Origin of the sequence: Paraburkholderia sp. CNPSo 3281 (genome assembly GCF_024206515.1) — a bacterium.
GTDB classification, from domain to species: domain Bacteria; phylum Pseudomonadota; class Gammaproteobacteria; order Burkholderiales; family Burkholderiaceae; genus Paraburkholderia; species Paraburkholderia nodosa.
In genome coordinates, this window is the sequence record NZ_JAMBPS010000041.1 from 1 (window position 1) to 56,770 (window position 56,770).

Annotated in this window: 47 protein-coding genes, 1 tRNA gene and 2 rRNA genes; 21 read left to right on the top strand and 29 right to left on the bottom strand. The window is 65.7% G+C overall.

From position 1 onward, the window contains the following. Both M3I56_RS29395 and rrf read left to right on the top strand, forming a co-directional pair. Positions 1–197: ribosomal RNA gene (locus M3I56_RS29395) — 23S ribosomal RNA — on the top strand; the annotation flags it as partial. 160 nt (positions 198–357) lie between these two features. Then, a 5S ribosomal RNA gene (gene rrf / locus M3I56_RS29400) occupies positions 358–471 on the top strand. Positions 472–662: 191 nt separating this feature from the next. On the opposite strand, the gene M3I56_RS29405 is transcribed toward rrf, so the two are convergent. Then, positions 663–836, bottom strand: a complete 174-nt coding sequence (locus M3I56_RS29405; RefSeq protein ID WP_165822956.1) for a hypothetical protein — start codon at positions 834–836, stop codon at positions 663–665. 133 nt (positions 837–969) lie between these two features. Here M3I56_RS29405 and M3I56_RS29410 point away from each other — a divergent pair, with 133 nt between their 5' ends. Then, on the top strand, positions 970–1,140 hold the full coding sequence (locus M3I56_RS29410; protein WP_254356939.1) for a hypothetical protein: 171 nt from the start codon (positions 970–972) through the stop codon (positions 1,138–1,140). Between the two features lie 25 nt (positions 1,141–1,165). Here M3I56_RS29410 and M3I56_RS29415 read toward each other — a convergent pair whose 3' ends face one another. The 4 genes from M3I56_RS29415 to M3I56_RS29430 all read right to left on the bottom strand — a co-directional run bounded on the left by M3I56_RS29415 (position 1,166) and on the right by M3I56_RS29430 (position 5,281). Beyond that, a complete protein-coding gene (locus M3I56_RS29415) occupies positions 1,166–2,518 on the bottom strand; it encodes an MATE family efflux transporter (RefSeq protein WP_254356940.1) in 1,353 nt (450 codons plus the stop codon). Beyond that, a complete protein-coding gene (locus M3I56_RS29420; protein WP_254356941.1) occupies positions 2,515–2,823 on the bottom strand; it encodes a DUF2288 domain-containing protein in 309 nt (102 codons plus the stop codon). The genes M3I56_RS29415 and M3I56_RS29420 overlap by 4 nt, the downstream gene beginning before the upstream one ends. Positions 2,824–3,481: 658 nt before the next feature. After that, positions 3,482–4,201, bottom strand: coding sequence for a peptidoglycan DD-metalloendopeptidase family protein (locus M3I56_RS29425; protein ID WP_254356942.1), 720 nt, complete (start codon positions 4,199–4,201; stop codon positions 3,482–3,484). Positions 4,202–4,366: 165 nt separating this feature from the next. Beyond that, positions 4,367–5,281: an aldose epimerase gene (locus M3I56_RS29430; RefSeq protein WP_254356943.1), complete on the bottom strand. Its 915-nt coding sequence runs from the start codon at positions 5,279–5,281 to the stop codon at positions 4,367–4,369. Between the two features lie 498 nt (positions 5,282–5,779). Here M3I56_RS29430 and M3I56_RS29435 point away from each other — a divergent pair, with 498 nt between their 5' ends. Next, a complete protein-coding gene (locus M3I56_RS29435; RefSeq protein WP_028208013.1) occupies positions 5,780–6,610 on the top strand; it encodes an undecaprenyl-diphosphate phosphatase in 831 nt (276 codons plus the stop codon). Between the two features lie 116 nt (positions 6,611–6,726). After that, positions 6,727–6,803, top strand: a tRNA-Arg gene (locus tag M3I56_RS29440). Positions 6,804–6,887: 84 nt separating this feature from the next. On the opposite strand, the gene M3I56_RS29445 is transcribed toward M3I56_RS29440, so the two are convergent. Both M3I56_RS29445 and M3I56_RS29450 read right to left on the bottom strand, forming a co-directional pair. Next, positions 6,888–7,373: a PH domain-containing protein gene (locus M3I56_RS29445; protein ID WP_254356944.1), complete on the bottom strand. Its 486-nt coding sequence runs from the start codon at positions 7,371–7,373 to the stop codon at positions 6,888–6,890. 212 nt (positions 7,374–7,585) lie between these two features. Then, positions 7,586–9,169, bottom strand: a complete 1,584-nt coding sequence (locus M3I56_RS29450) for an acid phosphatase (RefSeq protein ID WP_254356945.1) — start codon at positions 9,167–9,169, stop codon at positions 7,586–7,588. A gap of 284 nt (positions 9,170–9,453) precedes the next feature. Here M3I56_RS29450 and M3I56_RS29455 point away from each other — a divergent pair, with 284 nt between their 5' ends. Beyond that, positions 9,454–10,872 carry a cytochrome-c peroxidase gene (locus M3I56_RS29455; RefSeq protein WP_375541812.1) on the top strand — a complete coding sequence of 473 codons (1,419 nt, stop codon included), beginning with the start codon at positions 9,454–9,456 and terminating at the stop codon, positions 10,870–10,872. Between the two features lie 32 nt (positions 10,873–10,904). Here the strand turns inward: M3I56_RS29455 and M3I56_RS29460 are convergent, their stop codons facing one another. After that, positions 10,905–11,147 carry a hypothetical protein gene (locus M3I56_RS29460; protein ID WP_254356946.1) on the bottom strand — a complete coding sequence of 81 codons (243 nt, stop codon included), beginning with the start codon at positions 11,145–11,147 and terminating at the stop codon, positions 10,905–10,907. Between the two features lie 189 nt (positions 11,148–11,336). Here M3I56_RS29460 and M3I56_RS29465 point away from each other — a divergent pair, with 189 nt between their 5' ends. Both M3I56_RS29465 and M3I56_RS29470 read left to right on the top strand, forming a co-directional pair. After that, positions 11,337–11,735 (top strand): RT0821/Lpp0805 family surface protein, encoded by a 399-nt coding sequence (locus M3I56_RS29465; RefSeq protein ID WP_254356947.1) that lies wholly within the window; start codon positions 11,337–11,339, stop codon positions 11,733–11,735. Positions 11,736–11,742: 7 nt separating this feature from the next. Continuing rightward, positions 11,743–12,192, top strand: a complete 450-nt coding sequence (locus M3I56_RS29470; RefSeq protein ID WP_254356948.1) for an NUDIX hydrolase — start codon at positions 11,743–11,745, stop codon at positions 12,190–12,192. 91 nt (positions 12,193–12,283) lie between these two features. Here the strand turns inward: M3I56_RS29470 and M3I56_RS29475 are convergent, their stop codons facing one another. Beyond that, a complete protein-coding gene (locus M3I56_RS29475) occupies positions 12,284–14,002 on the bottom strand; it encodes a glutamine--tRNA ligase/YqeY domain fusion protein (protein ID WP_254356949.1) in 1,719 nt (572 codons plus the stop codon). Positions 14,003–14,155: 153 nt separating this feature from the next. Between M3I56_RS29475 and M3I56_RS29480 the strand changes: the two genes are divergently transcribed. After that, positions 14,156–14,716, top strand: coding sequence for an alpha/beta hydrolase (locus tag M3I56_RS29480; RefSeq protein ID WP_254356986.1), 561 nt, complete (start codon positions 14,156–14,158; stop codon positions 14,714–14,716). Positions 14,717–14,748: 32 nt separating this feature from the next. Here M3I56_RS29480 and M3I56_RS29485 read toward each other — a convergent pair whose 3' ends face one another. Further along, positions 14,749–15,969 carry a CaiB/BaiF CoA-transferase family protein gene (locus tag M3I56_RS29485; RefSeq protein WP_254356950.1) on the bottom strand — a complete coding sequence of 407 codons (1,221 nt, stop codon included), beginning with the start codon at positions 15,967–15,969 and terminating at the stop codon, positions 14,749–14,751. 326 nt (positions 15,970–16,295) lie between these two features. Here M3I56_RS29485 and alaS point away from each other — a divergent pair, with 326 nt between their 5' ends. Beyond that, on the top strand, positions 16,296–18,920 hold the full coding sequence (gene alaS / locus M3I56_RS29490) for an alanine--tRNA ligase (protein ID WP_254356951.1): 2,625 nt from the start codon (positions 16,296–16,298) through the stop codon (positions 18,918–18,920). An 81-nt stretch (positions 18,921–19,001) separates the two neighbouring features. Here alaS and M3I56_RS29495 read toward each other — a convergent pair whose 3' ends face one another. Then, entirely contained in the window at positions 19,002–19,943 is a 942-nt protein-coding gene (locus tag M3I56_RS29495; RefSeq protein WP_254356952.1) for a LysR family transcriptional regulator, read from the bottom strand. A gap of 97 nt (positions 19,944–20,040) precedes the next feature. On the opposite strand from M3I56_RS29495, the gene M3I56_RS29500 reads away from it, so the two are divergent. From M3I56_RS29500 to M3I56_RS29510, 3 genes are all read left to right on the top strand, one after another. Beyond that, on the top strand, positions 20,041–21,270 hold the full coding sequence (locus M3I56_RS29500) for a YbfB/YjiJ family MFS transporter (RefSeq protein ID WP_254356953.1): 1,230 nt from the start codon (positions 20,041–20,043) through the stop codon (positions 21,268–21,270). Between the two features lie 93 nt (positions 21,271–21,363). Next, positions 21,364–21,894 carry an NUDIX domain-containing protein gene (locus M3I56_RS29505; protein WP_254356954.1) on the top strand — a complete coding sequence of 177 codons (531 nt, stop codon included), beginning with the start codon at positions 21,364–21,366 and terminating at the stop codon, positions 21,892–21,894. A 52-nt stretch (positions 21,895–21,946) separates the two neighbouring features. Further along, the gene (locus M3I56_RS29510) at positions 21,947–22,387 is read left to right on the top strand and encodes a thioesterase family protein (protein WP_254356955.1); all 441 of its coding nucleotides are present in this window, start codon (positions 21,947–21,949) and stop codon (positions 22,385–22,387) included. A 35-nt stretch (positions 22,388–22,422) separates the two neighbouring features. On the opposite strand, the gene M3I56_RS29515 is transcribed toward M3I56_RS29510, so the two are convergent. From M3I56_RS29515 to M3I56_RS29525, 3 genes are all read right to left on the bottom strand, one after another. After that, a complete protein-coding gene (locus tag M3I56_RS29515; RefSeq protein ID WP_254356956.1) occupies positions 22,423–23,334 on the bottom strand; it encodes a DUF4922 domain-containing protein in 912 nt (303 codons plus the stop codon). A gap of 6 nt (positions 23,335–23,340) precedes the next feature. After that, positions 23,341–23,826 carry an adenosine-specific kinase gene (locus tag M3I56_RS29520; protein ID WP_254356957.1) on the bottom strand — a complete coding sequence of 162 codons (486 nt, stop codon included), beginning with the start codon at positions 23,824–23,826 and terminating at the stop codon, positions 23,341–23,343. A 195-nt stretch (positions 23,827–24,021) separates the two neighbouring features. Continuing rightward, positions 24,022–25,248: an MFS transporter gene (locus M3I56_RS29525; protein WP_254356958.1), complete on the bottom strand. Its 1,227-nt coding sequence runs from the start codon at positions 25,246–25,248 to the stop codon at positions 24,022–24,024. Positions 25,249–25,788: 540 nt separating this feature from the next. Between M3I56_RS29525 and M3I56_RS29530 the strand changes: the two genes are divergently transcribed. Then, the gene (locus tag M3I56_RS29530; RefSeq protein ID WP_254356959.1) at positions 25,789–27,471 is read left to right on the top strand and encodes a methyl-accepting chemotaxis protein; all 1,683 of its coding nucleotides are present in this window, start codon (positions 25,789–25,791) and stop codon (positions 27,469–27,471) included. Positions 27,472–27,545: 74 nt separating this feature from the next. On the opposite strand, the gene iolB is transcribed toward M3I56_RS29530, so the two are convergent. The 7 genes from iolB to M3I56_RS29565 form a co-directional block, all read right to left on the bottom strand. Continuing rightward, on the bottom strand, positions 27,546–28,349 hold the full coding sequence (gene iolB, locus M3I56_RS29535; protein WP_254356960.1) for a 5-deoxy-glucuronate isomerase: 804 nt from the start codon (positions 28,347–28,349) through the stop codon (positions 27,546–27,548). Continuing rightward, positions 28,346–29,260, bottom strand: coding sequence for a myo-inosose-2 dehydratase (gene iolE / locus M3I56_RS29540; RefSeq protein ID WP_254356961.1), 915 nt, complete (start codon positions 29,258–29,260; stop codon positions 28,346–28,348). The genes iolB and iolE overlap by 4 nt, the downstream gene beginning before the upstream one ends. 33 nt (positions 29,261–29,293) lie before the next feature. Next, entirely contained in the window at positions 29,294–31,285 is a 1,992-nt protein-coding gene (iolD, locus tag M3I56_RS29545) for a 3D-(3,5/4)-trihydroxycyclohexane-1,2-dione acylhydrolase (decyclizing) (protein WP_254356962.1), read from the bottom strand. Beyond that, on the bottom strand, positions 31,282–33,282 hold the full coding sequence (gene iolC, locus M3I56_RS29550) for a 5-dehydro-2-deoxygluconokinase (RefSeq protein ID WP_254356963.1): 2,001 nt from the start codon (positions 33,280–33,282) through the stop codon (positions 31,282–31,284). Before iolC ends, iolD begins: the two co-directional genes overlap by 4 nt. Positions 33,283–33,319: 37 nt before the next feature. Continuing rightward, positions 33,320–34,129 (bottom strand): ATP-binding cassette domain-containing protein, encoded by an 810-nt coding sequence (locus M3I56_RS29555; protein WP_254356964.1) that lies wholly within the window; start codon positions 34,127–34,129, stop codon positions 33,320–33,322. 13 nt (positions 34,130–34,142) lie between these two features. Next, a complete protein-coding gene (locus M3I56_RS29560) occupies positions 34,143–35,306 on the bottom strand; it encodes an ABC transporter permease (protein ID WP_254356965.1) in 1,164 nt (387 codons plus the stop codon). Positions 35,307–35,543: 237 nt separating this feature from the next. Next, positions 35,544–36,605 carry a sugar ABC transporter substrate-binding protein gene (locus tag M3I56_RS29565; protein ID WP_254356966.1) on the bottom strand — a complete coding sequence of 354 codons (1,062 nt, stop codon included), beginning with the start codon at positions 36,603–36,605 and terminating at the stop codon, positions 35,544–35,546. A gap of 275 nt (positions 36,606–36,880) precedes the next feature. Here M3I56_RS29565 and M3I56_RS29570 point away from each other — a divergent pair, with 275 nt between their 5' ends. From M3I56_RS29570 to M3I56_RS29585, 4 genes are all read left to right on the top strand, one after another. Then, complete coding sequence (locus M3I56_RS29570) at positions 36,881–37,771, top strand: MurR/RpiR family transcriptional regulator (RefSeq protein ID WP_254356967.1); 891 nt, start codon at positions 36,881–36,883, stop codon at positions 37,769–37,771. Beyond that, on the top strand, positions 37,764–38,786 hold the full coding sequence (iolG, locus tag M3I56_RS29575; RefSeq protein ID WP_254356968.1) for an inositol 2-dehydrogenase: 1,023 nt from the start codon (positions 37,764–37,766) through the stop codon (positions 38,784–38,786). The genes M3I56_RS29570 and iolG overlap by 8 nt, the downstream gene beginning before the upstream one ends. Positions 38,787–38,833: 47 nt before the next feature. After that, entirely contained in the window at positions 38,834–39,889 is a 1,056-nt protein-coding gene (locus tag M3I56_RS29580; protein ID WP_254356969.1) for a Gfo/Idh/MocA family oxidoreductase, read from the top strand. 118 nt (positions 39,890–40,007) lie between these two features. After that, positions 40,008–40,235 (top strand): sulfurtransferase TusA family protein, encoded by a 228-nt coding sequence (locus tag M3I56_RS29585; RefSeq protein ID WP_028208042.1) that lies wholly within the window; start codon positions 40,008–40,010, stop codon positions 40,233–40,235. Between the two features lie 84 nt (positions 40,236–40,319). On the opposite strand, the gene galU is transcribed toward M3I56_RS29585, so the two are convergent. Next, entirely contained in the window at positions 40,320–41,201 is an 882-nt protein-coding gene (gene galU / locus M3I56_RS29590) for a UTP--glucose-1-phosphate uridylyltransferase GalU (protein ID WP_028208043.1), read from the bottom strand. A gap of 79 nt (positions 41,202–41,280) precedes the next feature. Next, positions 41,281–44,148 (bottom strand): valine--tRNA ligase, encoded by a 2,868-nt coding sequence (locus tag M3I56_RS29595; protein ID WP_254356970.1) that lies wholly within the window; start codon positions 44,146–44,148, stop codon positions 41,281–41,283. Positions 44,149–44,406: 258 nt separating this feature from the next. On the opposite strand from M3I56_RS29595, the gene M3I56_RS29600 reads away from it, so the two are divergent. Next, positions 44,407–46,800, top strand: a complete 2,394-nt coding sequence (locus tag M3I56_RS29600; RefSeq protein ID WP_254356971.1) for a UvrD-helicase domain-containing protein — start codon at positions 44,407–44,409, stop codon at positions 46,798–46,800. A gap of 43 nt (positions 46,801–46,843) precedes the next feature. Next, a complete protein-coding gene (locus M3I56_RS29605; RefSeq protein ID WP_254356972.1) occupies positions 46,844–47,662 on the top strand; it encodes a 5'-methylthioadenosine/adenosylhomocysteine nucleosidase in 819 nt (272 codons plus the stop codon). 19 nt (positions 47,663–47,681) lie between these two features. Here M3I56_RS29605 and M3I56_RS29610 read toward each other — a convergent pair whose 3' ends face one another. The 6 genes from M3I56_RS29610 to M3I56_RS29635 all read right to left on the bottom strand — a co-directional run bounded on the left by M3I56_RS29610 (position 47,682) and on the right by M3I56_RS29635 (position 55,660). Continuing rightward, a complete protein-coding gene (locus tag M3I56_RS29610) occupies positions 47,682–49,580 on the bottom strand; it encodes a propionate--CoA ligase (RefSeq protein WP_254356973.1) in 1,899 nt (632 codons plus the stop codon). A gap of 211 nt (positions 49,581–49,791) precedes the next feature. Further along, the gene (locus tag M3I56_RS29615) at positions 49,792–50,427 is read right to left on the bottom strand and encodes a hydrogenase maturation protease (RefSeq protein WP_254356974.1); all 636 of its coding nucleotides are present in this window, start codon (positions 50,425–50,427) and stop codon (positions 49,792–49,794) included. 264 nt (positions 50,428–50,691) lie between these two features. Continuing rightward, positions 50,692–51,555, bottom strand: coding sequence for an HlyD family secretion protein (locus tag M3I56_RS29620; RefSeq protein ID WP_254356975.1), 864 nt, complete (start codon positions 51,553–51,555; stop codon positions 50,692–50,694). 28 nt (positions 51,556–51,583) lie between these two features. Further along, entirely contained in the window at positions 51,584–51,784 is a 201-nt protein-coding gene (locus tag M3I56_RS29625) for a DUF1656 domain-containing protein (RefSeq protein WP_028208049.1), read from the bottom strand. Then, complete coding sequence (locus tag M3I56_RS29630; RefSeq protein ID WP_254356976.1) at positions 51,774–54,020, bottom strand: FUSC family protein; 2,247 nt, start codon at positions 54,018–54,020, stop codon at positions 51,774–51,776. Before M3I56_RS29630 ends, M3I56_RS29625 begins: the two co-directional genes overlap by 11 nt. 11 nt (positions 54,021–54,031) lie before the next feature. Continuing rightward, a complete protein-coding gene (locus M3I56_RS29635) occupies positions 54,032–55,660 on the bottom strand; it encodes an efflux transporter outer membrane subunit (protein ID WP_254356977.1) in 1,629 nt (542 codons plus the stop codon). Positions 55,661–55,816: 156 nt separating this feature from the next. Here M3I56_RS29635 and M3I56_RS29640 point away from each other — a divergent pair, with 156 nt between their 5' ends. Then, positions 55,817–56,755 (top strand): LysR family transcriptional regulator, encoded by a 939-nt coding sequence (locus M3I56_RS29640; RefSeq protein WP_254356978.1) that lies wholly within the window; start codon positions 55,817–55,819, stop codon positions 56,753–56,755. Positions 56,756–56,770: the final 15 nt, after the last annotated feature.

Here is a 56,770-nt window from a genome sequence, read left to right on the forward strand (position 1 = left end):
GGCATCGCCGGGTAGCTATGTTCGGAAGAGATAACCGCTGAAAGCATCTAAGCGGGAAACTCGCCTTGAGATGAGATATCCCCGGGGCTTCGAGCCCCTTGAAGGGTCGTTCGAGACCAGGACGTTGATAGGTCAGGTGTGGAAGCGCAGTAATGCGTTAAGCTAACTGATACTAATTGCCCGTAAGGCTTGATCCTATAACAGGTGTGCCTCCGCCCCGCGTGGGTGAGCAGGACGCACAGGTTGAGAGATCGCGTGTTGTGCCGGAAACAACACAACCCCAATTGAGCAACACCTCTTTACGCTTCTTCCCGATTGGCTGTGGCGCAGCACCCTGCGACGCAGCAACCCGTCAAGCCTGATGACCATAGCGAGCTGGTCCCACCCCTTCCCATCCCGAACAGGACCGTGAAACAGCTCCACGCCGATGATAGTGCGGATTGCCCGTGTGAAAGTAGGTAATCGTCAGGCTCCTTATGCTGTAACGTCCAGAACCCCGGTGTCTCCCAAAGAGCACCGGGGTTCTGGCGTTTGGGCGCGTGGGAAATAAAAGGCTAGCTGCTCGTTCACAGAACGACGCAGCAAATCCACCTCACGGCCAGCTCGACTGGCCGCGGTGAGAGTCAGGCAAGGGGCTCGCCGGCGCGATGCCGGCGCTGGGTTCAGTGCCTGCGGCGAACCCGGTCGAGCACGTGATGCTCGGCCAGCCAGTGATGCATCATGCCTTCGCCGTCGTGTTCTTTCCGGTAGGCGCGCGATTCGAAAATCGATAGCCCAAGCAGAACCAGCAGACCCACAGCAAGACCGATCAGACCCGCAATAGTTTCGGCATCCATGGCAGCCTCCTGTCGATTGCAGCCATGTCCGTATCTTAGAACAGTGTCGCAACGGAAAAAATAGCGAGTTCAGCCGCTTCGCTAACTGGCGGGGGGCGCTGCTAGGATTACCATTCAAAAAGGATTTGACGCGATGTACCGTGTTTATCTGGCCCTTGTAATCGCCGCTTTGCTTTCGGCGTGCGCCGACAACGGAACGACCCACCGCCACGGCACGCCGCCGCAGGATCCGCCCGACTACCACGGTGTGCCGACCGACGACCGGCCGCCGATGATGATGGACAACCCGCCGCCTGCCCAGTAAGCGCCGTCGCCTGGCGCGAGCGCCGTCAGTGCAACTGCACAGGGACCGGCACGATCGCGCCGCTGATGCGCGGCAGCAAGGGCGAGAGCGTCAGGCCGCGCGCGGCCATGAAGACGAGCAGGGCGATCCACAGCCCATGATTGCCGAGCGGCCCGACCAGCGCCCATGACGCGCACAGAAACACAGCCAGCGAGACCGCCATGGCTTGCATGAGTTCGCGCGTGCGCGTTGCGCCGATGAATACGCCGTCCAGCAAAAAGCCCCAAACGGAGATGAGCGGCGAAAGCGCGGCCCATGGGAGAAATGCCTGGGCGGCGGCACGCACTGCCGGCTGGTTGGTTAGCTGCCCGATGATCCATGGGCCGCAGGCCCAGTAAACCAGAGAAAAACCGAAGGCCCCCAGCGCTGCCCAAAACAGGTTGACCTTCACGGCCTGGCGGAACGCATTGCGATTACCCGCGCCGATCGCTGCGCCTACCAGCGCCTCGGCTGCGTGGGCGAACCCGTCGAGACCGTAGGCCATGAAGGTCTGAAAGTTGAGGAGCAGCGCGTTCGCGGCAAGGATTGCGTCGCCTTGCTTCGCGCCCAGATGCGCGAACCACCCAAACGAGCCCAACAGGCAAAGCGTGCGTAGAAAGATATCGCGATTGATCGCAACGAGGCGTTTGAGCGCTGCCGGCTCGAGCATAGTTTGCAACGCAAGCGGCGCGAGCCCGCGAGGACGAAGCCTCCACAGCACGCAGGCGCCGAAGACAAAACCGAGCGTATCGGCCGTAGCCGTCGCGGCGCCGATCCCGGCGATGCCCCACCGCAGCCCGTAGACGTAGGCGATCACGGCAACGACGTTCGTCAGATTGATGAAGATCTGCGAAAGCAGCGCAATGCGCACGCGCTGAGTGCCGAGCAGATATCCGAGCACGACGTAGTTCGCCAAAGCGAAAGGCGCAGAGCCGATCCGCGCAAGGCAATAGACCCCGGCATTGCGTTGCACGTCTGCGCTGCCGCCAATGGCCGCGAGCGTGTACCGGGTCAAGGGCGATTGAATCAGCAGGATCGCGGCGCCAATCGCGAATGCCAGCAGCAGGGCGCGCACGACATTCGCGCGTAATGCGGGGAGGTCGCGCGCGCCGTAGGCCTGTGCGACGAGCCCCGTCGTCCCCATGCGCAGGAAGCCGAAACCCCAAAACACGAGGTTGAAGAACAGGCCGCCTAGTGCGACGCCGCCAAGATCGGCTGCGCTGCCGAGGTGGCCTGCTACAGCCGTGTCGACGGCGCCGAGGATAGGCTGCGTGAGATTCGCGAGGACGATGGGAAACGCGAGCGTCAGCACGCGTCGATGCCAGCCTCGCAGGTCGGGCAGGGCCTCGGCGCCGCTCAAGCGCGTTCCTGCACGCACACCCAGGGCGAGACGACGACTGCCCACAACTCCGGCTTGCGCGCCGCGTAATCGGCAGCGGTTTCTGCCGGCATACGTGCGACGAGACCCGAAGACAGCCATTGCATGACGACCGCACTGTCGTCGTTGGCGATGGCCTCCGCTACGCTGACGAGGTCGAGGTCGCGCACCACGCTCAGCAACTTGCCTTGCGCGAAGAAGCGTTCGAGATCCTGCCAGTCGATCTTGGCGGTTTCGCCGAGCAGCCTGGCGTACGTCGAACTGGGGTTGGCGTTTTCGATAGTCATGATGATTGGAAATTCGTTGCGGCCGATACTATAAACGATAGTCTGCCTGCCGATCGGCTGCCGGAAGGCGAATGCTGGATCCGCGGCATTAATCACATTAATAAATCGATATCCAGGCTTGCGGGGCCAAAATACAGACAATAAGCCACATTAAATCAGTCAAACATCTGACCTAAGCGCGCTGCGAATTGGCGTTTCAAATTTGTACGCCACACCAAATAAATGCGCTGTTGCGTGCGCTTGCACACTAAAGCCGGCTGCCTTGAAAATGCGAAAAGCGCCGTGCTTTAAACCGACGATCGAGACTCGCAAAACCGCTCGATGAAGCAATCTGCTTCAGTTGGAATAGCCCGTCCAGCAAGCCTTTGCGCCGTTTGACGACTTGTCGTTTTGTGTCATTGAAGCGTGCGATCTTATGCACGGCAGCAGTTGATTCGGCGTCCTCATTCGTTGCTGAAAAGTGATGCGACACATAATCCGTGCGCCGTAGCACATTTTCGCGCTAATTAAGTGATTGCGCAGCAGGAAGCGCGTTGATAGATTGCGACTCGGCGCATGGTAAACCGGTCCTTTGCCGATATGCGCCAAACCCCCGTTAGCCCGGCACCATGCCGGGCTTTTTTTCGTCCATTGATTTGGCTGGCCGTAGCGGCCTGTCTCAACGTGCGGGAAGTTCTCGAGTCGGATCGATCGAGCGCCCCTGGTATCGCAGTTCGAAATGCAGCATCACGCGATCGTTGTCGCTGCTCCCCATTTCCGCGATCTTCTGCCCTTGCGCGACGCTCTGACCTTCCTTCACGAACAACGCCTGATTGTGCGCATAGGCCGTGAGGTAATCGCCGCTGTGCTTGATGATCAGCAAGTTACCGTAGCCACGCAGACCATTGCCGGCATAGACCACGGTGCCGGGCGCCGCGGCGACGACGGGCGTGCCGGCCGCATTGGCGATGTCGATGCCCTTCGAGTTACGGCCGTCAAAGTTGCGGATGACCTGGCCGCTGGTCGGCCAGACGAGTGAAATCGACGGCGCGGCCGTTGCCGCCGGCGCCGATGACGGCGCGGACGGCGTATCGGCTGTGTCGGCGCTCTCGCGCGGGGCAGTCGCTGCGCCACGCGGCGCGCCACCGGTGCGGGCGCTCGCTGTGCCAGCGGGCGGTTCTACGCGCAGGACCTGGCCGACTTCGATGGCGTCGGGGTTCGGCAGATTGTTCCAGCGCACGATGTTCTGCACGGACTGGCGATTGCTGCGCGCGATCTTGTACACGGTGTCGCCGCGCTCCACGCGATAAAAGCCGGGGCCGACCGGAGCCGATCCGCACGCCGCGAGCAGCGCAACGAGCGCCGCACATGCAATCCGTCTGATTCCTGGTGCCAACATTGAACCTCGCATGACCTTGCCTCGACGGACCACGGTCCGCCGCGCCGGCAAAACGCCTGATTTTAGCGGTTTTGCCAACGCAACTGGGGTTTTGCCTGAGGAATGACTGACGAAAGCGGCAGCATCCATACCGGCGCCGGCCCAGCACGGCGCCGGTGCGCGCGATCAGCCGCCGAGCGTCTCGACGCCGATACGCAGCGTCGCCGTCTCCGTTTGACCCGGTGCGAGCCAGCGCAGGCCGAGCCCGTTGTGGATCGCGTCGGGCAGACCAAGCCAGGGTTCGACGCAGTAGAAGTCGGAGTCCGCGGCTTCCGTCCACGTCGTGACCGCGTACCAGGCAAGCGAGCCGGGCCGGTTCAGGTCGATCGTCACCGCGCGGCCGAGTCCCGGCGCTACGAGGCGCACCGGCGAGGCGGGCGGCGTTGGCTCGAGCACATGGAAGCGGTCGATGATGCTTACGTCGTCGAGCCTGTATTGCGCTTTGCCGGGCTCGGGCGCACTGATCGAACCGTCCGCGAGTTGATGACGGCGCTGGCTAGCCGGCAGGTCGAGCGTCGTCTGAGCGCGCTGGGCATGTGGCAGGGCGAAGTAGAAGTGATGGCCCGCGTACCAGGGAAGCGGATCCGGGCCGGTATTGGTTGCGGCGAGCGTCACGTCGAGCGTATGCGCGTCGGCCAGCCGGTAGGCCGCCTCGAAGCGAAACGCGTACGGGTAGCCTGCGCGGGTGGCGTCCGAGTCGACGAGCGTCATCTGCAGGCCGTGCCCATCGTCGTCGACTTGCGCCGCGAACGGCAGGTCGCGCGCGAAGCCGTGCATCGGCAGATCGCGGACCACGCCTTGGGCGTCGCGCCAGCGCCCGATCTGGCCGTCGACACGATGGCGGCCAAGGAAGGGGAAGAGCAGCGGATTGCCGCCGCGCACGCGGGCCGGCTCGGCCCAGTTCGCATTTTCCGGCCACACGATGACCGGCTGGCCGCCGACGTGCCACGAAAGCAAACGGCCGCCGGCCCACGGCGCGAAGCGCAGCGTCGAGGCACCGCGGGTGAGGGTGAGGATGTCCTGTTCTGGATGTGCGTTCATGGGCGGGCCTGGAGTGGGTGGAAGAAGGGTGGCGCATATGCGCCGGGCAGAGGCGGATTTTGCGCCGCTTTCTCATGCGTGAAAACCCTCGTCGGGAAAGCGTGGGTGTCGTTGACGGACGCGAGTCAGCATAATCCGCATGACCGTGCGGTAGCGCACAGAGCATTTTCGCAGGAGACCTCCCCATGGACCTCGCAATGGCAATGAGCATGGCTCTGTTCAGCCTCTTTGTCGGTAGCAGCGCCTATTTCTTCTACAAGATGGCGCGCTGATCGCGCCGCGGTCCGTCCCCCTCGTTTGATTCCCGCGAGCGCGACACGCGCGTTCGCGCCAGGATCCCTGCATTCGCAGCCAATTTTGTTGCGACGCAGTAACTTTTCTGACAAATCCATCTTCCAGCTTGGCGCTGCAATACGGCCCAGGCATAATCGGTGCGCTTTGCCGCACCGGGCTCCGCAACGGTCCGGCCCCTTACACCACCATTACGAGGATCCGCGCGTGAGTCTCTGGTTTCTATTCTTCCTGAGCGTGTTGCAAGGCGTCACCGAATTGTTTCCCGTGAGCAGCCTCGGCCATACGCTGCTCGTGCCGGCACTGTTCGGCATGCACATCGACAAGCACGCGCCGCAATTGCTGCCGTTCCTCGTCGCATTGCACCTGGGAACCGCCGTCGCTCTGCTCTGGTATTTCCGCGAGCGCTGGGTCGCGTTGATCAGCGGCTTCTTTGCCTCGCTGGGCGGCCGCAAGAACGACGACGGGCACATGATGTGGGCGCTCATCATCGGTACGATTCCGACGGGTATCGTTGGCCTCGTGCTCGAAAAGCGCATCGAAGCCATCTTTCACGATCTGCGTATCGTCGCGGCGGCGTTGATGGTCAATGGCGTGCTGCTGTGGTTCGGCGATCGCCTCCAGCGTGCGCGTGCGCATCGTCCGCCCGAGAAACTTACGTTCCGCCAGGCATTTCTCGTCGGCCTCGCGCAGATCGGCGCGCTCATTCCCGGCTTTTCGCGCAGCGGCCTCACGATGATTGCCGGCAATGCAGCGGGCCTCACGGCAGAAAAGGCAGCGGAGTTCTCGTTCCTGCTCGGCACGCCGATCATCTTCGCGGCTGGTGTGCTCGAACTGCCCAAGCTCTTTCACGCGCGAGATCAGCTGATGACGGCGGTCGTTGGCGGCGTGCTCACGGGTATTGCGGCCTGGCTGAGCGTGAAGTTCCTCATGCGCTATTTCGAGGGACGCGGGCGCCTCGCATCGTTCGGTGCGTATTGCCTGATCGCCGGCGCGATTTTCCTTGGCTGGTTCGCGTTGCATCAGCAGCCGGTTTGATTCTGGCGCCAAGGCCCTTGGCACGCGTCACGAGCGAGGCACGACCGCGTAAGACGATCGCGGTATAATCCAGCCCCGTCTTCGCGAGGCCCGCCTGCGGCCTTGCGCACGTTCACGCGACAGTAGCTCAGCTGGATAGAGCATCGGCCTTCTAAGCCGAGGGTCGGGGGTTCGAGCCCCTCCTGTCGCGCCAGATCAATTAAACAAAAAGCCCGGCCTTCACGGCCGGGCTTTTTGCGTTTTCACACGCCACGAATCGCAGGCCGATTCAAAACCCTCACGCCACGAGCCGCAACGGCACCGGCTCCTCGGCCGCCTGCGCGAGAAAAACCATGCGGTGAAACTCGTGCGGGTTCGAAATGCCGGGAATCGGCGTAGCGATCAGACCCCCGCCGCCCACGACGAGCGAACCATAGTCGAAGATCCGCCCGATCAGGCTTTGCTCGATCCGCACGCTCTCGATCTTCGCGAGCGTCAATTCAACTGTGTGACGGCGTACCGCGCCGAATCTGGCCACCACGCGCTTGTTGGTCACGGCATATTCCGTCGTCCACCAGGCAAGTAGCGACGCGCCGAACAGTCCTAGCCCTGCGGCAAAAAAACCCACCGCTGCGAACGGCGACGTCCCGATGGTGCCGATAAGCACGCCCCAAACCATGAGCAGAAGGCTCAGTGTGATACGCGGCCCCATCGCCCAGAAGCAGGGGTGTCCCTCGCAGACGATCCTTTCGCCTGGCAGGAGAGTCGATTCGACGTATTTCACAATGACCTCCGTCAAGATTTGTGCAGTAATTAATCTGTAAGGTAGTGCATCCTGCGGCGTAGGATCCGTGGTCGAACGTCGCGGCTCAGCCCGGCTGGCGCGTGAACGGTGCAAGGGGCGATGAATCCGAGGCGCAATAAAAAGGGCAGCCCGAGGGCTGCCCGTCAAACCGGATGTTGCTCATCCGGCAATCGATGGTCCGTTTGTCGCGCTTAGAGCTTCACGTCGAGCGCGTTGGTCAGATCGCCCATCGGCTGGCCGCCGTTGCTCTTGAGCGCGGCGTCGCGGCTGGCAAGTCCCGGCAGCGTGGGCAGCGAGAAGCGGCGCGTGATGAGGCGCAGGATCGAGGTCGTGTCGTACTGCGTGTGGTCGACGTAAGCCTTCTTCGCGTACGGCGAGATGATGAGCGTCGGAATGCGCGAGCCCGGACCCCAGCGGTCGCCCTTGGGCGGCGCAACGTGATCCCAGAAACCGCCGTTTTCGTCGTAGGTCACCACCACGACCATGTTGTTCCACTGCGGGCTCTTCTGCAGATGCGCGATGACGTCCGCGATGTGCTGGTCGCCGCTCGTCACGTCCGTGTAGCCCGCGTGCTCGTTCAGGTTGCCCTGCGGCTTATAGAATGCCACGGTCGGCAGCGCCCCGGCGTCGATCGCCTTGATGAACTCCGTGCCGTCCATGCCGCCGTCGAGCAGGTGCTTCGCGCGCGCGTCGGTGCCCGGCGCGTAGTTCGCGAAGTAGTTGAACGGCTGGTGGTGCGGCTGGAAGTTCGGCGCCGTCATGTTCGCGCCGTAGATCACGCCCGAGGTGCTGTTCTGCGCGGCGCTTACGGCCGCGCCCCACGCGCCGCCGTACCACGCCCACGTCACGCCCGCGTTCGAAAGCAGATCGCCGATGTTCTGGGCCGTTTGCGCGGGCATCGTGGAGGCGTTCGACGGGTCGGCCAGGCTCGCGTCGCCGCCCGAAGCCGCTGCGTTGCCGCTTGGCTGATACGGCGGCTGCATCGTGTTGATCGCGTAGAAGTCCGGCGTCAGATTGCCCGACTTCACGAACTTCGGAACCCCATCGAGCGCCGACTTCGGCGAGTTCGATGCGAGCGTAAGCGAGACGCCGTCGGCGTCCACGGTCGAGATCGTCGGCTTGGCCGGGTTCGTGTCCGCGTTCGCGTAGTACGGCGTACACGCGCAGATCAGCCACTGGTGATTCAGGAACGAGCCGCCGAACGCGCCCATGAAGAAGTTGTCAGCGAGCGTGTATTGCTGGGCGATCTTCCAGAGCGGCAGCTTTTCGGCGCTCGTCGTGTAATGCCCCATCACGAGACCGCCGGAGTCGCCGTAGGCCGCGAACATGTCGTTCTTGCCGCCGTGAATCTGCATCTGGTTCTCGTAGAAGCGGTGATACAGGTCGCGCGTCGTGACCGAGAGCGGCACGTTGTAGCCCTTCGCGTCGTCGATGGCGAACGGCGCATTCGGCATGTTCTCGGTCATCGCCGCGGTCACGACGGGCGTGACGCCCGTTTGCGTGAGACCGTTCCAGACGGTCGGCAGCGTGGCCAGCACGGAGCCGTCGCGATCGAGCTGCTGCGCGCTTTGCGCGCTCACGTTCTGCAGGCCGTTGGCGCCCGGGAAGCTGCTGTACAGGTTGTCGAAGCTGCGGTTTTCCGCGTAGATCACGACGATGTTCTTCACCGACGAAAGGCCGGCCTTGCTGCTGTCGCTGCCGCCGCAAGCCGCGACGGCCAGTACCGACGCCGCTACCGCGATCGGCGTGGCATAGAACCATTTTCTGTTGATCATTTTTCTCTCTCGCGTTGGGGGCCCGCATGGAAGCCGGCGCGAATGACACCGGTCTTCGGGCGAGGCGCAGTGTCGCAACGGATTTTGACAGCGATATGTAAAAAATTACATTTAGCTTTTTCGTGACCTTTGATTGCATGACATCTGTCTTACGGCATGTCATTGGAGCATCATATCCCTGACATACGCTTTCGCGACTTCGATGCGCGACTGAGCGCATCGGCAATCGCACTGCAGCGGCGCGACGCCACGCGCGCGCCGCGCTCAAGCTTCGGGGACCAGGCATGTTGCGTAGATTGGCGCGTCGTTCGGCGCGAACGGAAGGTGAGACGCGGGCTCGATCGCACGGCGGCGTGCGCCGCCACGCAGGGCACTTCGTGATGGCGGCGGGGCTGTCGTTGCTGCTGGCGGCATGCGACGGCAGCACGTCCGCTTCCGCTGATGCCGATGCGACGACAGGTGCATCCGGCAGCGCCTCGCGCGCGCACGACGCCAATGCGAACGCACGCGCCGTACAGGGCGTGAAGCTCATGAAGATCGCCGCGCCTGCGCAAGGCGGGCAGACGCGTGCCGAGGTCTATGCGCAGGTGCGCCGCATGACGGCGCTCGGCAAGCAGATGTTCTTCGACCCGTCGCTCTCGGGCTCGGGCAAGATGGCGTGCGCGTCGTGCCACAGCCCGGACCACGCGTTCACGCCGACGAACGCGCTCGACGTGCAGATCGGCGGCACGGACATGCGACGCCAGGGCATGCGCGCCGTGCCGACGCTCAAGTATCTGCAGGCAGTGCCGGCGTTCGCCGAGCACTATCACGACTCCGATGACGAAGGCGATGAAAGCGTCGATGCCGGTCCGACCGGCGGCCTCACGTGGGACGGCCGCGTTGATCGGGGCTCGGACCAGGCGCGCATTCCGTTGCTCTCGACGTTCGAGATGGCGAGTTCGCCGAGGAAAGTCGCCGAAGCCGTGCGCGCGGCGCCCTACGCAGGGGCGTTTCGCGAGGCCTTCGGCGCGCTCGTCCTCGCTGACGACGACGCGACTTTCAAGGCAGTGCTGAAGTCACTGGAGACATTCGAGCAGTCGCCCGAAGTGTTCTATCCGTACACGAGCAAGTACGACGCGTACCTGGCCGGCAAGGCCGCGCTCAGCGCCGCCGAACTGCGCGGGCTGCAGCTTTTCAACGACGAGAAGAAGGGCAATTGCGCGAGCTGCCATATCAGCCAGCGCGCAAAAGACGGCTCGCCTCCCCAGTTCAGCGACTTCGGTCTGATTGCCGTGGGCGTGCCGCGCAACCGCGCGCTTGCCGTGAATCACGACCGTAAGTTTTTCGATCTCGGCGCATGTGGCCCGGAGCGCAAGGACCTCGATCACCGCTCGGAATTTTGCGGGCTCTTCCGCACGCCGACGCTGCGCAACGTCGCGCTCAAGAAGTCGTTCTTTCACAACGGCATCTATCACTCGCTGGAAGGCGTGCTGCGTTTCTACGCGCGGCGCGACACGAATCCGGAGGAGTTCTATCCGGTGGCGAAGGGCAGGGTGCAGAAGTTCGACGACTTGCCGCAGCGCTACTGGGCCAATCTCAACACGGATCCGCCGTTCGATCGCAAGCCGGGCGACGAGCCGGTGTTCAGCAACGCCGAAATCAAGGACGTGATTGCGTTTCTCGATACGCTCACCGACGGCTGGCAGCCGGGTGCGCACTGAGCGTGAACTGAGCGTGAACCGGGCGCGCGGTGTCAGACGCCCGCGATCAGCAGGCAGGCGCCGGTGAGCACGAGGAAGGACGCGAGCAAGCCGACCGTGCCGATGCGCACCGTGGCGTCCGGCCAGCGCGGCGCGCGCTCGGGACCGACTGCGAAGTTCGTGCCGCGCGCCTGCGGTTGTGGCGCGAGCGTGAAGTGCGCGACGAACGACATCAAGCCAATGCAGATGAGGGTCAGCAGGACCGAAAAGACCCTCAATGCGATGGCGTAGGTCATGTCAGGCATTCCCGATGGGCTGTAAGTGGGAGACGGAGCCATCGTAGTGATCGGCCTTCTGTCACACCATCGGATCACTCCGAAAAGGAACCGGCTGCCCGCGCGTGTTCGGCCTCACTGGGCGAGCCGAAAAAAGGGCGCGTGTTATGCTTTTCGCCGATTCGTTCAGTCCGCCGAGGAGAACACACAATGTCCAGCATGCCCCGAACCCTTCCCACGCTGAGCGCCCTGGGCGCGGCCCTCCTTGTCGCCGTTGGCATGGGCAGCGCGCATGCCGCCAACCTGGGCTTTCTGAACAACACGCCCATGTCGTTCATGAACCAGGCAGACTACAACTCGCTCCAGAACGCCGTGCGCGACGCCGTCGAGCACAAGGCCGATGGCGAGAGCACGTCATGGTCGAACGAAGGCTCGCGCAACGGCACGCGCATCACCTCGACCATCACGCCGTCGAATACGCAAAAGGAAGGCGACAAGACGTGCCGCGATACGGAGGTCGTCATCAGCGCGAAGGGCCAGTCGATGACGCTGCGTCCGCACTTCTGCCGCGCGGGCCAAGGCGCGTGGGTCTTCCAGAAGCAGCACTGAGCGCGCGGTGAACGGCAAGGTCGTTTCGTGCGGCATCGTGCTGCTCGATCCTGAAGGCCGCGTGCTGCTCGCGCACGCAACCGGCACGAATCACTGGGACATTCCGAAGGGGCAGGGCGAGCCCGGCGAGAGCGAATCGCAGAGCGCGCGCCGCGAGATGGTCGAGGAGACCGGTATCGAAGTCGCGGCGCCGCGCCTCGTCGATCTCGGGCGCTTCATGTACCGGCGCGACAAGGATCTGCATCTCTTTGCCGCGCGCGCGAGCGCCGATGAGCTCGACCTCTCGCGTTGCATTTGCGTGTCGCTGTTTCCGCGACGCGAGGACGGCGTGATGATTCCGGAAATGGACGCCTGGCGCTGGACCGTACCTGGCGAAGTGGATCGCTACGCGAGCCGCAGTCTCGCGCGGCTCTTTCGCACGTCGCTCTCGCTCGCGGAGCTGCATCGCAGACTGTAAGCCGGTCCTGCTAGCCGGCCGCCGCCGAAATGAAAAAAGCCCGCACGAATCTGTGCGGGCTTTTTGTTTGCCTGCAGGCGCGGCGCGAGGCTTATTTGCCCCAGCTGTCGCGCAAACCGACGATGCGGTTGAATACCGGCGCACCCGGCTTCGAATCGTAGCGGTCGGCGACGAAGTAGCCATGACGCTCGAATTGATAGCGGTCTTCCGGCGCGGCGTCGCGTGCGCCCGGTTCCAGATACGCTTGCACCACGCGCTTCGAATCCGGATTGAGCGCTTCGAGGAAGTCGCGGCCGCCCGCGTCGGGCTGCTCTTCGCGGAACAGGCGATCGTAGAGGCGCACTTCCGCCGGGCACGCATGCGCTGCGCTGACCCAGTGAATGTTGCCCTTGACCTTGTAGTTGTTCGCGCCTTCCGTGCCCGACTTGCTGTCCGGGAAGTAGTTGCAGTGCACGGCGATCACGTTGCCGTTCTCGTCCTTGTCCGCGCCCGTGCATTCGATCACGAAGCCATAGCGCAGACGCACCTTGTTGCCCGGGAACAGGCGGAAATAGCCCTTCGGCGGCGTCTCGTTGAAGTCCTCGCGCTCGATCCACAGCTCGCGCGAGATCGGGAACGTGCGCAGGCCGCGCTCCGGATGATGCGGATGCACGGGGGCCGTGCAGTCCTCGCTCTGGCCTTCGGGATAGTTGTCGATGATGAGCTTGAGCGGGTCGAGCACGGCGGCCGTGCGCGGCGCCTTGTCGTCGAGGTCGTCACGCAGCGCGCCTTCGAACACGCTCATGTCGATCCACGAATCGACCTTCGTCACGCCGATGCGTTCGCAGAACAGCTGGATCGCTTCGGGCGTGAAGCCGCGGCGGCGCACGCCGACGATGGTCGGCATGCGCGGGTCGTCCCAGCCTTCCACGTGGCCTTCGGTCACCAGTTGCAGCAGCTTGCGCTTGCTCGTGATCGCGTAGGTCAGGTTCAGGCGCGAAAACTCGATTTGCTGCGGCAGCGGGCGCGTGAAGACGCCGGCGTCGGCCAGTTCGCTTAGCACCCAGTCATACAGCGGGCGATGGTCCTCGAACTCGAGCGTGCACAGCGAATGCGTGATGTTTTCCAGCGCGTCCGAGATGCAGTGCGTGTAGTCGTACATCGGGTACACGCACCACTTGTCGCCGGTGCGGTAGTGATGCGCGAAGCGGATGCGGTAGATCACCGGATCGCGCATGTTGAAGTTCGGCGACGCCATGTCGATCTTCGCGCGCAGCACATGCGCGCCTTCCTCGAATTCGCCCGCCTTCATGCGGCGGAAGAGGTCGAGGTTTTCGTCGACGGAGCGATCGCGGAACGGCGAGTTCTTGCCGGCTTCGGTGGCCGAGCCGCGGTTGGCGCGCATCTCTTCCGGCGACTGGCTATCGACATACGCCTTGCCGCGCTGGATCAGCAGTTCGGCGAACTCGTAAAGCTTGTCGTAGTAGTCGCTTGCGTAGAAGAGGTATTCCTGATCTTCTTTCTTCCACTCGAAGCCGAGCCATTCGACGGCGTCGATGATCGAGTTGACGTATTCGACATCTTCCTTCTCCGGGTTCGTGTCGTCGAAGCGCAGGTGGCACACGCCGCCGTAGCTTTTCGCGACGCCGAAGTTCAGGCAGATGCTCTTCGCGTGGCCGATGTGAAGGTAGCCATTCGGCTCCGGCGGGAAGCGCGTTTCGACGCGCTGCGCCCACTTGCCCGAGCGGTTGTCGTCGTCGATGATGTTGCGGATGAAATTGGATGCCGCAGGCGCGTCCGTGCGGTCGGCGTCTTTACGTTCGGTATTCATGCGAAAAGGGAGTCGTTCGAGGGCGCCCGTCAAAAGGATAACAGCGCGTAACTGGGCACCCGATGGTGTCTTCCATTCTACCTGACGCGACCCGCCATGCCAGTCCCGGTGCCGGATCGTCGTGCGGACCACAACAAGCGAGAGGAAAACGTGATGTCGAGCGAAACGGCTGTGCTGGTGCTTCCGGGCTATATGGATTCGGGGCCGGGGCACTGGCAGACGCGCTGGGAAGCCGCGCACGCGGGCTTTGCGCGGGTGCAGATGCCCGACTGGATGCACCCGGACTGCGAGGCGTGGTGCGCCGCGCTGGAGGCTGCCGTACAACGCGCGCCGGCTGGCGTGCGCTTGGCCGCTCACAGCCTCGGCTGCCTGACCGTGGCGCACTGGGCCGCGCATCACGCGAGCGCGGCGACGCGCGCGAAGGTGGCCGGCGCGCTGCTGGTGGCGCTACCCGATCCGCACGGTCCCGAATTTCCGCGCGACGCGCGGGGCTTCGATCCGGTTCCGCTCACGGCGCTGGCGTTTGCGAGCGTCGTGGTCGCCAGCAGCGACGATCCGTATGGCGGCGTGGGGTTTTCGCAGCGCTGCGCGCAGGCGTGGGGCAGCCGCTGGATCGAGATCGGCGCGCGCGGGCACATCAATGCGGACAGCGGGCTCGACGACTGGCCGCAAGGGCTGGAATGGCTGATGTCGATGGGGAAAGAGGGCGGCTAAGGGCCCCTAAGGGCCGCCCCGGGACCTTGCGGTTACACCACGCCCTTGCCGCGCAACGCCGCCACTTGCTCGTCACCGTAGCCAAGCACTTCGCGCAGTACCGCTTCGGTATGCTCGCCGAGCGTGGGCGGATGGCTCGCCACGCGCGGCGGCGTTTCGCTCATGCGGATGGGATTGCCCACGAGCCGCGCCGTGCCGCCCGAAGGGTGCGGCACGTCCACCTGGAGCCCGCGCGCGATCACCTGCTCGTTCTCGAACACTTCCGCGAGGTTGTTGATCGGCCCGCACGGCACGCCCGCCGCTTCGAGCGCGCCGATCCAGTCGGCTTTCGTGCGCGTGCGGATCAGATCGGCGACGATCGGCACGAGCGTATCGCGATGGCGCACGCGCGCCGGATTGGTCGCGAAGCGCTCGTCGTCGGCAAGCCCGGGCTGGCCCGCCACCTCGACGAACTTGCGGAACTGCCCGTCGTTGCCGACGGCGAGGATGATCCAGCTATCGCTCGTCTGGAACGCCTGATAGGGCACGATGTTGGGATGCGCGTTGCCCCAGCGTGCGGGCGCATTGCCGCTCGCCAGGTAGTTCGAATTCATGTTCGCGAGCATCGCCACCTGCACGTCGAGCAGCGCCATGTCGACGTATTGGCCCACGCCCGTGCGGTCGCGGTGCGCGAGCGCCGTCAGCACGGCAATGGTCGAATACATGCCGGTCATGAGGTCGGCGATCGCGACGCCCGCCTTTTGCGGGCCGCCGCCCGGCAGCGCGTCGCGCTCGCCGGTAATGCTCATGAAGCCGCCCATGCCCTGCACGATGAAGTCGTAGCCCGCGCGCGAGGCGTAGGGCCCGGTCTGGCCGAAGCCGGTGACCGAACAGTAGATGAGGTCGGGCTTCACCTCGCGCAGCGACGCGTAGTCGAGGCCGTATTTCCTCAACTGGCCGGCCTTGTAGTTCTCCAGCACGACATCGCTTTGCGCGGCCAGCTCGCGCACGATGCGCTGCCCCTCCGGCGTGGCGATATCCACGGTCACCGAGCGCTTGTTGCGGTTCGCGGCGAGGTAGTAGGCGGCCTCGGCTGTGTCCGCGCCATCGGGCGTCTTCAGGTACGGAGGGCCCCAGTGGCGGGTGTCGTCGCCGGCGCCGGGGCGCTCCACCTTGATCACGTCGGCGCCGAAGTCGGCGAGAGTCTGTGCACACCACGGTCCGGCGAGGACGCGGGTGAGATCGAGTACGCGGATATGGCTGAGAGCGCCCATGCTGTGTCTTCCAATGTCGTTCTAAAGCGGGCCGCGAGCGCGCGTGGCGCGCCGGCCGATTCCGCCCATAGTAAGCGAAAAGGCGCGGGATGCGTCAATATTCGGTACAAAGTTCCGCAGTGCGGAACAAAATTGCTCGTCTCGTTATGTTGCTGCGCGCCCTGTCGCACCCATGCAAACCACGCCGGACGCGCCGCCGCGAGCGCGCGGCGATCCCGTATAATCGTTCGATTCAGCACCGGGGTTTTCGTGAGCAACGTGGGCCCCGAGCGCGACCACGACAAAGACTCAGCACCGTACGCCCCAGGAAGGACCCAACGCACGCCATGAAAGCCGCCGACATCCGCGAGAAATTTCTCAAGTTCTTCGAATCGAAGGGCCACACGATCGTGCGCTCGTCGAGCCTCGTGCCGGGCAACGACCCGACACTGCTCTTCACCAACTCGGGCATGGTGCAGTTCAAGGACGTGTTCCTCGGCACCGAAAAGCGGCCGTACTCGCGCGCCACGACCGCGCAGCGCAGCGTGCGCGCAGGCGGCAAGCACAACGACCTCGAAAACGTCGGCTACACGGCGCGTCACCACACGTTCTTCGAGATGCTCGGCAACTTCTCGTTCGGCGACTACTTCAAGCGCGACGCGATCCACTACTGCTGGGAACTGCTGACCAAGGTCTACGCGCTGCCGGCAGACAAGCTCACGGTCACCGTCTACAAGGAAGACGACGAAGCCTTCGACATATGGGCGAAGGAAATCGGCGTGCCGGTGGAGCGCATCATCCGCATCGGCGACAACAAGGGTGCGCGCTACGCCTCGGACAACTTCTGGCAGATGGCCGACACCGGCCCCTGCGGTCCGTGCTCGGAAGTGTTCTACGACCACGGCCCGGAAATCTGGGGCGGGCCCCCGGGGTCGCCTGAGGAAGACGGCGACCGCTTTATCGAGATCTGGAATCTCGTGTTCATGCAGTTCAACCGCGACGCCCAGGGCAACATGACGCCGCTGCCCAAGCAGTGCGTCGACACGGGCATGGGCCTCGAACGTCTCGCCGCGGTGCTCCAGCATGTGCACAGCAACTACGAGATCGACCTGTTCCAGAACCTCATCAAGGCGGCTTCGCGTGAAACGAACACGCCCGACCTCACGAACAACTCGCTGAAGGTCATTGCCGACCATATCCGCGCGTGCTCGTTCCTGATCGTCGACGGCGTGATTCCCGGCAACGAAGGCCGCGGCTACGTGCTGCGCCGTATCGTGCGCCGAGCGATCCGCCACGGCTACAAGCTCGGCCAGAAGAGCGCGTTCTTCCACAAGCTGGTGGCGGATCTCGTCGCGGAAATGGGCGCCGCCTACCCGGAACTCGCCGAAGCGCAGCAGCGCGTGACGGACGTTCTGCGCCAGGAAGAAGAGCGCTTCTTCGAGACCATCGAGCACGGCATGTCGATTCTCGAAGCCGAACTCGCCGACCTCGAAGCCAAGGGCGGCAAGACGCTCTCGGGCGAACTCGCGTTCAAGCTGCACGACACGTACGGCTTCCCGCTCGACCTCACGGCCGACGTTTGCCGCGAACGCAACGTCACGGTCGACGAGCCGGCGTTCGACGAAGCCATGGCGCGTCAGCGCGAGCAGGCGCGCGCGGCAGGCAAGTTCAAGATGACGCAGGGCCTCGAATACTCGGGCGCGAAGACGGCGTTCCACGGCTACGAGGAAATCGCGTTCGATGACGCGAAGGTCGTCGCGCTCTACGTGGACGGCGCGTCGGTCACCGAAGTGAAGGCGGGCCAGGACGCCGTGGTCGTGCTCGACCACACGCCGTTTTACGCGGAATCGGGCGGCCAGGTGGGCGACCAGGGCGTGATCTCGAACGCGAGCATCCGTTTCGCCGTGGCCGACACGCTCAAGGTTCAGGCCGATGTGAGCGGCCACCACGGCACGCTCGAGCAGGGCACGCTTAAGGTTGGCGACGTCGTGAAGGCGGAAATCGACGCCATTCGCCGCGCCCGCACCGCGCGCAATCACTCGGCCACGCACCTGATGCACAAGGCGCTGCGCGAAGTGCTCGGTTCGCACGTGCAGCAGAAGGGCTCGCTCGTCGACGCGGATAAAACCCGCTTCGACTTCGCGCACAACGCACCGATGACGGACGACGAGATCCGCCGCGTCGAGCAGATCGTCAACGCGGAAGTGCTCGCGAACGCGCCCGGCATTGTGCGCGTGATGTCGTACGACGACGCGGTGAAGGGCGGCGCGATGGCGCTGTTCGGCGAGAAGTACGGCGACGAAGTGCGCGTGCTCGATCTCGGCTTCTCGCGCGAGCTGTGTGGTGGCACGCACGTCACGCGCAGCGGCGATATCGGCTTCTTCAAGATCGTGATGGAAGGCGGCGTGGCCGCAGGCATCCGCCGCGTGGAAGCGATCACGGGCGACAACGCCGTGCGCTTCGTGCAGGAGCTCGACGCGCGCGTGAATGCGGCAGCGGCGGCGCTCAAGGCGCAACCTTCGGAACTGACGCAGCGTATCGCGCAGGTGCAGGACCAGGTGAAGTCGCTCGAGAAGGAACTGGGCGCGCTCAAGTCGAAGCTCGCTTCGAGCCAGGGCGACGAGCTCGTCGGGCAGGCCATCGAAGTGAACGGCGTGCACGTGCTGGCCGCGACGCTCGATGGCGCCGATTCGAAGACGCTGCGCGAGACCGTGGACAAGCTCAAGGACAAGCTCAAGAGCGCGGCCATCGTGCTGGCGGCTGTCGATGGCGGCAAGGTCAGCCTGATCGCGGGCGTGACCGCCGAGGCGAGCAAGAAGGTCAAGGCCGGCGATCTCGTGAACTTTGTCGCCCAGCAGGTCGGCGGCAAGGGCGGTGGCCGTCCCGACATGGCGCAGGCAGGCGGCACCGAGCCGGCTAACCTGCCGGCCGCGCTCGCCGGCGTGAAGGGCTGGGTCGAAGCGAAGCTGTAATACGCGCGTCGCGGCTTGAACGCCGCTTTGCGACGAAGAAGGGCTGTCCGCGAGGGCAGCCCTTTTTGTTTCCCGCGCGGCTTAAATGACGTGAAGGCCTGAGGGTGCGGCTGCAGTCTCAGTCGCGATTGGCAACGCCGCGCTGCCCGTGCGTTGCGCATGCTCCAGCAGCGCATCCCTCAACGCGCCGAGCGCGGGCGAAAAGTGGCCGCGCCGCCAGGCGAGCAGCGTGTCGATCTGACCGAGCTTGCCGAGCGAATGCATCGTGACCTCGTCGGCGCCGCGTTGCAGTTCGAGCACCGAGCGCGGCGCGACGGCCACGCCCGCACCCGCCGCCACACACGCGACGATCGCGTGATACGAGCCCAGTTCCAGCACGCGCGAAGGCCGGATGCCGTGTTCCAGATACCAGCGCTCGACATAGGCGCGATACGCGCAGCCGCGCTCGAACGCGACGAGCGTGGACAGCGCGATGTCGCCGGGCTGGCGGATCGGCCGGTGGCCGCGCGGCGTGAGCATCACGAGTTCTTCGCGATAGACCGGCACGTGCTCGAATATCTCAGGGTCCGGCAGTCCGTCGAGCGGCGTGGCGATCAGCGCCGCATCGACTGCGTATTCGCGCAGGCGCTCGATCATCGTGCCGGTCGTGCCCGTTTCCAGTTCGAGCGTGACTTCGGGCCACATCTGGTGATAGTGCGCGAGCGGGCCAGGCAGACGGCTTGCTGCAGCGCTCTCCATCGTGCCGAGGCGCAGGCGTCCCGCCGGACGCCCGGCCTTCAGCGCGTGGCGCGCTTCGTCCGCGAGCGCGAGCAGGCGCTCGGCATAGGGCAGCAGGGTTTCGCCAGCGGGCGTGAGAATGAGGCGGCGGCCCTCGCGCGTGAAGAGCGGGGTGCCGAGTTGATCTTCGAGCTGCTTGATGCGCGTGGTCACGTTCGACTGCACGCGGTTGAGCTTGGCCGCGGCCCGCGTCACGCCGTTTTCCCGCACGACCGCCCGGAAAATCGCCAGTTCGGCGAGGTCCATAGTTCTCTCCTCGGAATGCATCGATTCATGATAATTCATTTTTCGTGAACGATAGAATCGCCTACGATGGTAGGTAGCCGCTTAATCCGCCGATCTCATGAACGATTACGTCCCCCGCGCCGTCCACGTTTCCGAACCCCGCCCGCATGCCGGCCGGCGCGCGGCGTTGGCCTGCATGGTGACGCTCGCCATCGCGCTGGGCGTCGGGCGCTTCGCCTTTACGCCGCTGTTGCCGCTGATGCTGCACGGCGGCGCGCTTGACCTGCGTCACGGCGGCTGGCTCGCCTCGCTGAACTACGCGGGTTACTTCGTTGGCGCGATCAGCTGCGTCGCGCTGCGCATGGCACCCGCGAAGATCGTGCGCGCGGGCCTCGTGGTCACGGTGCTCCTCACGCTCGTGATGGGCCTCACCCAGCAGTTCTGGATCTGGGCCGTGGTGCGCTTCGTGGCGGGCGCGGTGAGCGCGTGGACGTTCGTATTCGCCTCGCAGTGGGGCCTGCGGCGGCTCGCGCAGCTCGGCGCGAACGAGTGGGGCGGCGTGATCTACACCGGTCCTGGCGTCGGCATCATTGCGACCGGGTTGTTCGTGAGCGCGGCCGGCGGTCTCGGCGCGCGCGCGGGCTGGATCGGCTTCGGGCTGATCAGCGCGCTGCTCGCCGCCGTCGTCTGGTCGACGTTTGGGGAAGACATGCGCGCGCTCGCGCCGCGTTCCGCCGCGCGTGCTGCGGCTAGCGTCGCGCACAAGGAGCGCGACGGCCGCCGCGCCGACGCCTTCTGGCTCGTGCTGCTCTACGGCGTGCCCGGCTTCGGCTACATCATCACGGCGACGTTCCTGCCCGTGATCGCACGCCATGCGCTGCCCGGCTCGGCCTGGCCCGACCTGTTCTGGCCGATGCTCGGCGCGGCGCTGATCGCCGGCGCGCTGCTGGCTGCGCGCCTCCCGCTGCATTGGGACAACCGCCTGATGCTGGCGGGCGCCTACGTGCTGCAGGCCGTGGGCATCGCGCTCGGCATCATCTGGCCCAACGCCGCGGGCTTCTCGTTCGGCAGTGTGTTGATCGGCCTGCCGTTCACGGCGATCACGCTCTTCGCGATGCGCGAGGCGCGTCTGCTGCGCGGCGAGCATGCCGCCGCGCTGATGGGCTATGCGACGGCCGCCTATGGCGTCGGGCAGATCGCCGGGCCGCTCGTGGCCGCGCCGCTCGCGGCGTCGACGGGCTCGTTTTCGCCTTCGCTGTGGCTCGCGGCGGCTGCGCTCGTGGCCGGCGCAATCGGGCTCGTATGGCGGGCCTGGCATACGCGCGAGGCCGCACGCGGACTCCGATAGCACACTAGAATGGACGCTTTCGCGCAAGCCGCGAGCGTGTCCGCCGGGCCGCGCGGCCGGTTCCCAGCGCCATCGACCTGTGTCTTTTCCCCCATGAGCGACTACCAGTTTTGCCCGCGCTGCGCCACGCGCCTGATCGAGCGCGCCGATCCCGCCCACGAAGGCGGCCGTGTGCGTCTTGCCTGCCCGGACCACGCTTGTGGCTATGTCCACTGGAACAATCCGCTGCCCGTCGTGGCGGCGATCGTCGAGTACGAAGGCCGCATTCTGCTGGCCCGTAACGCGGCCTGGCCAGAGGGTATGTTCGCGCTCGTCACCGGCTTTCTCGAAAACGGCGAGACGCCCGAAGAGGGCATCGCGCGTGAAGTGCATGAAGAAACCGCGCTGCGCGCCGAGAGCGTCGAACTGGTTGGCGTGTACGAGTTCATGCGCAAGAACGAGCTCATCATCGCGTATCACGTGAAGGCGTCGGGCACGATCGCGCTCTCGCCCGAACTGCTCGAATACCGCCTCGTCGAGCCCGCGAAGCTGCGGCCGTGGCGCGCGGGCACCGGGCAGGCGCTCGGCGAATGGATGCGCCGGCGCGGCCTGCCGTTCGAGTTCGTCGAGCGTCCGGGCCAGTGATCGCCGCGCGCCAAGCGACGTTTTCCCGCCACGCCTTCCCTGGATCTCTTCGATGAACCGCCCCGTCACCGTCGCCCGCTCCGGGTATCGTCATTTCCTGCCGATCGGCACGCGCTGGATGGACAACGATGTCTACGGCCACGTGAACAACGTCGTCTACTACAGCTACTTCGACACCGTGGTGAACGAGTATCTGATTCGCGCGGGCGCGCTCGACATCGAGCACGGCACGACCATCGGGCTCGTCGTCGAAACGCAGTGCAACTACTTTGCGCCGCTCGTGTTTCCGGAGCGCGTGGAGGCGGGGCTGCGCGTTGCGCGCCTCGGGTCGTCGAGCGTGCGCTACGAGGTCGGACTCTTTCGCGAAGGCGAGGACGCGCCCGGGGCGCAGGGTCATTTCGTGCACGTCTACGTCGACCGGGCGACGCGCCGGCCCGTGAGCGCGTTGCCCGACGCACTGCGCGCGGCGCTCGAGCCGCTCGTCGTCGGCTAGACGCGGTCGGCCAGACGCGGTCGGCCAGACGCGCCTCAGCGCGGCACGCTTACGCGTTCGAGCACCGTCATCGGGCCGATCTGCGCGAGCGTCTGCAACTGCGCCGCGTTACGCACGAAGAACGAGCCGGCAAAGCCGAGCGAGTTCACCGAAATCCCTTCGACACATTCTGTCGCGCGGGGCACCACCAGCATCCACCGGCGCGTCACGAGCAGGTTGTACGGGGCGCCCTGATGCGCGACGCCGCCCACGTCGATTGCGGGCACGCCCGCCGCGTCCAGCAGCGCGCGATAGCAGTCGAGTGCGACATGCGTGGCATCTTCCGCCGTGCCGATGTCGGTGCCGAGATCGAGGCGCGCAAACGCATGGCGAAACGCGAGCCCCGGCACGATCGCGATGGGACGCGCGCCGTGGACCGCCTGCGCGCCGCCGAGCAGCGCTTCGAGCGGCGCCACGTGAGGCGCATCGCCTGCGAGCGGCAGCGGCACCATCTGCCAATGCTTGTGTGGCTGGCTCGCGCCCGCGGCTGCGCCGCCGTTGTAGAACCCGAGTCCGTCGATCTCGCGCAACGCCGCGATCAGCGCGCTGAAGTCCGCCGCGTCGAGTAGCGCTTCCTGCGGTTCGTAGCAGCGCGTCACGATCAGCAGATGCCGGTCGATCACATTGAACTTGTTGAGCAGCGCGACGTGGGTGGGCGAGAGGTCGCCGACGAAGAGATCGGGCTCGTAAGGCAGGAACGGATCGCGCGGCGCCGCCCCAGTGGATGAAATTGAAGTCTGCGGCGTGAGGCGCGCCGCCTCCTTGCGCGCGAGATTCCCGGCCACGCGCACGGAGAAACGCATGCCGCCATCGTCGATGAAGGTATGCGCCGTCTCGATGGGATGGAGCGCGCCGCACGCGAGCGCGTGCGCCGTCTGCCGCCCGATCGCCGCGCACAGCGTCGTCATCGGCGTTCAGGCCTTGTAGCCGATCGCGCGCAACAGGTCCTTGCGCCAGCACACGTCGTCCTCGGCCTCGACGCCCAGCGGCGGCATGCCGTCCACCACGCCGACGATGCCGCGCCCCTGGTCCGTCTCCGCGATCAGCACCTGGGTGGGGTTCGCGGTGGCGCAGAAGATGCGGCAGACCTCGGGGACGGCCTTGATCGCGTTGAGCACGTTGATGGGGAAGAAACCGTCGCCGAGAAAGACGATGAAGCAGTGACCCGCCGCGATGCGCAACGCGTTTTGCGTAGCCATCTCGATGAGCGCGTCCTGTGTGCCCGAGCGCCGTACGAGCCGCTTGCCCGACGCCTCGCAGAACGCGATGCCGAACTGGATGCCCGGCACCGCGCCGTAAAGCGCCTCGTGCAGATCCTCGACGGATTTGATGAAGTGGGTCTGGCCAAGGATGAAGTTGGTGGCTTCGGGCTTTTCGATCTCTACCGTGGACAGTTGCATGGCGAACCTCGCGCGCGGGCGTCTCGAACGCGCCGCCGTTCGCCGGGCCGAAGGGGCTGGCGGGCGGCGGCGGCCAACCACAAGCCTAGTACGAAGTCGCGGCGAGGCAAAGCGTGGGCAGGCGCACAACGAACAACGGCCGGAGCCCCGAGGGGCGTCCGGCCGTTTTGCAGAGCGCTGCGCGCGCCGCTGCGCTTATGCGGTCTTCTTCGCGCGCTTGCCTTCCACGTCGGGCAGCAGCACGGTGAGGATGCCGATGAGCGGCAGGAACGAGCAGACCTTGTAGACGAAGCCGATGCTGGTCGCATCCGCCAACTGGCCGAGCACCGCTGCGCCGATGCCGCCAAGGCCGAACGCGAAACCGAAGAACAGACCCGCGACCATGCCCACCTTGCCCGGAATCAGCTCCTGCGCGTAGACGAGGATGGCCGAGAACGCCGAAGCGAGCACCACGCCGATGATCACCGTGAGCACGCCGGTCCAGAACAGGTTGGCGTAGGGCAGTAGCAGCGTGAAGGGCGCCACGCCGAGAATCGAGACCCAGATCACGTACTTGCGGCCGATGCGGTCACCCACCGGACCGCCGATGATCGTGCCAGCGGCAACGGCGGCGAGGAACACGAACAGATGGATCTGCGCGGCCTGCACGGAGAGGTGGAAGCGGTCGATCAGATAGAACGTGAAGTAGCTGTTGATGCTCGCGAGGTAGAAGTACTTCGAGAACACGAGCAGCACGAGCACGCCGATGGCGCCCGCCACGCGTCCACGCGAGAGCACGACATGCGGCACCTCGGCGCGCTTTTTCTTCATCGCGGGATGGGCCTTGTACCAGCGGCCGATCTGCGTGAGCACGACCATGCCGACGAGCGCCGCCGCCGAGAACCACGCGATGCTGCGCTGGCCGTGCGGAATGACGATCGCGGCGGCGAGCAGCGGCCCGAGCGACGTGCCCGCATTGCCGCCCACCTGGAAGAGCGACTGCGCGAGACCGTGACGCCCGCCCGACGCCATGCGCGCCACGCGCGACGATTCCGGATGGAACACCGACGAACCGCAGCCCACCAGGGCGGCCGCCACGAGCAGCACGCCGAAGGTCGGCGCGACCGACATCAGCAGCAGGCCGCACAGCGTGAAGCCCATGCCGACGGGCAGCGAGTACGGCAGGGGCCGCTTGTCGGTGAAGACGCCCACCAGCGGCTGCAGCATCGACGCCGTGATCTGGTAGGTGAGCGTGATGAGGCCGATCTGCGTGAACGACAGCGAGAAGTTGTCCTTGAGCATCGGGTAGATGGCGAGGATCAGCGACTGGATCATGTCGTTGAGCAGGTGCGAGAAGCTGATCGCACCCAGCACCGAATAGACGGTGCGTTGCACCGCCGCGGCGGCGCCCGGCAGGGCGCGCTTGTCGAGACTGGTTTCCATGTTTTCGGTAGCAGCAGAGAGTTTTCAGCGGGCACCACGCCAGGCGGGCAGCGGCGACGGCATGAAAGGACATGTATAAGAGTTATGGGCGCAGTGTAATGTGTCTTGCTCGAACTGTACGGACAAGGTTTGTCGAGAATCGGACATGAGCGACGTACCGTCACCCTGGGGCCCAATGCCGCAAGGGGCTGGAGCCAATACTCAAAATTGATCCGGGAATTTTGGCATCTCATTTTGGCCGTGTATAAACCGCCGATATGTGCGCCCACAAGGTGTGCAATACGGGGCCGGAATACGAGCCACACCGCGCGCGATACGGGTCAAAAGCGGGGTTAAAGATTGCGCGCCGGTGTGCCGTTGACCGGAGTTGAGGCGTAACGCAGATCACGAACGATGGCGTTACGTCGAACAACAAGCAGAGATGCATAGCTTTGCATGGGATGGCACTAAGTGCTTTGCATGGGCCCGGAGTAAGCGCTGAAGCGCTAACTCCGGCCGACAGCTAAAGCGCCAAGTGCCACCGACAGGAGATCCGAAAAGATGAAAGCAGTATCACAAGGCGGCAGGCACGCGGGCTTCGTGCCGCAGGATCCGGCAGGCAGCGCGGCGAACGCGCAGCAACGTAAAACGGGACGCGCCGGCGCGGCGACGCGCAGCTCGCGGCTTTCCGTGAAGGCCACACTGCGCCTCGCCTTCGCGCTGGTGCTGATCGGCACGCTCGCCATCGGCGCGATTTCGCTCGCGCAAATCAGCCGGCTGAACGGCTCGACGCAATCGATCTACGAGCAAGGCTACGTCGCGAGCCGCGCCGCCGAGGAAGCGCGCGGCCACGTGCTGCGCGCGAGCCGCGCGCAGAAGATGCTGCTCACTGCGACCACGGCGCGCGAGCGCGACGAACTGGGCCAGGACATCGACAAGGATCTCGGCGCGCTGGAGCGCGGCATGAGTCAGCTGCAGCAATACGCGCAGGAGCAGGGCGGCGACGCGCTCGCCCTGCAAAAGAAGCTCGCCGATGCGACCACGGCGTGGAGCGGCCATCTGCGCGAGTTCGTGACGCTCGTGAAGCAGCAGCCGCTCGATCTCTCGCAGATGAGCTGGCAGGTGGGCACGCAGGACGTCTCGCTGCTCGTGGAGACCGGCAAGCTCGAAACGCTCGTCAACGACCTCGTCGCGCAGCGCGGCACGGCCGCGAAGGCGACCATCGCGAAGGCCGAGTTCATCTTCCAGTCGTCGTTCGTGATGATGGCCGTGGCGACGGTGGCCATGTTCGTGCTCGCGTTCTTCGTGAGCGAATGGGTCGTGCGCCGCATCGCGCGGCAACTGGGCGGCGAGCCCGCGCACGCCAAGGCCATCGCGGCCCGGATCGCGGCCGGCGATCTCGCACAGCCCGTCACGGTTCACGCACGCGACGCGGCGAGCATGCTGGGCGCGCTGCGCGACATGCAGAAGGGTCTCTCGAGCACGGTTGCCGAGATCGCGGCGAGCGCCGAAGCGATCGCCTCGGCCTCGGGCGAAATCTCGACCGGCAATCTCGATCTGTCGCGCCGCACCGAAGAACAGGCCATGGCGCTCGAGCGCACGGCGAGCAGCATGGAGCAGCTCACGTCCACGGTGCGCCTGAACGCCGAAAACGCCGAGCAGGCCAGCACGCTCGCGGGCAATGCCTCGGCAATCGCGGAGAAGGGCGGCTCGGTGGTGGGGCGCGTGGTCGCGACGATGCAGGAGATCAACGACAGCGCGAAGAGCATCGCGGACATCATTGGCGTGATCGAGGGCATTGCGTTCCAGACCAACATCCTCGCGCTGAACGCCGCCGTGGAAGCGGCGCGTGCGGGCGAGGATGGGCGCGGCTTCGCCGTGGTGGCGGGCGAGGTGCGCAGCCTCGCGCAGCGCAGCGCGGCGGCGGCCAAGGAGATCAAGACGCTGATCGGCGCATCGGTCGAGCGCGTATCCAATGGCTCGACGCTCGCGCAGGACGCGGGCTCGACGATGGACGAAGTCGTGAAGGCCGTGCGGCGCGTGAACGACATCATCGGCGAAATTTCGGCGGCGTCGCGCGAGCAGCGCTCGGGCATCGAGGAAATCAGCCGCGCGGTCACGCAGATGGACGCCGGCACGCAGCAGAACGCGGCGCTCGTGGAAGAGGCGACCGCGGCTGCGCAATCGCTCGACGATCAAGCCAAGGTGCTCAAGCGGCTGGTGGGGAAATTCCGGCTGGCTTGACGCTCCTGCAGTTCATTGCGGTCACAACGAAAAACGCCGCGTGGTTATACACGCGGCGTTTTTTTATGGACGCGTCACTTCGCGTCGCGCTCGATGATCCATTCGTGCGCCGGGTCGTTGTGGAAGTGCCATTCGCGCGTGGGGCCCGCCATCACGTTCAGGTAGTACGAGTCGTAGCCATACGGGACGACGACCGGGTGATAGCCGCGCGGCACCATCACGACGTCATGATTTTCCACGGCCATCGTTTCGTCCAGATCGCGCGCGTCGGTGTACACGCGCTGGAACGCGAAACCCTGCTGCGGATTGAGCCGGTGATAGTAGGTTTCTTCGAGCGCGCTTTCGTGCGGCAAGCGGTCGGCGTCGTGCTTGTGCGGCGGGTAGCTCGACGAATGGCCCGAAGGCGTGCGCACCTCGACCACGAGCAGCGATTCCGCGGGCGCGTCTTGCGGCAGGATATCGCAGACGTAGCGCGTATTCGCCCCCTTGCCGCGCGTGGAGCGCTTCATCTGCGCGGGCTCGATGAGGCGAACGGGCAGCGTGCCTTTGGCGGGCGCGCTCGCCACGCCCACTTCGGCGTTGCGGGTGGCGCGCACCGTCGCCTTCACGCCGGGCGGCACATAAAGGGCATACGGCGCGGCGTCTTCGAAGACGCTGTCGCGCGAGCCGAGACTCGACCAGCGCTCGCCGAGCGCCTCGATATCCACCGCGCCCGAGAGCACGACGATGCAGCTCTCGCGATCGGGCTCGCTGACGTAGACGAGTTCATCCGTCTCGAGCCGATAGGCGGCGAAGCCGACATAGCGCCAGCCCGCGGTGTCGGGCGTGACGCGCGCGATCGTCTGGCCCTCGCGCGCGGCCTTGACCAGTAGAGTCATGCTGCCTCCTTCACTTGTGTGCTCGTAGCATCGACGAGCGTGCGCAGCGTACGGTAACCCTTTTGCGCATATTCGTAAGACGGTGCGATCACAGGGTCCTGCTCGGCTTCGACGACGAGCCAGCCGCGATAGCCGTGATGCCTCAGCCGCGCGATGATCGCGGGAAAATCGACGGCGCCGTCGCCCGGCACGGTGAACGCGCCTGCGAGCACGGCGTCGAGAAAGCTCCAGTTGCGGTTGCGAGCGAGTTTCATGACGGCGGGGCGCACGTCCTTGCAGTGCACATGGCACACGCGCGCAATGTGCTTGTCGAGTTCGACGACGGGGTCGCCGCCGGCAAACGTCATATGGCCCGCGTCGAACAGCAGGCCCACGGCGTCGCTCGTGCGCGCCATGAGCTTGTCGACGTCGGCGGGCGTTTCGACATAGGCGCCCATGTGATGGTGGTACGCGAGCCGCACGCCGCGCGAGAGCGTATGGCGCGCGAACGCGTCCACGCGTGCGGCGTATTCGCCCCACTGCTTGTCGCTGAAAAAGCGCGGGCGCTGATAGAGCGGACGCGGCGCGCCCTGGATCGTATCGGCGACCTCGCCGTAGACCATCACGGTTGCGCCGTTCTGCGCGAGCAGGTCCAGATGCTTCTCGACCGCGGCGATTTCTTCCTCGACGCTGCGCTGCGCGAGCATGCCCGAGTACCAGCCCGAGACGAGCGACAGATCGTATTGCGCGAGGAGCGACTTGAGCGCCTGCGGCTCGCGCGGAAACTTGTTGCCTAGCTCGAAGCCCTCATAGCCGATCTCGCGGCCCTCGGTCAGCGCCTGCGAGAGCGGTGTCTCGCCGCCGAGCGAGGGCAGGTCGTCGTTCATCCACGACAGCGGGTTGATGCCGATGCGTACTTCAAACGCGCTCATGTGCGCTCCTCGATGTCTGTGTCGTCAGCCGCGTTATGGGTTGCCGGGTTCGTCGTCGCTGGCGGGCGCATCTCCACCCGCCAGCGCGCGTCCGCTGCGCTGCGCGACCTGTTCTTCATAGTGCTCGCGCGCCTCGCGCACCGCAGCGCGCGTGGACACCTCGGGCACGGCGACCTCCCACCACCAGCCGCCTTCCTCGGTCGTGCGCGCGGGGTCCGTGTCGATGCAGACCACGTAAGTGCGCGACGAAGCGCGCGCGCGTTGCAGCGCCGCTTCGAGTTCCGCGACGTTCGCCACGTGCTCGGCCTGCGCGCCGAGCGAGCGCGCATGCGAGGCGAAGTCGATGCGCGGCGCGCCGAGCGGCCCTTGCGCGCAGTCGTCGAACAGGTTGTTGAACGGCGCGCCGCCGCAAGCCTGCTGCAACCGGTTGATGCAGCCATAGCCGCGGTTGTCGAGCACGACGACGATGAGCTTCGCGCCCAGCATGACCGAGGTGGCGATCTCGCTGTTCATCATCAGATAGCTGCCGTCGCCCACCATGACGATGACCTCGCGATCGGGCCGCGCAAGCTTCGCGCCCAGGCCACCCGCGATCTCGTAACCCATGCACGAGTAGCCGTATTCGACGTGATAGGCGCCGGGCTGGCCCGCGCGCCAGAGCTTGTGCAGCTCGGCGGGCAGCGTGCCGGCCGCGCAGACGACGATATCTTCGGTGTACGATCGGCTCGACGAACGCTGGACGGCGCCGATCACATCGGCATCGTAGGGCAGGCGGTTGCGTTCCTGCGGCGCATGGGTGAGGCGTTCGATGCTCGCACGCCAGTCGCCCGCGAGGCGCTGGGCGCGGGCGGTCCAGTTCGCGTCGGCGCGCCAGTTGATCAGTTCGTCGTTGAGCGCAGCGAGCGCCTGGCGAGCGTCGGCCTGCACGGCGAGGCCATCGTGCTTGAGTGCGTCGAAGCCGTTGGCGTTCACGCCGATCACATGTGCGTTCGCAAAGAGCGAGTTCGAGCCGGTCGTGAAGTCCTGCAAGCGCGTGCCCACGGCGAGCACGCAGTCGGCGTCGCGCGCCAGTTCGTTGGCGGCCGGCGAGCCCGTCACGCCGAGCGCGCCGACGTTGAGCGGATCGTCCCACGCGAGCGAGCCTTTGCCCGCCTGCGTTTCGGCCACGGGAATGCCGCGCGAGGCCGCAAGCGTCTGCAAGGCCTGCGAGGCGCGCGCATAGAGCACGCCGCCGCCCGCCACGATGAGCGGGCGTTTCGCGCGATGCAACTGGGTAAGCGCCGCGTCGATCTCGGCCTGTATAGGCGCGGGCGTGTGGAACGTCACGAGGCGCGGCGTGAAGAAGCTCGCCGGATAGTCCCACGCCATCGCCTGCACGTCCTGCGGTAGCGCGAGCGTGACCGGGCCGCAGAGCGCGGCGTCGGTGAGCACGCGCAGCGCGCGCGGCAGCGCCGTGAGCAACTGCGCGGGATGCACGATGCGGTCGAAGTAGCGCGACACGGGGCGCAGCGCGTCGTTCGCGGAAATGCCGCCGTCGTGCAGGTCCTCGATCTGCTGCAGCACCGGATCGGGTTCGCGCGAAACGAAGATATCGCCGGGCAACAGCAGCACCGGCAAGCGGTTCACGTGCGCCAGCGCGGCCGCCGTGACGAGATTCGTCGCGCCCGGGCCAATCGAGGTCGTCACCGCCATCATGCGGCGGCGAAAGTGGGCCTTGGCATAAGCGATCGCGCTGTGCGCCATGGCCTGCTCGTTGTGCGCGCGCAGCGTGGGCAGTTCGTGCCGATATTGATAGAGCGCCTCGCCGATGCCGGCCACGTTGCCGTGACCGAAGATCGCGAACACGCCGCCGAATAGCGGCTCGGTGCGGCCCGAACCGTCCTCGCTCGCCACGCGCTGCGCAGCGAGATAGCGCACGAGCGCCTGCGCCGCCGTGAGCCGCACGGTGCTCGCGTGCGCGCCGGGCGTCGCGTTCTGCGCGATTTCCTGCGAGGCGTCATCGCCAGGAGCAATGCGTTGATTCATGCCGCCTTCTCCTCATGATTGTCGTGCGCGCCTTGAGCCTCGACGCGCGCGGCGCGCCACGCGCCGATCAGCGTTTCGAAGGCGCGGCGCGCGCGGATGATCACTTCATCGTCGCCGATTTCGCCTGCGAGCCAGGCGAGGCTCGGTTCGTAGAAGATCGAGCGGCCGACCGTGAAGCCCCGGCACGTGTTCGAGGCGGCCGCGGCGCGGAAGCCCTCCACGAGCTGGTCGATCGGCGCGGAGAGCCCGAGCAGCACGACGCCGCGGCAATACGGGTCGCGCTCGGCGATCAGCGCGTCGATCTCGCGCCATTGCGCGGCGCCCGTCGGTTCGAGCTTCCACCATTCCGGATAGAGGCCGATGTTGTAGAGCCGCTTGAGCGCGCGATAGACCGTATCGGGGGCATTCGGCTTGCCGCCCAGCTTCGGCGGAATCACTTCGAGCAGCAGTTCGTGGCCGCTCGCCTGGGTGGCGTCGTAGAGCGCGCGCAGTTGCGCTTCCTGCTCGAGACGCTGTTCGATGGGCTCGTCGGGATGGAACTGCACGAGGCACTTCACTGTGTGGTCGATGGGCCAGGACGCGAGCGTCGTGCCGATCGAGCGGCCATGGTCGAACACGAGCGGCACAGAGCCCGGCAACTCGACTGGGCGGCCGATCCACCAGCCGCGGCCGGTCGCGGCGTTGAGCGCATCCTGGCCGTAGCGGTCATCGATCAGGACACCGATGCGTCCCTGCAAACCGAGCGTGCGTTCGGTCTGCGCCACCGCCTCGACGAAGAGATTCTTCAGATACGAAATGCGCGCTTCGCTTACGCCGGTCTGCTGCGCGAGATCGAAGAACTGGTTGCGGTGATCGAACGCGAAGCCGAGCACTTCGTCGTGCCGCTTGCGCGCGGGCGTGACGCGATGCAGGCGCGCAAGCGTCGCGTCGCGGTCGGGGCGGCGCATGCGCACGGGGTCGGCGGCCGCTTCGCGCAGGAAGTAGTCGAGTTCCACCGGCGTGGGCATGGCGGGCGCGCAACCATGCCGCGAGACGACGAGGGCGCCGCACGCGTTGGCCGAGAGTGCGCAATCTTCGAGCGAGGCGTCGCGCAGCCAGCCCGAAAGAAAGCCGGAGGCGAAAGCGTCGCCTGCGCCGAGCACGTTGAGCACTTCGACTTCCACGCCGCGCTGCATCGGCAAATCGTCCATCGAGGCGGGCACGGCGCCTTCCACGATCTGGCAGCCGAGCGGCCCGCGCTTGACGAGCAGCGTCGCGCCCGTGACTTCGCGCACGCGCCTGAGCGCATCGACGAGCGATTCCTTGCCGCCTGCAATGCGGAACTCCTCCTCGGTGCCGATCACGAGATCGAAATGCGGCAGGATGCGCTGCAAATGCGCGCTCACGCCTTCGCTCGCGACGAAGCGCGTCTCGCCGTCCGCCTTGCCCGTGAGGCCCCAGAGCACGGGACGATAGTCGATGTCGAGCACGGTGCGCACGTTGTTGCGGCGCGCGTAGTCGAGCGCGGTGAGGCTCGTGCGGTTCACCTGTTCGGTCGAGAAATGCGTGCCGGTGATGAGCAGCGCTTTCGAGGAGGCGACGAAGGCTTCGTCGAAGTCGCTCGAATCGACGGCCATGTCGGCGCAGTTCTCGCGATAGAAAATGAGCGGGAACGTGTCGCGGTCTTTCAGGCCCAGCAGCACGAGCGCCGTGAGGCGTTCGTGGTCCACGCACACATGGCTCGTGTCGCAGCCTTCCTTCGTGAGCGTTTCGACGAGGAAGCGCCCCATATGATCGTCGCCCACGCGCGTGAGCATGGCCGATTTCAGACCAAGACGCGCGCAGCCGAAGGCGATGTTCGCGGACGAGCCGCCCAGATACTTCGCAAAGGTGGAAACGTCTTCGAGCCGCGCCCCCACCTGTTGAGCGTAGAGATCGACGCCCAGGCGTCCGAGGCAGACGATGTCGCGGCTGCGTCCGGCGGCGAAACGGCTTGGAGTGGAACGGGTCAGAGCCATGTGTATTCCTGTTGGGTGCTGTGCAGTGCGGGCGTCCTCAGATGGTCGCGCCGTCGAGCTCGGCGATCATCTTCTGCATCTCCGCGCCGCCCGCCATCATGTCGAGCACTTCGTTCTTGCTGATCGTGTCCTTCGTGTAGGTGCCCAGCGACCGGCCGCGATTGAGCAGCGTGAACGAGTCGCCGATGGGGTAGGCGTGGTGCACGTTGTGGGTAATGAAGATCACCGAAATGCCCTTGGCGCGCGCGGCGTGAATCAACCTGAGCACGTTGAAGCTCTGCTTCACGCCGAGCGCGGCGGTCGGCTCGTCGAGAATCAGCACGCGTGCGCCGAAGTGAATGGCGCGCGCGATCGCGAGGCACTGTTTCTCGCCGCCCGACATCGTGCCGATGGCCTGATGCGGGTCGCGCACATTGATGCCCATTCCGGCGAGGCGATCCTTCGCGATCACCGCGCTCGCATCGAGATCCATCACGTTGATGAAGCCGAACAGCTTCTTTTGCGGTTCGCGGCCCATGAAGAAGTTGCGCGCGACCGAGAGCAGCGGCACGAGCGCGAGATCTTGATAGACGGTGGCGATGCCGAGATCGAGCGCGTCTTTCGGTGAATCGAACGTCACAGGCTTGCCGTCCACGAAATACTGGCCGGAGGTTGGCTGATGCACACCGGCGAGCGTCTTGATGAGCGTGGACTTGCCCGCGCCGTTGTCGCCGAGCAGGCAGTGCACCTCGCCGCGCTTCAGGCGCAGCGTGACGCCGTTCAGTGCGATGACCTTGCCGAAGTACTTGCTGACGTTCTCGAGCGCGAGAATCGTGTCGCCGTCTGCGGTATTCTGGATATCGGACATTTGAGCCTCCGGCTTACGATTGCGCGACGCGGCGGCGCACATAGTGATTGAAGAGCACGGCAATGAGCAGCATCACACCGAGGAACACGCGGAACCAGTCCGAATCGATGTTCGTGTAAGTGATGCCGATCTGCACGACGCCGAAGATAAGCGCGCCGAATGCCGCACCGATCACCGAGCCATAGCCGCCCGTGAGCAGCGTGCCGCCGATCACCGCGGCGATGATGGCTTCGAACTCCTTCTGAAGACCGCGGTCGGCAGCGGCCGAACCGATGTCGGACACTTGCAGCACGGCGAACAGGCACGAGCAGAACGCGGTGAGCATGAAGAGTGAGATCTTGACGCGCTTCACGGGCACGCCCACGTTCTTCGCGGCATTGGAGTCGCCGCCCACGGCGAGAATCCAGTTGCCGTAGCGCGTCTTGGCGAGCACGAATGCGCCGATTGCGACGAGCGCGAACCACCAGAGAATCACCTTGGGCACGCCGGGCACGAGCGGCTGGCCGTTGTCGAGCATCTTGCCGATGCCGATATGCGCGAGGGCCGCGAACAGGCCCTTGAACGCCGTGCCGTGAAAGAGCAGGTTGGTCACGAAGTCGGCTTTGGCCACGTCGCCCACGCCTGAGACGATCGTGCGGTCGGCGAACATGATCGAGAGCGCAAGCGTCAGGCCGCGCAGAATGAAGAGGAACGCGAGCGTGACGATGAACGAAGGCAGCCGCGTGCGCATCACGAGGTAGCCGTTGAGCGCGCCGAGCGCGGTACAGCCCACGAACGCGAACAAAATGGAAAGCGCGATGGGCCAGTGGAAGTACATCGTGGGAATTGCCACCATCATGCCCGCGAAGCCGATCATCGAGCCGATGGAGAGGTCGAATTCGCCGGCGATCATGAGCAGGCACGCGCCGACGCTCAGGATACCGAGGTAAGCAGCGACCTGGGACCAGTTCATCACGCCGTCGAGATCGAACATGCCCGAGCCGCCCGCGCCGATCGCAAAGACGGCGAAGACCAGCACGGCGCCGGAAATCGCGGCGAATTCGGGGCGGCCGAGCAGATGGCCGAACCACGATTCGTGGCGCACGCGTTCGTCGCTGGCGCCTGGCTGCGGCGCGGGCGCGTCTTGCGCGCCGTCTTCCTGAGCGTGCGAGGGGAAGTGTTTGCCGGCTACACCCATGATGTCTCCTGTATCGACCAGAGTTGGTGCTTTAGCGCCTTACGCTGGTCCTATGCAAGGCGATCGGCCGTGGCAGGCGCATTCGCATCTGCATTGGCTCAAATGCCCGAGCGCATTCCCTGCAAGCCACTGCCTTGCAGTAGAAGCAACACGGTGAATGGCGCGCGGCGAGGCTGGCGAGAGGCGATGGGCATCGGAAGATGCTAGCCACCGCCGCGCGTGGCTGACGAAAAACGCTTAGCGGTACTGACCTGCGTACTTCACAACCTTGTCGAGATTCTCCTTGGTGATGAAGCCCGGACCCGAGCGGATGTTCTTCGGACCGTACGAAGGCTGCAGGCCATAGGTTTCGAGGCGCTGCTTGAACTTCGGATTCGCTTCGAGAATCTGGCGGATCTTCTGCGGATCCGTGGTGTGCTCCTTCTTCACGATCGCGAGCACGGCCACGGGGATATAGCCCTGCAGGTACGGCTGCTGGTCGATTGCGAACTGGATGGTGCCCGCGCGGATCGCCTTGGCAATGTCATCCGAGAAGTCGAACGTGCAGAAGTAGATCTTGCCCGCGAGGCCCATCTGCTCGATCGCCTTGAGCGTAGCGGCCGCCGGCACCGGGCCGAGCGTGAGGATCGCGCCCGTGTTCGGATGGTTGCGCAGATATGCGCTCACCTTCGACTGGATTTCCGTCGGGTCCTGGCCGGAGTCGATCGTCGAGCTCTTGTAGTCCACGCCGAGCGCATCGGCAAAACCGCGACAGCGTTCGAACGACACGGCGTTGGTCGCGAAGTGATTCACGCACAGGAACGACTTCACGCCCGCGGCCTTGGCCTTCTCGCCGGCTGCGTGGCCCGCCACATATTCAGGCTGACCCACGTGCATGATCGCGCCGAGCTTCGCACTCTGTTCCTCGGTGCCCGAGTTGATCGTCACGAGCGGAATCTTCTTTTCCGTGACCTTGCCTATGGAGCTCTTGAGCACGTCATAGTCGGCGATGGTGACGATCACGCCGTCGTAGTTGCGCGCGGCGGCCTGTTCGATCAGCCGCGACATGTCGGCGATGTCACCGTTGGGCGGATTGCGGTAGTCGGTCTCGACGTTCCAGTCTTCGTCGGCCTGCTTGATGGCGTTCTTGATCGTGTTCCACCACGAGTCGGAATCGGGCGCGTGGCTGATCAGCACGAAATGCGCGTCGGCGGCTTGCGCCGTTTGCGCGCTGAGCACGCTCGCACCTGTCAGCCCCGCTGCCAGCGCGAGCACTGCGGCCAACCTCCGGAGCATGGTCTTGCCCTTGCGTTGAGTCATTGTCTCCACCTTTCTCGGTCTGTCGTTCGTTCTTGGGGTGAATGCCGCAGCCGCGCTTTTGACATGCCGCTTGTTATCTGCACCAGCTGCCGCGCTCATCGACAAGAGTAGGACATCGCTTCGCGACTTGCAACGAAAATTTCATTGCAAATAAAAATGGAAAATCTGTTCCATTCGTGTGACACGCTGCCTATAATCGGCTCCGTCGGCATGCCGTGGAATCGAGGCCTGGTAAGGCTTTGCGGCAGTGCGGCAACCAGCCGAGGAAAACAATCATGGCGGATGACACAACCGACGCCGTAGCGGGCGTAGACGAATTGATGCAGCGCATCGCGCAGGAATACGAGGCGCTGCCGCGTCAGCTGAAAAGCATCGCGACCTACATCGAACAGCACCGCGCGAATGTGATGATGGACCGCACTAGTGACATTGCTGCGAGCTGTGGCGTGCATCCTTCGGCGGTGGTGCGCTTCGCGCAGCGCTTCGGTTTCTCTGGCTTCTCCGACCTGCAGGCCGTGTTCCGTCAGGCCTATGCGGGGCAGGGCGCCTCGGCCACGAGCTATCAGCAGCGCATTCGTCAGCTGATCGACGCCAAGGAGGGCGAGGCGAGCCCGGACATGGGCGGCGCCGTGGCGCGCGAGTTCATCGGCGCGTGCCGCAGCGGGCTCGACGAACTCGAAGCCGGCCTCGATGGCGCGCAGTTCGACGAGGCCGTGAAGATGCTCGAGCAGGCGGACAACATCTACGTGATCGGCGTGCGCCGCTCGTTTCCGGTGGCGAGCTACATCGTCTATGCCTTGCAGCACACGCGCAAACGCGTGCATCTCGTCTCGGGGCTCGGCGGCATGTACCACGAACAGATTCGCAGCGTGAAGAAGGGCGACGTGGTGATCGCCATCAGCTTCGCGCCCTATGGCAAAGAGACGCAGTACTGCCTGCGCGTGGCGCAGCAGCATCACGCCAAAACGCTCGTCATCACCGACAGCCAGCTTTCGCCGCTCGCGCGCCACGCGAACGCGCAACTCTATGTGAAGGAGGGGAGCGCGTTCGCGTTCCGCTCGCTCACCAGCACCTTCTGCCTGTGCCAGGCGCTCTTCATTGCGCTTGCGTACCGGCTCGAACTCAACGTGGAAGAATCGACCGACACCGGAGGATACGATGACTAGTGCAGCAAGCGGCGCAGCGACAACGCTGGATGTGGCGGTATTCGGCGCGGGGCGCATTGGCCGCATTCATGCGGGCAATCTCGCGCGCCAGCCGGGCGTGCGTCTGAAGTACGTGATCGATGTCAATCGCGAAGCCGCCGCCGCGCTCGCCGCACAGCACGGCGCGCAGGTCGTGGACGTCGACGCCGCGTTCGGCGACGCTTCGATCGGCGCCACGGTGATCTGCTCGAGCACCGATACGCATTCCGAACTGATCCTGAAGTCGGCCGCGGCGGGCAAGCATATTTTCTGCGAAAAACCCGTCGACCTGACCATCGAGCGCGCACGCGCCTGTGCTGAAGCGGTTCAACGTGCGGGCGTCGTGGCCATGATCGGCTTCCAGCGTCGCTACGATCCCACGTTTGCCGCGCTCAAGACGCGTCTCGATGCGGGCGAGATCGGCACGCCGGAAATGCTGATCGTCACGAGCCGCGATCCGGGCGCGCCGCCGGTGGAGTACATCAAGCACTCGGGCGGCATCTTCAAGGACATGCTGATCCACGACTTCGACATCTTCCGCTGGATTCTCGACGACGAGGCGCTGAGCGTGCACGCCACGGGTAGCTGCCTGTCCGACCCGGCGATTGCCGACGCGGGCGACATCGATTCGACAGCGGTGACGATCCGCACGAAGCGCGGGCGCCTTTGCCAGATCAACACGGCGCGGCGCGCGGCCTATGGCTACGACCAGCGCTTCGAGGTGCTCGGCAGCGAGGGCATGCTGCAGGCGGGCAACATGAAGCCGACCGAAGTGGTCGCGTGGTCGAAGACCGCTGTCGCGCAGGACGTGCCCGAGGCGTTCTTCCTCGAACGCTATCGCGCGGCCTACGCGCGCGAAATGGCGCACTTTCACGAAGCGGTGACGCAGGGCGTGCCGGTTCGCACGTCGGTCGCCGACGGGCTGAAGGCGCTGGAGCTGGCCGAAGCCGCCTCGCTGTCGTGGCGCGAGGGCCGTGTGGTGACGCTGGGCGACTGAAACGGAACGAGCGCAAATCGAGCGCGGATCAAGCGAGGAGAGCAAGGATGCAGGCAATCGATCGTGCCCAGCCGTTGCGCGTGGGCGTGGCGGGACTTGGGAGGTTGGGGCGCCGGCATGCGCAGAACCTGGCGTATCGCGTGCCGGGTGCAACGCTCGCGGCCGCGTGCAGTCCGCTCGAAGCGGATCTCGCATGGGCGCGCGAGGCGCTGCCTGCCGCGCGGCTGTATGGCGAGTACGCCGACCTGCTGGCCGATCAATCGGTCGATGCGGTGTGGCTCGTCACGCCTTCGGCATTGCATGCCGAGCAGATCGTGCAGGCGCTCGAAGCGGGCAAGCACGTGTTCTGCGAGAAGCCGCTCTCGCTCGACGTGGCCGAATGCGAGCGGGTGGTCAATGTGTCGCGTCGTCATACTGACCGCCAGGTGACCATTGGCTTCATGCGCCGCTTCGATCCGAGTTATCAGGATGCCTACGCGAAAGTGCAGGCGGGCGCGATCGGCAAGCCGTTCATGGTGCGCTCGCAGACCTGCGATCTCAACGATCCGGAAGGCTTTTTCGTGCGCTTCGCGCCGAGTTCGGGCGGCATTTTCCTCGACTGCACGGTCCACGACATCGACGTCGCGCGCTGGCTGCTCGGCAAGCCGCGCGCCACGCGTGTGTACGCCGCGGGCGCGATCGCGCTGCACGATGGCCTGCGCGAATCGGGCGACGTGGACAACGGCGTGGCGATTTGCGAGTTCGAGAGCGGGCGTCTCGCGATGTTCTACGCCTCGCGCACGATGGCGCACGGCAACGACACATCGAGCGAAGTGATCGGCACGGCGGGCGCGCTGGCGATAGGCCGTATTCCGCGCGCGAATCGCGTCGATGTCTACGACGCGACGGGCGTGCGCAGCGTTTGCACGCCCACGTTCTTCGACCGTTTCGAAGAGGCGTTCTTGATCGAAGCGCAGGCGTTCGTCGCGGAAGTCGCGGCGCGCAAGGCTGGTGGAGCGGAGCGGGGGAGCCTTGGCGCGACGCTCGAAGACGCCCTGGAGGCCACGCGCATCGGTCAGGCGCTGCGCGAATCGCTGCATACGGGGGCTGCGGTCACGCTGTAAGCCGTGCCGTGATCGGGACCCAAGCGGCGGTTGGCGTGGCTGCGGTAAAATCGACGCTATTGCCAGCGCCGTCTCACGCCGTGACGGCGCGCCACCGAAGGATCCAACCCCGATGCAGATTCAGGTTCACAAGGAAGTGGATGCGCGCGGGCTGAACTGCCCGCTGCCGATCCTGCGCGCCAAAAAGGCGCTCGCCGACATGGAAAGCGGGCAGATCCTCAAGGTCCTCGCGACCGATCCCGGCTCGCAGCGCGATTTCGCCGCCTTCGCGAAGCAAACCGGCAACGAGATCGTGGAAAGCTCGCAACAGGACAAGACGTTCGTGTTCCTGATGCGCCGGCGCTAAGCGCATCGGCAGAAAAAAGGCCCGCATGAGAATGCGGGCCTTTTTCATTTGTGCGGCGCCGGGAGGGCTTGGCCGGGGGGCGCCTTAGCCTTCCAGCACCGGCTTGCGCGTGCGCAGATATTCGTCGAAATCCGCCCCGACTTCCGGGTGACGCAGCGCGAACTCCACCGTCGCCTTCAGGTAGCCGAGCTTGCTGCCGCAGTCGAAGCGCGTGCCGTGGTACTTGTAGGCGAGCACCTGCTCGTCGGCGAGCAGCGACTGGATCGCGTCGGTGAGCTGCAACTCGCCGCCCGCGCCCGGCTTGATCGACTTCAGATGCTCGAAAATGCGCGGCTTGAGCACGTAGCGGCCGACCACGCCGAGGTTCGACGGCGCGACTTCCGGCGCCGGCTTCTCGACGATGCCCGAGAGCTTGACGATCGAGTCTTCCCACTCCTTGCCGTCGACAATGCCGTACGAGCGCGTTTCCGAGGGCGGGATCTCTTCCACGCCGAGCACCGAGCTATGGTAGTGGTCGAACACCTCGACCATCTGTTGCATGACGGGCGGCGTGCCATAGAGCAGGTCGTCCGCGAGAATCACGGCGAACGGGTTGTCGCCCACGAGCTTTTCCGCGCACAGCACGGCGTGGCCAAGGCCGAGCGCCTCGGGCTGACGCACGTAGAAGCAGTCGACGTTGTTCGGCTTGATGTTGCGCACCAGTTCGAGCAGCTTGGCCTTGCCGCGCGCTTCGAGTTCGGCCTCGATCTCATACGACTTGTCGAAATGGTCCTCGATCGCGCGCTTGCTGCGCCCGGTCACGAAGATCATTTCCGTGATGCCCGCAGCCACGGCTTCTTCGACCGCGTACTGGATGAGCGGCTTGTCGACTACGGGCAGCATTTCCTTCGGACTGGCTTTCGTGGCCGGAAGGAAGCGCGTGCCGAGGCCCGCTACCGGGAATACCGCTTTTGTCACTTTCAGCATGTCTTTTGTCCCTGTCCTGGTGCTCGTGTGATGCCGCGGGTGCGGCGCCACGCGTTACAGCCTTTGGCCGATATGGCGCTCAGGCCGGCAACCGCGTGAGTTGCGCGGTCAGCTTGTCCAGCGTTGCCTGGTATTCTGCCAGTCTTTTCTGCTCCTGCTCAACGACTGCGGGCGGTGCCTTTGCTACAAAACTGTCGTTGCCCAGCTTGGCCTTGCACTTCGTTACCTCATTGCCGAGGCGAGCGATTTCCTTCGACAGGCGTTCGCGTTCGGCGGCTACGTCGATCTCCACCTTCAGCACGAGCTTGTCCGTCCCTACGATAGCAACTGGCGCGCCTGCCGAGGCCGCGTCGAGCGCCGCTTCGTCGGCGATGATCTGGACCTCCGAAAGCTTTGCAAGCGCCTGCGCATAGGGCGCGAACGTCGTGAGCCGCGCGGCGTTGCCCGTGGCGAGCAGCGGCACCCTGGTGGCGGGCGAGAGGCCCATTTCGCCACGCAGGTTGCGGCACGCGTCGATCACGGCCTTCAGGTCGGCGGCCCACTGTTCCGCGGCGTCGTCGATCTTCTTTGCTTCCGCTATCGGGTAACGCTGCACCATGATCGATACTGCGCCTTCGGCGGCACCCTCGGGGTATGCGTCGGTGAGCGGCGCCACCTTCTGCCACAGCGCTTCGGTGATGAACGGTATCACCGGGTGCGCGAGGCGCAGCACCGTCTCCAGCACGCGCAGCAGCGTGCGGCGCGTGGCGCGCTGCTGCTCGGGCGTACCCGTCTGGATCTGCACCTTCGCCAGTTCCAGATACCAGTCACAGTATTCGTCCCAGACAAACTTGTATATGGCGTTGGCCACGTTGTCGAAGCGATAGCCCGCGAAGCCCTTCGCGACTTCGGCTTCCACGCGTTGCAGGAGCGAGACGATCCAGCGGTCGGCCTGCGAGAAGTGCGTGTAGCCGCCCGGCTCGCAATCGCCCGGCGCGCAGGGGCCCGGCTTGCTGAAGCCGCAGTCGTGGCCTTCGCAGTTCATCAGCACGAAGCGCGTGGCGTTCCAGAGCTTGTTGCAGAAGTTGCGATAGCCTTCGCAGCGCGCGAGGTCGAAGTTCACGTTGCGGCCGAGCGTGGCCATGGAAGCCATCGTGAAGCGCAGCGCGTCGGTGCCGAACGCGGGAATGCCGTCCGGGAACTCCTTGCGCGTCTTCTTTTCGATGGTCGCGGCCTGCTTGGGATTCATGAGGCCGGTCGTGCGTTTGGCGACCAGCGCTTCGAGGCCGATGCCATCGACGATGTCGATCGGGTCGAGCGTGTTGCCCTTGCTCTTTGACATCTTCTGGCCTTCGGCGTCGCGCACGAGGCCGTGCACGTACACCGTGTCGAACGGCACCTTGCCGGTGAAGTGCGTGGTCATCATGACCATGCGCGCCACCCAGAAGAAGATGATGTCGAAGCCCGTGACCAGCACGGAAGAGGGCAGGAAGGCCTTCAGTTCAGGCGTCTCCTGCGGCCAGCCGAGCGACGAGAACGGCACGAGCGCCGACGAGAACCACGTGTCGAGCACATCTTCGTCGCGCTTCAATGCGTCCGTGTAGCCCTTGGCTTCGGCCTGTGCGCGTGCTTCTTCCTCGCTCTTCGCGACGAAGATTTCGCCGTTCTCGCCGTACCACGCCGGGATCTGGTGGCCCCACCAGAGCTGGCGCGAGATGCACCAGTCCTGGATGTTCTCGAGCCACTGGTAGTAGGTCGTGGTCCAGTTTTCCGGCACGAATTTGATCTGGCCGCTGCGCACCACGTCGAGCGAGGTTTCGGTGATCGACTTGCCGGGGTTGAACGTGCCCTCGGGGGCGGGCTTCGTCATTGCCACGAACCATTGGTCCGTGAGCATCGGCTCGATCACCACGCCCGTGCGGTCGCCGCGCGGCACCATCAGCTTGTGCGGCTGCACCGAGTCGAGCAGGCCGAGCGCTTCGAAGTCGGCCACGACCTGCTTGCGCGCTTCGAAGCGGTCGAGGCCGCGGTACTTTTCAGGTGCGTTGTCGTTGACCTTCGCGTCGAGCGTGAGGATCTCGATCATCGGCAGGCCGTGGCGCTGGCCCACCTGGTAGTCGTTGAAGTCGTGCGCGGGCGTGACCTTCACGACGCCCGTGCCGAACTCGCGGTCCACGTATTCGTCGGCGATGATGGGAATCTCGCGCTCCGCGAGCGGCAGCTTCACGGTCTTGCCGATCAGGTGCGCGTAGCGTTCGTCTTCCGGGTGGACCATCACGGCCGTGTCGCCGAGCATGGTTTCCGGGCGCGTGGTCGCGACCGTGAGGTGGCCCGAGCCGTCCGTGAGCGGATAGCGCAGGTGCCACAGGTTGCCGTTTTCCTCTTCGCTCACGACTTCGAGATCCGAGACGGCGGTGCCCAGCACCGGGTCCCAGTTCACGAGGCGCTTGCCGCGGTAGATCAGGCCCTGTTCGTAGAGGCGCACGAACACGTCGCGCACGGCGGCCGACATCTTGTCGTCCATCGTGAAGTACTCGCGCGACCAGTCGATCGAGGCGCCCAGGCGCCGCACCTGGCCCGTGATGGTCGAACCCGATTGCTGCTTCCATTCCCACACGCGCTCGACGAACTTCTCGCGGCCCAGGTCGTGGCGCGAGATCTTCTGCGCGTCGAGCTGGCGCTCGACCACGATCTGCGTGGCGATGCCAGCGTGGTCCGTGCCCGGCACCCACAGCGTGTTGTCGCCGAGCATGCGGTGGTAGCGCGCGAGGCCGTCCATGATCGTCTGGTTGAACGCGTGCCCCATGTGCAGCGTGCCGGTGACGTTGGGCGGCGGCAACTGGATCGAGAAATTGTTGCGGCCGGGCTCGAAGGTCGCGGCGGCGTAGCCGCGACGCTCCCATTCGGGGCCCCATTGGGCCTCGATCGTCTGGGGCTCGAAGCTTTTCGCTAGCGTGCTGTCGCTCATGGGTGGAATCTGCCGAAAAAAGGATGCGGAAACGCTCGATTATAAGGGGAAGTCCTGTCGGAGCCGACGCGCCAGCCGAGTTGCGGCGACGCGTGGGCCATGGTACGGGCGTTGTGTGCGGGAGGCGCGCCGCGCCGGGGTCGCCCGAGCCGCGGCGTGCGTGCGCACTTATAATGGCGGTCTGCCATTCAACGGCGCGCCTTTGCCGCGCGCCAAGTCCCCGGGGTCCCGCCCTGGGGTCACGCTCCTTTTCAGCCCATGCCCGAACTGCTCGCGAACCTGAACCCCGAACAACTCGCCGCCGTCACGTTGCCCAACGAACCGGCGCTCATTCTGGCCGGGGCCGGCAGCGGCAAGACGCGCGTGCTGATCACGCGCATTGCGTGGCTGATCCAGCAGGGCATGGCCTCGCCCTCGACCATCCTGGCCGTGACCTTCACCAACAAGGCCGCGCGCGAAATGATGGGGCGCCTCCAGGCGCTCCTGCCCATCGACACGCGCGGCATGTGGATCGGCACGTTCCACGGCCTGTGCAACCGCATGCTGCGCGCGCATTTCCGCGACGCCGGCCTGCCGCAGACCTTCCAGATCCTCGACAGCGCAGACCAGCTCTCGGCCATCAAGCGTCTGATGAAGGGCCTGAACGTCGACGACGAGAAGTACCCGCCCAAGAACCTGCAGTACTTCATCAACAACGCGAAGGAGCAGGGTCTGCGTCCGAAAGACGTGGACGTGAGCGACGACTTCAACCGCAAATTCGTCGAACTCTACGAGGCCTACGACCAGCAGTGCCAGCGCGAAGGCGTAGTCGACTTCGCCGAACTGCTGCTGCGCTGCTACGAACTGCTCGCGTACAACCCGCCGCTGCGCGCGCACTATCAGGGGCGCTTTCGCGACATTCTGGTGGACGAGTTCCAGGACACCAACAAGCTCCAGTACGCGTGGCTCAAGCTGCTCGCGGGGCCGGGCAACGCGATCTTCGCGGTGGGCGACGACGACCAGTCGATCTACGCGTTCCGGGGTGCGAACGTCGGCAACATGCGCGACTTCGAGAACGAGTTCCGCGTGAAGCACATGATCAAGCTGGAGCAGAACTACCGTTCGCACGGCCATATTCTCGATGCGGCCAACTACCTGATCGCGCATAACTCGCGGCGTCTGGGCAAGAACCTGCGCACCGATGCGGGCCACGGCGAGCCGGTGCGCGTGTACGAAGCGGCCACCGACTCGCAGGAAGCCGGCTGGATCGTCGAGGAAATTCGCGCGCTGATCAACCAGGGGCTGGCGCGCAACGAGATCGCCATCCTTTATCGCAGCAACGCGCAGTCGCGCACGATCGAGCACACGCTCGTGAATGCGGGCGTGCCGTACAAGGTGTATGGCGGCTTGCGCTTCTTCGAGCGTCAGGAGGTCAAGCATGCGCTCGCGTATCTGCGTCTGATCGACAACCCGAACGACGACACGGCGTTTGCGCGTGTCGTGAATTTCCCCACGCGCGGCATTGGCGCGCGCTCGATCGAGCAGCTGGCGGATGCCGCGCGCCTCTACAACTGCTCGATGGCTGCGGCCATCCCGTACGTCACGGGCAAGGCGGGCACGAGCCTCGGTTCGTTCGCCAATCTGGTCGCGAAGATGCGCGCCGAGACCGCCCAGATGAGCCTGCCGGAAACCGTCGAATACACGGTGCGCATGAGCGGTCTCGCCGAGTTCTACCAGAACGAGCGTGAAGGTCAGGACCGCCTCGAGAACTTGCAGGAACTCGTGACCGCGGCCACGGCGTTCGTGAGCGAAGAAGGCTACGGCCTCGACACGCCCGCGCGCTCGGTTCCGCTGCGCCCGGGCGCGAGCGCGGTGCCCGAGATCGTCTCGCAGGACGGCGAGATCGAAGTGCTCGACGCGCCCACGATCACCGACCCCGCGCAGAACCCCGACGTCATGACGCCGCTCGCGGGCTTCCTCTCGCATGCGTCGCTCGAAGCCGGCGACAACCAGGCGCAGGCAGGCCAGGACGCCGTGCAACTGATGACGGTGCACGCGGCGAAGGGCCTCGAATTCACGGCGGTTTTCATGACCGGTCTCGAAGAGGGCTTGTTCCCGCACGAGAACAGCGCGATGGAAGCCGACGGCCTCGAGGAAGAGCGCCGCCTGATGTACGTGGCGATCACGCGTGCGAAGGAGCGGCTCTATATCTCGTTCGCGCAGAGCCGCTTGCTGCACGGCCAGACGCGCTACAACGTGCGCTCGCGCTTTTTCGACGAACTGCCGCAGGAGTCGCTCAAATGGCTCACGCCCAAGGTCGAGGCGGGCGCGCGCTGGGGCGGACGTTCCGACAACGCAGGCTGGGGCCGCGACTGGTTCTCGCGTCCGGGCGGCGGCAGTGGCGGAGGCAGTGGCAGCAGCGGCGATGGCAGCCGTCGCGAACGCGACGCCTATATCGCGGACAAGAGCCCGGCGCCCGCGTTCGCCAACGAGCAGCGCGCCGCCGAGACGGGCTTCCGTGTCGGCCAGGGCGTGTTCCACACGAAGTTCGGCGAAGGCACGATCACGGCGCTCGAAGGCAGCGGCACCGACGCCAAGGCGCAGGTGCGCTTCAAGCGTCACGGCGAGAAGTGGCTTGCGCTGGCGGTGGCCAAGCTGCAGCCGGTGGAGTGAGCGCGCGTCAGCCTCAAACGACTCAGACGGAAATCATTCGAAGATGAACCTCTCGATCCAGGCGGGCGGCACGACCGCCCGCCCGCTCGGCGTGCTCGCCGCGCTGCCCCAGGAACTCGGCGATCTGATCGCGGCCATGCAGGCCGAATCGGGTGTCGTGACGCGCACGTTCGGCCGGCGTGACTATCACCTCGGTACCGTGCACGGCGCGCCGTGCGTGGTGACGCTCGCGCGTGTCGGCAAGGTGGCCGCCGCCGCCACCGCGAGCGCGCTGATTCACGCGTTCGATGTCGAAGCGATCGTCTTTACGGGTGTTGCCGGCGGCGTGGGTTCGGGCGTCCACGTGGGCGACGTGGTGGTGGGCGAAACGCTGCTCCAGCACGACATGAACGCCGAGCCGCTATTCCCGCGACACGAGATCCCGCTGCTCGCGCGCTCGCGCTTCGATGCCGATCACGCGTTGGCGCAGGCGCTCGCCGCCGCATGCGAGCGTTTCATCGCGGAGGAGGGGCCGGAGTTGACCGCGCGCTTCAAGGCCGCGTTGCCGCGCCTCGAGACGGCGTTGCCGCAGGTGCATCGCGGGCTCGTGATCAGCGGCGACCAGTTCGTGGCGAGCGCGGCGGCCGTGGGCGCGCTGCGCGCGCTGCTGCCCGATGCGCTCGCTGTCGAGATGGAAGGCGCGGCGATCGCCCAGGTCTGCCACGAGTACGACGTACCGTGCGCGATCGTGCGCACGATCTCCGACACCGCCGACGAGCACGCGAGCACCTCCTTCTCGAGCTTCCTCACCGATATCGCGGGCACGTACTCGACGGGCATCCTCAAGCGCTTTCTGGCGGGGTACCGCCCGCTCGCACGCTGATCGGGCGCATGCGCAGGCCTCAGCTGTCGCCTGCGCTCACCGCCTCGCGAATCGACTGCAGCGCCGAGGCATCCTCGATGGTCGGCAGGTCGCCCGGGTCGCGCCCTTCCGCGAGCGCCGCGATCGCGCGGCGCAATAGCTTGCCGGAGCGCGTCTTGGGCAGCATCGGCACGAAGTGCACGCGCGCGGGCCGGCCGATCGCGCCGAGCTGGCGGTCCACCGTCGCGGTGAGCGAAGCCGCGAGCTTCTGTGCATCGGCGGGACTGGCTGCCGCATTCGCGTCGCGCAGCACGACGAACGCCAGCGCCGCCTGACCCTTCACCGCGTCGTTCACGCCCACCACAGCCACTTCCGCGACTGCCGCGTGCGACGAGATCGCTTCTTCGATTTCGCGCGTGCCGAGGCGATGGCCCGCCACGTTGATCACGTCGTCGGTGCGGCCGAGGATCGTCACATAGCCGTCGCTGTCCTGCACGCCCCAGTCGAAGGTCGAATACACCTGCTGGCCGGGCACGCTTTCCCAGTACGTTTTCACGAAGCGCGCGTCGTCGCCCCACACGGTCTGCATGCAGCCGGGCGGCAACGGGTAGCTAAGCGTGATCACGCCTTTCTCGCCTTGCGCGCAGGGCTCGCCCGTATGTTCGTTGCGCAGCACGAGGTCGTAACCGTAGCAGGGCACGCCCGGCGAACCGAGCTTTTGCGGCAGCGGATCGACGCCGCGCTGGATGGCCAGCATCGGCCAGCCGGTCTCGGTCTGCCAGTAGTTGTCGACGACGGGTTTGCCGAGCGCCTCGGAGATCCATGCGGCCGTGGGCTCGTCGAGCGGTTCGCCCGCGAGAAAGAGCGTGCGCAGGCTCGAAAGATCGGCGCAGTGCAGGAGCGCCGGGTCCTGCTTCTTGAGCACGCGAATGGCCGTCGGCGCCGTGAACATCAGGTTGATGCGGTGCTGCTCGACGAGGCGCCACCAGATGCCGCCGTCGGGGCGCACCGGCGTGCCTTCGTACATCACCGTGGTCATGCCCGCGAGCAGCGGCGCATAGATGATGTAGCTGTGACCCACCACCCAGCCGATGTCCGACGCCGTGAACATGGTGTCGCCGGCGCGTCCTTCGAAGATGTATTCCATCGATGCCGCGAGCGCCACCGCATAGCCGCCCACGTCGCGCTGCACGCCCTTGGGTTTGCCCGTCGTGCCCGAGGTGTAGAGAATGTACGAAGGCTCGTTCGATTCGAGCCACTCGCAGGAAATCTGCACGTCGTAGTGCTGCTCGCGCAGCGGCTCGTAGTCGACGAGATACGGCGCGTTCAACCGCTCGGGCGCGAGCTGGCGGTCGATCAGCAGCACCTTGGGTGGCGCGAATTCGGCGCGCGCCATGGCTTCGTCCACGAGCGGCGTGTAGTCGATCACCTTGCCGCCACGCGCGCCGGCGTCGGCGGTCACGAGCAGCGCGGGCTTCGCGTCGTCGATGCGCGCAGCGAGGCTCGGCGCGGCGAATCCGCCGAACACCACCGAATGGATTGCGCCGAGGCGCGCGCAGGCGAGCATGGCGAACACGGCCTCGGGAATCATCGGCAGATAGATCAGCACGCGCTCGCCGCGCCTGACGCCGAGCGAGCGCATCACGGCGGCCATGCGGTTCACTTCGGCGTGCAGGTCGGCGTAGGTGTAGCGCCGCTCGATGCCGGTCTCGGTCGAGACATAGACGAGCGCGTTCTGGTGCGCGCGCGACGGGAGGTGACGGTCCACGGCGTTGAAGCACAGGTTCGTGCGGCCGCCGCAGAACCAGCGCGCGAACGGCGGGTTCGAGCGGTCGAGCACCTGGTCGAACGGCGTCTCCCAATGGATGCGCTCGGCCTCGCGGCGCCAGAAATCGTCGGGATTCGCCACCGACTCGCGGTGAAAATCGCGGTAACGCATGACTACCTTCCTCCCGTGCTGATGGTGCAGGCTGCCGCCGCAACCGGCCTATGCCATTGGCCGGATCTGGCGCAGTTTTTCAGGATAGTGCAGCGCAATGCGCGCGGGCAACGCGGGTTCTCCCGCGGGTCGTCCCGCAGATTTCTGGGTAGCGGCGCATGCGGCGCGCCCGCCGGGCTCGCGCAAAGCCCGCGCAGTCCGTGCGCGGCGCTCAGCCGCCGATTTCGGGATGCTCGAGACGCGGCAGCGGTGCGACGCGCCAGCGGCGCAGCCACAGCCGTGCGGCATCGACAGTCGCATCGAGTTGCGCGCGCACCGTGCTCGACAAGCCCGCGCCGTAACAGTCGCTGCCTTGCGGCTGCACGCCGATCAGCACGATTTCGCGCGGCGAGCGGCCGCTCAACTGCGCGCAGGCGAGCGCGGCGGCGAAGCCCATGCCGGGCCGGCTCGGACGGCGCCTGTAGAGGTGCTCGGCCGCCGCATCGCCGGTGAGGACGCGCAGCGCGCCCGGCTCGAGCCCGAAATCGATTGCGGTGAGCACGATCAAACGCTGCGTGGATTCGACGACGGGCAGCAGCGCACTGCCGCGCGTGCCGCCTTCCACGAGTTCGACCTGCGCGGGGCATTGCCAGGTCGCCTTCAGCCGCTCGAGCGCGAGCACGCCCACGCCGGCGTCGCCCCATTGAACATTGCCTAGGGCGAGCACGACCACCCGTTGCGGCGCGTGGGCCTGGCGCTTCGCGAACCCGGTCAGTGCGCGGCGCGCGAAGGCGCGCACCGCGCCGTCGTCGCGCGTTGTCCGCGGTATGGCGCCGATTTCGTGAAGTCGATGGAGGCGAAGGATCACGTTGATGGCTGGCTGGGAGAGTGGGGAATAGGAATAATCCGAGTAATTCGGCAAATTTCCGTTGATATGGATCAATCGATATAGGCTTTAACGTGATAAAGACAATGTTTTGCAATGCTCATCGATTCGCTGTCGGCGCACTGTGCGGCGATCGCTAACACTCCGTGTGCGCACAGCAACAAAAAAGGGAACGTCAAACTGGCGTCCCCTTTTTGCGTGCGCTTTTGCGTAGCCCGGCTGGCGGTACGCGCTGTCACTGCTCCATCACGTGCCCGGTTTGACGACCACCGTGCAGGTCGTGCCCGCGGCGAGGACCATGTCGTCCGGCACCTTGTCGATGTGGATGCGCACCGGCACGCGCTGCGCGAGGCGCACCCAGTTGAAGGTCGGGTTCACGTCGGCGAGCAGCTCGCGGCTTTGCGGATTGTCGCGGTCGTAAATGCCGCGCGAGATGCTCTCGACGTGGCCCTCCAGCGTGCCGCCGCTCATCAGCTTGATGTCGGCCTTGTTGCCCACCTTCACGTGCGGCAGCTTGGTTTCCTCGAAGTAGCCGTAGACCCAGAACGAATGGCTGTCCACCACGGCAAGCTTGGCCTGGCCCGAGATCGCGTAGTCGCCCTGGAACACCTGCAGGTTCGTGATGTAGCCGTCCACCGGCGAGACCACGCGGGTACGTTCGAGATTGAGCTTTGCGGCGTCGAGCGCGGCGATTGCCTGCTGGTACTGCGCCTGTGCCGAGTTCGCCGTATGCGAGGCGTTTTCGCGGTTTTCGGCCGAGACGACTTCGCTGTCCATGTCGGCGCGGCGGCGCGCGTCGTCCTGGCGCATCGTCAGCTCGGCCTTGCGCGCGGCCACGGCGGCCTCGGCCTGCTCCACGGCGATCTGATAGTGCGACGGATCGATCTGCATGAGCAGGTCGCCCTTGTGCACGAACTGGTTGTCCTTCACGGGCAGCTCGACCACGGCGCCCGAGACGTCGGGGGCGACGTTCACCACTTCGGCGCGCACGCGGCCGTCGCGGGTCCACGGCTCGTCCATGTAGTGAACCCACAGGACGCGCCCGACCAGAATGGCGACGACGAAGATGATGGCCGTCGCGATAAAGCCAATGAGGTTGCGGATTGTCATGATTCGGTTGATTCGTTCAGCGACGCATTTAGTGATAGACCGCGAGACCGAGCACGCAGCATACGACCACGAGCAGGCTCACGCGAAAGAGGGATGGGTGCCACACGACGCGGTAGAGACCGGTTCTGGCCAGTACGGAATCGAGCACCCAGGTGATCGCCGCGCCCAGAATGAAGAGCAGCACGATCGCCGGGATATAGGCGTCGAGAAACGCGACGTCACGAGGCATGGTTGGCTCCTTGGCTCACGCCAGGGTTCGCGCTTTCCTTGCCCGCATACGCCGCGAGCGGCGATTGCGGATCGATCAGCGCGGTGCGGATGAAATGCAGATGGCTCTGGATGCGCTGCAACTGGTGGCGCTCTTCGCGCGGCGGCGCGTCGCCACGCTCGGTGGCGTTCGTCGCTTCAGGCTTCCACATGCCTTGCAGCACGGCCTGGCTTGCGTCGATGGCGCGCGCCGTTGCCGCAAGCGCGTCGCGGTAGCGCGCCTCGCTCGGGCGATCGAAGAGTGCGCTCACGGCCTTGAGCGTCGCGTCGATCGCCACGCGCCATGCGGTTCCCTGCGCGTACTGCGGATGCGTGGGCAAGGTGGCGAGTTCGTGGCGCAGATCGAGCGCGGCGTTGCCCACTTCGAGCGTCGAGAAGAGCCAGCGCAGCGTGTCGCGGCGTTGCGCGTCGTCGTTGCCGGCGATCGCCGAGAGCTGGAACATCAGGTCGCGCGCGCCGCTCTCGAAGCGGTTGCGCAGTCCCTTCAGGCGCGCGCGGCAAGCCTGCACGGCGCCGCCGCGCAGGTCGGCGAGCAGACGCCGGCGCAGCCACGGCGTGGAAGGCGGCAGGAGCACGGCGAACGCCAGTGCCGAGACCGCCATCGACGCGATGAGTGCGAGCGCGTCGTTCATATAGCTACTCGGGTTGTACTGCACGAGGTTGTCCGGCCCCGCGAGAAAGCACAGGAAAATGCAGTAGCCCACGCCGTAGCCCGCGTACTTCGGGCGCGTCGTGAGGAACACGCCGAGCGCGAGCGCAGGGGCGAGCGCGACGCACAGCATGACGAAACCGTCGATATGCGGAAACACGCCGAATGTGAGAATCATGCCGACGACCGAGGCGAGCACGGTGCCGAGCGCCATCTGCGTCGCCATGCGCGAGGGCTGCGGCGCGGACGATGCGAGCGCACAGGTCGCGGCGGCATTGAGCACGAGGTTCGTGCCGCTCGGCCACGCAGTGGCGATCCAGAACGCGCCGAGCAGCGTCATCACGATGGCGGCGCGCAGGCCCGCCACGCCCGCCGCGATCAGGTTCGTCTTCGGCACGTAGCGCGCGATCCATTTTTCGCGCGAGTGCGTATCGACGGCGAGCGACGCGTAGGTGGCCGTGTACTCGGTCATCTCGTGCACGAAGCGGTAGAACAGTTCCGTGGCGGTGTCGAAGTCGAGCAGGCGCGCATCGCCTTGTGCTTCGAGCCCGGCGCGCGTGGCGCGCACGCGCTTCGGCAGCGCCGAGCGGTAGTCGTCGAGCTGTTTCGAGACATGCGTCGCGTCGGCGGCCGTGAGCACCGGCTCACCCGCTTTGGCGAACAGCGGCGCGATCTCGCGGAAGTACGGTTCGAGCGCAGCGACGGTGGCCGGGGAGCCATCCGCGCGCAGACGGTTCATCAACTGATGCAGCGCGTGAAAGCGCGTGGAGACCGTCATGAACTCGGTGTTCAGGCGCGCGAGACGCCCCGAGCGCATCCGCGCGTCGGGCGACTCGAACACGGCCATGCTGCGGCTCGCTTCGAGGCCCACGACGTCGGCGACGAAGCGCGCATTGCTCGCTTCGATATGCGAACGATCGATACGTCCGGCAAGCGCCGCCGAAACGTAGTCGACGAACGACGAGAAACGGCGCCGCACGCTCGAGCGCAGCAGCTCGCCCGTAAACTGCGGAAACACCACGGCGCTGACGAAGCCCGAGCAAAGGATGCCGATCGAGATCTCGCCCACGCGCGTCATCGCCGACATGAACGCGCCGTCGGGATGCTGCGAGGCCGGAATGCCGATCAGCGCCGCCGTATAGCCCGCAAGCACGAAGCCGTACGAGCGGAAGTTGCGGTTGCGCGCGGCGCCCGCGGTGCACAGGCCGACCCACAGCGCCGTCGAGACGATGAAGAGCTCCGGCTGCTGCGCGAAGAGGCCGATCAGCGCGAGCATCACGACGAGGCCCACGAGCGTGCCGCACAGCCGGTAGAAGCTCTTTGCGAACACGGGACCGCTTTGCGGCTGCATCACGATGAACACGGTGGTCATGGCCGTGCGCGGCTGCGGCAGATCGAGCTTCATGGCGATGCCGAGCGCGAGCAGCGCAGCGGCAATCGCCTTAAAGAGATAGATCCAGACGAGGCCGTCGGTACGTGCCCAGTCGGCGAGCGCGGCGTAGAGGCTTTGGCCGCCCGGCTGCGAGGGTGAGGAGGTGGACGCTTGCATTGTCGGCTGCCTCAGTGCGCCGCGCCGGTTGCGCCGGCGTTGCCGGACGCGCTTGCATCGGCGGCGTCGGGTCCGGACGAAGCGTGCGAGCCGCGCGGCGCGAGCAGCGCCGCGGGCATGAGCGGCACGTCGCGCGTCTTCTTGCCGTGCGCGGGGAGTTGCTCGGCTTCGGTCGGGCCTTTCGCTGCGGCATCGCTCGAGGCGTCGATCATGCCGCCGCCGAGCGCCGCGACGAGCGTGGCGTGCGCGGCCAGCCGCTCGGCCTGGATGTGCGCGACGCCTTCCTGTGCGCGCAGCAACTGCGTTTGCGCAATCAGCACGTTCACATAGTCGGTCAGGCCCCGGCGGAAGCCTTCCTGCGCGAGATCGTAATTGCGCTGCGCGGCGGCGACCGAGCGGTGCGCGTCGTCTTCCTGGGTCGCGAGCGAGCGCATGCGCACCACTTGATCGGCGATTTCCTTGAGCGCGGTGACGATCGTCTGGTTGTACTGATCGACAGCGATGTCGTACGCGGCGGACTGCGCGCCGAGTTGCGCGCGCAGGCGTCCGCCGTCGAAAATCGGCAGCGAGAACGCGGGGCCGCCCGCATAGCTGCCGCTCATCGACTTGAGGAACTGGAACAGCGGGCCGGCCGCCGCGTAGCCGCCCATCGAGACGAGCAGGTTCACGTTCGGATAGAAGTCGGCCTTCGCGACGTCGATGCCGCGCGCCTGTGCGGCGACGAGCCAGCGCGCCGCGACCACGTCGGGGCGATAGCCGATCAACTGGGCGGGCAATGCCGAGGGCAGGCCCGCGGGCGCGGCGAGCGAGAGCGCAGGGCGCTCGATCGACTCACCGGCGCCCGGGCCCTTGCCCGCGAGCGCCGCGAGCTGGTTCTTGCCGAGCGCGATGGATTCTTCGAGCGCGTCGATCTGGCGTTCGTACTCGGGCAGCGGCGTTTGCGCCTGGCTCACTTCGAGCTGGGTGCCGATGCCGCCCGCCAGGCGCTTTTGCGCGAGCGCGAGAATGCGCTGCTGCTGGCCGAGCGTTTGCTTCGCAATGTCGAGCAACGCGTAGTTCATCGACATCTCGATGTAGGTGCGCGTGACATTGACTTCGAGTTCGAGCTGCGCCGCGCGCGCATCGGCGGCGCTGGCGTGCGCGACGTCGAGCGCGCGCTCGGCGTTGTTCTTGTCCTGGCCCCAGAGGTCGAGGTGATACGACAGGCCGAGCGTAGCCGTGTTGTTCCACGTGTTTGCGCCCGCGAGCGGTCCCGGCCCGTAGTAGACGTTGTCGGACCATTGCTGGCGCTGGATGGACATGCTGCCGTTGATTTGCGGCAGGAGCCCGGCCTGGGCCACGCCCACCATCGAGCGCGCTTCGCGCACGCGCGCCTGGGCGGCGGCAAGCGAGGGGTTGCCGGCCACGGAGGCTTCGATCCAGGCGTTCAGTTGAGGGTCGTTATAGCCGCGCCACCAGTCGCTGGCGGGCCAGCCGGCGTCAGTATTGGCCGCGCGGATCGCCGAGCCGGCGTCGAGTTGCGCGGCTTCGGCCTGTTTCGCTTGCGGTGCGATGCCCCCGGTACTGGCGCAGCCCGCGATTATCAACGAGAACGTAAGAACCGTGAGTGCGGCTAGTCCTTTCGGTACCGGAGACTGCACGATTTACTCCTTATCTTGGCTATGAATCACTGTGCGTCATTATATTTTTTGCGGGATTGATGAATAACCGGTAAGGATGCAAGGCATTTTTACGAAACATGAGACAATCGATCTTGCGAAATATGAAACAATTCGTGTGTCAGATAGAGGATTGGTATGGATACGCTTCAAAACATGCGTGTATTCGTCCGGGTGGTGGAAGCGGGCAGCTTCACGGGCGCGGCGCAATACCTGAACACGACCACGGCTTACGCTTCGCGCGCGGTTTCCGATCTGGAGGCGCACCTGCGCACGCGCCTCCTGAACCGCACGACGCGCCGCATCGCGCTCACCGAGGCGGGTGAGCGCTACCTGCAGCGCTGCGAGCAGATCCTCGCTTACGTCGATCAGGCCGAAGCGGAAGCCGGCGACGCGCATGCGCGCCCCTCGGGCAAGCTCAAGGTCCACGCGATGACGAGCTTCGGCCAGCACTATGTGGTGCCGGCGGTGGGGCAGTATCAGCAGCTCTATCCGGACGTGCACGTGGAACTCACACTCGCGCAGCGCATGCCGGATTTGCTCGACGAGGGCTACGACGTGGCCCTCGTGGTCGCAACCGATCTGCCGGATTCCGGTTTCGTGTCGCAACGGCTCACGAGCGCGTTCAGCATCGCGGTTGCCTCACCGGCGTATCTGGAAAAGCGCGGCGTACCGCAAAAGCCCGCCGATCTCGCGAACCACACCTGCCTGCAGATGGTGACGCCCGTGTTCCCGACCGCGCAGTGGCAGTTCACGGGCCCCGAAGGCGAGATCACGGTCGATCTCGGCCCGGCGACCTTCCAGGTGAACGTGGCGGAGGCGATGGCGGTGGCCGTGCGCGAGGGCATGGGCGTGGGGCTGCTGCCGATCTATTCGGCGATCAGCGGTCTGCGCAGCGGCGCGCTGCAATGGATCCTGCCGGAGTACAAGTCGCAGGAGATGAACGTCTTTGCGGTGTACCCGTCACGCCAGTATCTCGACGCGAAGATCCGCACATGGGTCGAGCTGTTGCGCGAGAGCATGCCTTCGACGCTCGCGCGGGATCAGAACGAACTGCGGCAGTTCGCGCGCACCTGAGGCGGCGGCGCTTGC

Bases quoted from the DNA above. Each gene is read 5' to 3' on its own strand.
- M3I56_RS29405 (WP_165822956.1), bottom strand. From the start codon at position 836: ATGGATGCCGAAACTATTGCGGGTCTGATCGGTCTTGCTGTGGGTCTG.
- M3I56_RS29410 (WP_254356939.1), top strand. From the start codon at position 970: ATGTACCGTGTTTATCTGGCCCTTGTAATCGCCGCTTTGCTTTCGGCG.
- M3I56_RS29420 (WP_254356941.1), bottom strand. From the start codon at position 2,823: ATGACTATCGAAAACGCCAACCCCAGTTCGACGTACGCCAGGCTGCTC.
- M3I56_RS29425 (WP_254356942.1), bottom strand. From the start codon at position 4,201: ATGTTGGCACCAGGAATCAGACGGATTGCATGTGCGGCGCTCGTTGCG.
- M3I56_RS29430 (WP_254356943.1), bottom strand. From the start codon at position 5,281: ATGAACGCACATCCAGAACAGGACATCCTCACCCTCACCCGCGGTGCC.
- M3I56_RS29450 (WP_254356945.1), bottom strand. From the start codon at position 9,169: ATGATCAACAGAAAATGGTTCTATGCCACGCCGATCGCGGTAGCGGCG.
- M3I56_RS29455 (WP_375541812.1), top strand. From the start codon at position 9,454: ATGTTGCGTAGATTGGCGCGTCGTTCGGCGCGAACGGAAGGTGAGACG.
- M3I56_RS29460 (WP_254356946.1), bottom strand. From the start codon at position 11,147: ATGACCTACGCCATCGCATTGAGGGTCTTTTCGGTCCTGCTGACCCTC.
- M3I56_RS29465 (WP_254356947.1), top strand. From the start codon at position 11,337: ATGTCCAGCATGCCCCGAACCCTTCCCACGCTGAGCGCCCTGGGCGCG.
- M3I56_RS29475 (WP_254356949.1), bottom strand. From the start codon at position 14,002: ATGAATACCGAACGTAAAGACGCCGACCGCACGGACGCGCCTGCGGCA.
- M3I56_RS29480 (WP_254356986.1), top strand. From the start codon at position 14,156: ATGTCGAGCGAAACGGCTGTGCTGGTGCTTCCGGGCTATATGGATTCG.
- M3I56_RS29485 (WP_254356950.1), bottom strand. From the start codon at position 15,969: ATGGGCGCTCTCAGCCATATCCGCGTACTCGATCTCACCCGCGTCCTC.
- alaS (WP_254356951.1), top strand. From the start codon at position 16,296: ATGAAAGCCGCCGACATCCGCGAGAAATTTCTCAAGTTCTTCGAATCG.
- M3I56_RS29495 (WP_254356952.1), bottom strand. From the start codon at position 19,943: ATGGACCTCGCCGAACTGGCGATTTTCCGGGCGGTCGTGCGGGAAAAC.
- M3I56_RS29500 (WP_254356953.1), top strand. From the start codon at position 20,041: ATGAACGATTACGTCCCCCGCGCCGTCCACGTTTCCGAACCCCGCCCG.
- M3I56_RS29505 (WP_254356954.1), top strand. From the start codon at position 21,364: ATGAGCGACTACCAGTTTTGCCCGCGCTGCGCCACGCGCCTGATCGAG.
- M3I56_RS29510 (WP_254356955.1), top strand. From the start codon at position 21,947: ATGAACCGCCCCGTCACCGTCGCCCGCTCCGGGTATCGTCATTTCCTG.
- M3I56_RS29515 (WP_254356956.1), bottom strand. From the start codon at position 23,334: ATGACGACGCTGTGCGCGGCGATCGGGCGGCAGACGGCGCACGCGCTC.
- M3I56_RS29520 (WP_254356957.1), bottom strand. From the start codon at position 23,826: ATGCAACTGTCCACGGTAGAGATCGAAAAGCCCGAAGCCACCAACTTC.
- M3I56_RS29525 (WP_254356958.1), bottom strand. From the start codon at position 25,248: ATGGAAACCAGTCTCGACAAGCGCGCCCTGCCGGGCGCCGCCGCGGCG.
- M3I56_RS29530 (WP_254356959.1), top strand. From the start codon at position 25,789: ATGAAAGCAGTATCACAAGGCGGCAGGCACGCGGGCTTCGTGCCGCAG.
- iolB (WP_254356960.1), bottom strand. From the start codon at position 28,349: ATGACTCTACTGGTCAAGGCCGCGCGCGAGGGCCAGACGATCGCGCGC.
- iolE (WP_254356961.1), bottom strand. From the start codon at position 29,260: ATGAGCGCGTTTGAAGTACGCATCGGCATCAACCCGCTGTCGTGGATG.
- iolD (WP_254356962.1), bottom strand. From the start codon at position 31,285: ATGAATCAACGCATTGCTCCTGGCGATGACGCCTCGCAGGAAATCGCG.
- iolC (WP_254356963.1), bottom strand. From the start codon at position 33,282: ATGGCTCTGACCCGTTCCACTCCAAGCCGTTTCGCCGCCGGACGCAGC.
- M3I56_RS29555 (WP_254356964.1), bottom strand. From the start codon at position 34,129: ATGTCCGATATCCAGAATACCGCAGACGGCGACACGATTCTCGCGCTC.
- M3I56_RS29560 (WP_254356965.1), bottom strand. From the start codon at position 35,306: ATGGGTGTAGCCGGCAAACACTTCCCCTCGCACGCTCAGGAAGACGGC.
- M3I56_RS29565 (WP_254356966.1), bottom strand. From the start codon at position 36,605: ATGACTCAACGCAAGGGCAAGACCATGCTCCGGAGGTTGGCCGCAGTG.
- M3I56_RS29570 (WP_254356967.1), top strand. From the start codon at position 36,881: ATGGCGGATGACACAACCGACGCCGTAGCGGGCGTAGACGAATTGATG.
- iolG (WP_254356968.1), top strand. From the start codon at position 37,764: ATGACTAGTGCAGCAAGCGGCGCAGCGACAACGCTGGATGTGGCGGTA.
- M3I56_RS29580 (WP_254356969.1), top strand. From the start codon at position 38,834: ATGCAGGCAATCGATCGTGCCCAGCCGTTGCGCGTGGGCGTGGCGGGA.
- galU (WP_028208043.1), bottom strand. From the start codon at position 41,201: ATGCTGAAAGTGACAAAAGCGGTATTCCCGGTAGCGGGCCTCGGCACG.
- M3I56_RS29595 (WP_254356970.1), bottom strand. From the start codon at position 44,148: ATGAGCGACAGCACGCTAGCGAAAAGCTTCGAGCCCCAGACGATCGAG.
- M3I56_RS29600 (WP_254356971.1), top strand. From the start codon at position 44,407: ATGCCCGAACTGCTCGCGAACCTGAACCCCGAACAACTCGCCGCCGTC.
- M3I56_RS29605 (WP_254356972.1), top strand. From the start codon at position 46,844: ATGAACCTCTCGATCCAGGCGGGCGGCACGACCGCCCGCCCGCTCGGC.
- M3I56_RS29610 (WP_254356973.1), bottom strand. From the start codon at position 49,580: ATGCGTTACCGCGATTTTCACCGCGAGTCGGTGGCGAATCCCGACGAT.
- M3I56_RS29620 (WP_254356975.1), bottom strand. From the start codon at position 51,555: ATGACAATCCGCAACCTCATTGGCTTTATCGCGACGGCCATCATCTTC.
- M3I56_RS29625 (WP_028208049.1), bottom strand. From the start codon at position 51,784: ATGCCTCGTGACGTCGCGTTTCTCGACGCCTATATCCCGGCGATCGTG.
- M3I56_RS29630 (WP_254356976.1), bottom strand. From the start codon at position 54,020: ATGCAAGCGTCCACCTCCTCACCCTCGCAGCCGGGCGGCCAAAGCCTC.
- M3I56_RS29640 (WP_254356978.1), top strand. From the start codon at position 55,817: ATGGATACGCTTCAAAACATGCGTGTATTCGTCCGGGTGGTGGAAGCG.